Genomic DNA, 56,755 nt, shown 5'->3' with positions numbered 1-56,755 from the left:
CGGCGAAAAAATCATCGCACGAGCACTGGGCGTTGGCCGCGTGCGGGCGGGAGATGCGGTGTTCGTCCCCGCAAGCTGGCGCTTCTCCCACGAGTACGTGACACCGATGGCCGTCAGCTTCCTGCGTCACGCTTTTGGAGACGAATCACCGGCGTTGCACGATCCGTCGACCGTTCTTTGCTTCGAAGATCATTTGACGCATCTCGATGCGGTGTCCGCCGATGGCAGCCGCTCAACGCAAATCGTAGACGCCGCTCGGCGGTTGGGTACCGTTCAGCGCGAGTTCTGCACGCAGCACGACGTGCGTTTGCACGGACGTGCAGCGGGCGGCGGCTCTGAGGGGATCTGCCACGCGTTGATGCTGGAACGCTATGCGTTACCGGGGCAGATCATCGTCGGTACTGACTCTCACACGCCCCATTGCGGCGCGGTCGGCGCCTTCGCCTTTGGCGTGGGCGCCACGGAGATGGCGAATGCGTGGTTGACGGGAGACGCACGACTCGCGGTGCCTGGTACGTGCCTCGTCCACCTCCGTTCTCGCTTGCCGACGGGCGTCGGCGCAAAGGACCTCGCCCTGCATCTGCTGCACTTACCGTACATCCGCGATGGCCGCGCCATCGGGCAGATCATCGAGTTTTCCGGCGAAGCGGTGGCGCACTTGTCGACCGACGAACGGGCCACGCTGACCAATATGGTGGCCGAGATCGGTGGGCTGACGGGTCTGGTCGTACCGGATCACGAGACCGTACGCTACTTGCGAGAACGACGCGGTATCGACGTCACGTTAGATACGTGGATGACGAGTGATACGCAGGCGTCGTATGCGCATGTGATCGAGATCGACTGCGGGCAGGTCGGCGCGATGGTGGCGAGTCCGGGGGACCCGGGCAACGGTGTGGCGCTCACCGAGCTGTCGACTGCCGTGCCCATCGACATCGCGTACGGCGGATCGTGTACGGGGAGCAAGCGCGACGATCTGCGCGCGTGTCACGACGTGCTGTCATGGGGCCTGTCGCAGGGGCATCGTGTCGCCGATGGCGTGCGCTTCTATCTGCAATATGGAAGCGAAGACGTGCGTCGCTGGTGCGAAGCACAGGGTTACGCGGAAGTGTTCAGGGCCGCAGGCGTGACGATGCTCTCGCCCGGCTGCGGTGCTTGTGTCAACGCAGGTCCCGGCGTGTCGACGGCAGCGGACGACGTGGTCATCAGCGCCCAGAACCGAAATTTCCCTGGCCGATCCGGGCCGGGACAAATGTGGCTGGGCAGTCCGGCCACGGTGGCGGCGAGTGCCTTGGCGGGGTACATCGTCGGCTTCGATCAATTACGACGCGACGGATTCGCGACCCACCTGGCGCGCGTGCCGCCGCGGTGTGGGGGCGAGGCCTCGCGAGTCAGTTCCGGAGGTTAGCCGATGCAGGACGCATCCCCCACGGCGCCGATGCCGCTGAAAGGCATCCGTGTCGTGGAGTTTTCGCACATGGTGATGGGCCCGGCATGCGGCATGGTGCTCGGCGATCTCGGTGCCGACGTCATCAAGGTGGAGCCGGTCGGGGGAGACGCTACGCGGCGCTTGCTCGGCACCGGAGCCGGCTTTTTCCGAACGTTCAACCGTAACAAGCGTAGCCTCGCCGTCGACGTGACGCGCTCCGAAGGCCGTGAACTTATCTTGCGGCTGGTCAGTACCGCAGACGTGCTCACGGAGAACTTCAAGCCCGGGCGCATGCGCCAGATCGGGTTGGATTACGCCACGTTGTCTCGCTTGAATCCGGCCCTTGTCTACGTCTCTCTCAAAGGTTTCCTGCCGGGGCCATACGCAGTTCGCACGGCACTCGATGAGGTTGTGCAGATGATGGCGGGACTTGCGTACATGACGGGGCCGCCGGGCCAACCGTTGCGTGCGGGGACATCGGTCAACGACATCATGGGGGGCGTGTTCGGTGCGCTCGCTGCGTTGGCGGCGCTTTACGAACGCAAGACGACGGGACGCGGGCAGGAAGTGCAGGGCGCGCTCTTCGAGAATTGCGTGCTGCTCGCGGCGCAACACATGCAACAGTACGCTGTCACCGGCGTCGCGCCCGATCCGATGCCGGCGCGTGTGTCTGCGTGGGGCGTGTACGACGTCTTCACGGCGCGCGACGGTGTGCAGATTTTCCTGGCTGTCGTGAGTGACAGCCAGTGGCGCATTTTCTGCGACGTGTTCGGGCGGCACGACCTGGCGGACGATCCCCGTCTGGCAACCAACAACGATCGCGTGATGGCGCGCGACTGGTTGCTGCCGATGTTGCGGGACATGATGCAGGGTTTCGACGCCAGCTATCTCGCGGCGGCATTCGAGCGCCACGGCTTGCCATTCGCGCCGATCGTCAAACCGGAAGCGTTGTTCGACGATCCGCATCTGCTCGCAAGTGGCGGACTGGGCGATCTGACGACCGATGACGGCGAGCAGACGCAGGTGCCATTGTTGCCGATCACGATGGCCGGGCAGCGTCTGCCCGCGAGGCGCCCGTTGCCGACATCGGGCGAGCATACGAACGAGATTTTGCGCGATCTGGGATATCCCGATAGCCAGATTGCGCGTCTGTTGAGCGAGGGGGTGGTGGCGGGACCGGTGGACGGATCGACGCCGGACGATGCATCCGGCGCGGGCGACCCCGCCGGTCCCGTTTTTTGGAAAGACGGCGCGAATCAGGGGTGAGCGCCGATTTCTCGGAGTTTTCCGAGGCGCGTCGGCGTGTTGTCTGCTTGCGGCTCGATGGACGAGCGCGGTACGGTATGGACATCCACCGTCACCTTGCTTCCACCATCACGCTATGACCGATACGCTCGATGCCCTGAACGCCCGCCAAACGTCCGCATTGCCCGACGCCTCAGACAAACCGTTGTCCGGCGTAACCGTGCTCGATCTGACGCGGCTGCTGCCGGGACCTCTCGCCGGTGAGCGCCTCGCGGAATTGGGGGCGCACGTCATCAAGATCGAAGACACGGGCGCGGGCGATTATGCGCGCGAGATGATGCTCAGAGAGGGGGAGTCGGCACCCGGAGCATTCTGGCGACTCCTGAATCGTGGAAAAACCGTCGAGCGGCTGGATCTCAAGCAAGCGGAAGATCGCGCGCGTTTTCTTGAGCATGTTGCCCGTGCGGACGTCCTGCTCGAAGGGTTCCGGCCCGGTGTGATGGCGCGTCTGGGGTTCGATTTCGAAACGCTCGTGAGGGTGCGGCCATCGTTGGTGATGGCATCGATCTCCGGTTACGGACAGCAGGGACCGATGTCGCAAGCGGCCGGACACGATATCAACTACATCGGTTATGCGGGCGTGCTCGATCAACTCGCCGACGCGGGCGACGCGCCCATCGTTCCGAACTTCCAGATTGGCGACCTGTATGGCGGCGGGCAGGCTGCCGTACAAGCGGTGCTGGCGGCGCTTGTCGCCGCGCAACGCACCGGACGCGGGCGTTGGCTGGACATCTCGATGACACACGAAGTGTTTCGCTCGAACATCGTTCCAGCGGTCGCGCTGCATCGTCAGGGCAGTGCTTCACGCGCGGGCAAGGATCTGCTCAATGGCGGTGTGCCTTGCTATCAGGTCTACCGCACACTCGATGGCCGTTACATGGCCGTTGGCGCACTCGAACTGAAGTTTTGGGAGACGTTGTGCGATGTGCTCGATCGGATCGATTGGAAGACGCGTCACTGGTCGTTAGGGCAAACGATCGGCGGTTCGGACGCTATGGCGCTTCAGGCCGAATTGGCTGCCGTGTTTGGCAGTGCGTCGCAAGCCGACTGGACCGCACGTTTTGCTGACGCCGATTGTTGTGTGACGCCTGTACTTCGGCTTGAGGAAGCGATCGACCATCCGCTGTTTGCGCAAACGAGAGAGGCACTGCTGCCGTGATGCGGATAGGCGAGGAGTGTGGTGCGAGGGAGAGATGGGGACCGCAATCGTGTCGACGACGGGCACAAGCCAGCGAGTGCACGCTGGCGATAACAGGTGTTAGCGCCGCGAGGCGTTACCGAATGTCACAATTTTTCATGGCCGTTAGACGCGAATGGGGGCTTCGATCGCGTAGAGTCTTTGCTGACCAAAGATCACTCCGCTATGACTCGACGGCTTGCTTCGCTCCGACCTCGGCAATGGCCGATCCCTGCTGCGCGACAGGGGTGGGTGAGCACCGTCGCCGCGAGTGCCGCGGTCGCCATCGTGACGTGTGCGGGATGCGCGTCTTATCAGGACGCGCCGACGGATCGAGGCAAGGTCCGTTCGACATCGATGACGACGGCGGATCTGGCGCAGACGGACATCAACCGGATGGCGACGCTGGGCATGCGGGCGAATCTCGAGAGCCTGTATCTGCTGGCGGACAAGCTCTACAAGCGCAATCCCCGTGAATGGCACAAGGGCGGGGCGGCGACGCAGGCCGAAGCCATGACGCAGTTGCGTGCTGCCGTCGAGGGACGTCGTACGCTGGCGGCACTAAAGGATTTGCGAGATGTGAAGGCCTTGTCGCTGTCACTGGATCCGACCTTCAGCGGCGATCGGGTCGCCGCTTTCGTCTTCAGTCTGTCCGACACGATCATCGCCGCGCATGGCGGCACGACGGTGTTCTATCTCAGTGATGGATTGGACGCGCAACGCATTTTCAACGCGGCCCGCAATGTGGAGATCGCTGCGTGGTTACTGGCGAGCCGTCACGATACGACGGGCAAGCCGCTGCTGCTGGCGAACGAAGTCGGCGATGTGCGCAATGTGAGTTTCGAGCGCGAGTTCGGCAAGATCATCGGTCGGCTCGATCTTCTCGCCGAGATGCTCGACGAGAAGTACCGTCGGGCCGGTATCGGCTACGTTCAGAACTTGTTGGGGGCGCAGTTCCTTCAGTTCTTGCCGGTACGGTGACCCGGCGACGCACGTGGCGCGGATGAGGTAGGTCGGACAAACGTCACCGATGGGACGCGGAATGTGTGCGAATGCTGTATATTTGCACAGTGTTTCCGCCAGCCACCATGACAGACCCTTCAGCCCCTCTGCGCAAGATTATTCATTGCGACGCCGATTGTTTTTACGCTTCCGTAGAGATGCGTGACGACCCGTCGCTGCGTGGGATTCCGCTGGCGGTGGGCGGTCAGCCGGATCAGCGCGGCGTGGTGGCGACATGCAACTACGAGGCGCGCGCGTTTGGTGTGCGTTCCGCCATGCCGTCCGCGCAGGCCATGAAACTCTGTCCGTCGCTTCGCATCATTGCGCCGACGATGCAGCGCTATCAGGAAGCGTCGAAACGGATCATGGCGATCTATCGCGACTACACGGAGCTGGTCGAACCGCTGTCGCTGGATGAGGCCTATCTCGATGTCACAGACAGCGAGCACTGCGGCGGTTCTGCCACGCTTATCGCCCGCGAGATCCGGGCGCGCGTCGCCGCTGAGGTTGGGTTGACGGTATCGGCAGGGGTGGCGCCCAACAAATTCATCGCCAAGATTGCCAGCGACTGGCGCAAGCCCGACGGTATGTTCGTCGTGAAGCCTGCCGAAGTCGATGCCTTCGTGGCTGTCCTGCCTGTCGAGCGACTATTCGGCGTTGGCAAGGTCACGGCCGAGAAACTCCGCGCGCTGGGGGTGGACTCGTGCGCCGACCTGCGCAGCCATTCGATGGCCGATCTCACCGAGCGTTTTGGTGTGTTCGGACAGCGCCTGTTCGAGCGCTGTCGTGGGATCGATACCCGGGAGGTGAGCCCGGACCGCGAACGTAAGTCCATTAGCGTCGAGACGACGTACACGCGTGACCTGCGGACATTGGCTGAGTGCGAGACGGCGCTCGAACCCTTGCTTCGTCAGTTGACCGAGCGAATTGCTCGAGCCCGACGAAATGAGCCGTTGGCGATTGCCAAGGTGTTCGTCAAGATTCGTTTTGCCGACTTTTCACGTACGACAGCGGAAGCAGGAGCGCTTGGCGTCGATCCGGCCCAGTGCCGCGAATTGCTGGCTGAAGCCGTGGGGCGAAAGCGCCGTCCGGTTCGGTTGATGGGCGTTGGGGTCCGGCTGCTTGAAGCGCAGGCAACGCGCCAGTTGCGCTTGTTCGACGACTGGGAGGACGGCCACGAGGGATCGGATGGATCGACGCACTCGTCGTCCCTATCGGGCGATAATGCATCCACACAGGTTTGAACTGCGCAGACGAGTGAGGTGAGGGATGGCAGAGATCATCGAAGTCACACTGCGGCTGACTGCCGCGTTGATCCTCGGAGGGCTGGTCGGGCTCAACCGGAACCTGCATCACAAGTCGGTCGGCCTGCGGACACTGGCCATCGTTTCCTTCGGATCGGCGTTGTTTGTGCTCGCGGTGGTGCCGTTTCCGGGGACGGCGCTGCCGTACGACGGATCGTCAGTGAGTCGCGTCGTGCAGGGTATCGTCGCGGGGATCGGGTTCCTCGGTGCGGGGTGCATCATCCGGCCGAGTCATGGGGCTTCGGTCCATGGTTTTACGACAGCCGCAGCGCTGTGGAGCACGACCGGAATCGGCATCATTTGTGGCCTCGGTCGCTGGCATATCGCGTTGGTGGCCATGGTGCTGCTGCTTATCGTGCTGGCGCTCGGCGGGCGTATCGAGTCGCTCGCGCACCGTTGGCTAGGACACGACGAGCCGGAAAAGCACTCACCGGACGCGGACGCGACGGTGCCGCGTGCGCACGACGACAAGTAACATCGACGCGTTTGCAGAAGACGCACATCGCAGTCTCCCCGCCCTGAACGTCCTGGGCATATTCTTGTGGATGCCGAAGAAAAATGCCCGCCGAAGCGGGCAAATGACGTTGTCGCAGTACCCCCAAAAGGACGTAAGAGGGCGATTTCATTTTGGTCACCTGCCTGTGTTTCGCCAATCGGGGCTTGCCCGATTAGGGAAAGCACGTTCGGGTGACTACGTAACCGAAGCGCGTGATTGAAATGTGCGCTTCATGTCATTGAAGCGCGCGCAACTCGGTGGCACGTGCGCGAGCGACACGAAGACCGTCGGTTTGAAGGGTGACGGTGGCGGCGTCGGCTTGTTGCGCTGCGTCCGATGCTGAGGTGTACGTCACGATGGCGGCCTGACGTTCGCGGCGAAAACGCTCGGTAATCGGTGCGCATTCGGTGGCGGCTTCGTCGGCCAGACGGATAGGGTCCGGCACGAGATTGACGTAGCGGGCGACGTGACCGTAAAGGCAGGTGCGGTACTGATCGGCCGCGGCATCGGCGGCGGCCAGATGCCGCTCACGCAACGTCGCGGCGTCCGGGCTCGTCTGGCGTGCGGTCGTCGAATCGCCGTGCGGCTTCGGGGGCGCGGCACACCCTGCAAGGATCAGCACGGCAACGGCGCTGCACAGGGTCGGCACAACGTGGCGGAAACAGGCCAAAATCGGAAACTTCCGAGTCATGAGGTAATCGAGGCCGATGGCGTAAAGTTCATGATCTCGCTATGGTACGGGATTTGGCGGATTCGTCCCGGATTCCGCAAGGCACCTGCGATTTAACCCGATGACGGCGCACACCTGTCGCGCCAATCAGACATGAGCGAATTCCAAAAAGGGCTGGTATGGCTGCGACGCGATCTGCGTTGCGCTGACAATGCGACGCTGGCGCAAGCGCTAGCGACCTGTAGCGAGGTCTACGTCGCATTCGTTTTCGATACGACGATCCTCGACGAACTGCCGCGAGACGACCGTCGCGTTGCGTTCATTCACGACAGCGTCGGCGAGTTGGCGAAGACCTTCGCCGACGCGGGCGGCGGGCTTATCGTCCGGCATGGTGATCCGTCGAAGGAACTCCCGGCGTTGGCCAAATCGTTGGGGGTGCAGGCGGTATTTGCCGGCCGCGATTATGAGCCGGCGGCCGTCGCTCGCGACCGATCCGTCGCCCACACCCTGGCGGATTCGGACGTGGCGTTCGAACTGGTCAAGGATCAGGTGATCTTCGAGATGAACGAGATCCTGACGGCGCAGGGCGAACCGTACAGCGTCTTCACGCCGTATTCGCGAGCCTGGCTCAAGCAGGTGCGTCCGGTCGACCTCGCGCCGCATGGACGCGCGACAGACCTGAAACGTCTGGCGAAGCCGCCGCACGGTCACGGCCAACTGCCTTCGCTGGCGTCTCTCGGATTCGATGTGCCGACGTCACGCCGTATGGCGGTGCCCGCGGGCGAGGCGGGGGCGCGCCAGTTGCTCGACGACTTCCTGCCGCGCATGTCGCATTACCACGAGCGGCGCGATTACCCGGCCGTGAAGGGACCGAGCTATCTGTCGGTGCATCTTCGTTTCGGCACGGTATCGATCCGGACGCTGGCGCGTGAGGCGCATGCGGCCATGCTGCGCGGCGGCGACGCCGGGAATGGCGCGAAGACGTGGCTCAGCGAACTGATCTGGCGTGAGTTCTATTTCATGATCCTGCACCATCATCCGGATGTCGTTGGTAACGCCTTCAAGCCGGCCTATGATGCGATCGAGTGGGCGTCCGGCAAGGCAGCCGACGCACTTTTTCAGGCGTGGTGCGACGGGCGCACGGGCTACCCGCTGGTGGACGCGGCCATGCGTCAGATCAATCAGACCGGTTACATGCACAATCGGCTGCGCATGGTGACGGCCAGCTTTCTGGTCAAGGATCTCGGGATCGACTGGCGGCGCGGAGAGGCGTACTTCGCGCGCCACTTGAACGACTTCGATCTGGCGGCAAACAACGGGGGCTGGCAATGGGCCGCCTCTACCGGTTGCGACGCGCAACCGTACTTTCGCATTTTCAATCCGGTCACGCAGTCGGAGAAGTTCGACCCCGAGGGCCGCTTTATCCGGAAGTACGTCCCGGAACTGGCCGACCTGTCGGACAAGGCGATTCATGCACCGTGGCGTGTCGACGCTGAAGTACTGCGAGACGCCAAGGTGACGCTCGGACGCGACTATCCGCAACCGTTGGTTGCGCACGACGTAGCGCGCAAGGAAACGTTGGCGAGGTACGCTGTGGTAAAGACGCCCGCGGTGTCCAGCGAGGCTGGGGCCGAAGACGAATGATCGCGGGGTAAATCCTGCTCAGTGCGAATCCACGCAGATACGTGCGCAGATACGTGTATACCCCGGTCAACTTTTTCCGTGGTCGGCCGTTGATACGGGTATGGCACGCAAGAGGCCTGGGCTTCGATATCGGTTCGCAACGTCGGGGGGCGTTAGTGAGCGTCAGGGAGGAAGCAGTACTACAACAGCAGATGTGCTCAAAATGCTCTGAAACGAGCAAGGGCAGGCCAAAACCACACGGGGAAGCTGGAGTTAATCCTTGGCCGCATAGACGGCAGCTTCGAACCACGGGGTTCGCGTTGAGCGAGTGCCCGGAACGTAAGCGTTCCGGGCATTTTTTTATGCCGTCGCTTTTTGTTTGATCTTTTGTTTCGCCTGATGTCCACGCCATGCGCCGATCCCAAGGACAAGCCAGACGGCCAGATTGAACGGCAAGGTGAAGTATGGCCATCGCAATGGCGCGAGCCATGTGCCCAATACCACGCAGATAGTCGCCGCCAGCATCGCACCAAGCAGGCGAAGCTTTGGAGGGCGCCCGAAAACCCCTAATCCAAGCGCGGCAAGGAAGGCATTGACGCCGGCACCTCCCATCTGAACAGTCATGGAGGGCCAAGGCGTTGCCATCAAGGTAAAGATCATCCAGACGGTCGTGGCCGCGATTAAAGCCCAGAGCGTCGCACGCACATTCCCGAGCGCCAGCACGTACCAGGTGAGCAGACCCAACACCAGCGGCGCGATGAAGACGACCTGCCCGACAGCGCAGAAGACGAAGCCGGGCGTGCCCGCATCGCACGCCAGCGCGCCGCTCCGGGGTAGCAGATCCAGCCACGGTCTGAGGGCCCATGTCACGGTCATGGCGACCACGAAGGGGCCAGTCAGCGCGGGAATCCGGCATCGAGCGAGGATGGCCGTTGCGACGACGCTCATGCCCACGCATAGCGTGAGCCAGGCGGCAAAGCTGGCATCCGGTTGCCACAAGGCGCCGAAGGCAATCCCGGTCAGCGCGCCGTTATAGCCGATCAGGCCCGCCCGACGCCGGTCTCGCGGTATCCGCAATGCGATGGCAAAACCCGAGGCGCTCACGCTCGCTGCCAACCCCGTCATGGCGGCAGACAGGTCGGCCAGCGCGAGCACGGCCAGAAGCAAGGCACCGATGCCGGGCGACGGCATGAAGTAGATTTGCGCGAAGTTGGCCATGACCCCACGCATCTCGGCAATCAGCCATCGACGCTCGCCGGCCAGCGACGATGAGGCTTTCGACGTGGGTGGAGGCGTTACGATGGGCGAGCGGGGCACGGACATGACGGAAACGACAGCGACTTAGGCGGACGTGAGAAGAGGCTCGCGCGCGGTCTTCGGATCGGCCAGTGACAGCAACGCAGCGATGGCGGCGAGCTTACGCCGAACCGTCATCGTCGGGTATGTGGCCTCGTTATAGTCGGTATTTGAGCGGCCGAAAGCCCCGCTCCACTGTCCCGGAAATGCAAAACCCGCGCACGAGGGCGCGGGTTTTGTTCAACCTGTGTCAGGCGCAGCGCTTACTTGCCGCCGCCCTTGGCCGGTTTCACTGCCCAGCTGTCCTTGAGCGAGACGATCCGGTTGAAGACCGGCTTGCCCGGCACCGAATCGTGACGGTCCGCCACGAAGTAACCGTGACGCTCGAACTGCACGCGATCTTCCGGCGCGAAGTTCAGCATGCCCGGCTCGACATAAGCCTGCGTGACCCGCTTGGCGTTCGGATTGATGGCGTCGAGGAAGTTCTTGTCGCCGGCATCCGGGTTTGGGTCGAGGAACAGACGGTCGTAGATGCGCACTTCCGCCGCGAGCGCGTGCGGTGCGCTCACCCAGTGAATGTTGCCCTTGACCTTGTAGTTGTCCGCGCCCGGCGTGCCCGAACGGCTGTCTTCGAAGTAGTTGCAATGCACGGCGCTCACGTTGCCGTCGGCATCGGTATCGAAGCCCGTGCATTCCACCACGTACCCGTAGCGCAGGCGAACCTTGTTGCCCGGGAACAGACGGAAGAAGCCCTTGACCGGCTCGGCCTGGAAGTCTTCGCGCTCGATCCACAGCTCGCGCGAGATCGGGAACGTCCGCACACCGCGCTCAGGAAAGTGCGGATGCACCGGCGCCTGACAGTCTTCCTGCTTGCCTTCCGGGTAGTTGTCGATGATGAGCTTGAGCGGGTCGAGCACTGCCGTGGCACGCGGCGCCTTCGGATCGAGGTCGTCGCGCAGGGCTTGTTCGAGAATGCTCATGTCGATCCACGACGCCGACTTGGCCACGCCGATACGATCGCAGAACAGTTGCAGGCTCTCGGGCGAGAAGCCGCGACGGCGCAGGCCTACGAGCGTCGGCATGCGCGGGTCGTCCCAGCCGTCGACGTGTTTTTCGTCCACCAACTGACGCAGCTTGCGCTTGCTCGTGATCGCGTAGGTCAGTTGCAGACGGGCGAATTCGATCTGTTGCGGCGTGGGGCGGCTGAACATGCCCGCGTCTGCCAGCTCACCGAGCACCCAATCGTAGAACGGACGCTGGTCTTCGAACTCCAGCGTACACAAGCTGTGGGTGATGTTCTCGATGGCGTCTTCGAGCGGGTGCGCGTACGTGTACATCGGGTAGATGCACCAGGCGTCGCCCGTACGATGATGGTGCGCGTGACGGATACGATAGATGGCCGGGTCGCGCAAGTTGATGTTGGGCGACGCCATGTCGATCTTCGCGCGCAGCACGTGCGTACCGTCGGCGAACTCGCCCGCACGCATACGGCGGAACAGGTCGAGGTTTTCTTCGACGGTGCGATTGCGGAACGGCGAGTTCTTGCCGGGCTCGACGAGCGTGCCGCGATTGGCGCGCATGTCGTCGGCGCTCTGGCTGTCGACATACGCCTTGCCACGCTGAATCAGCATCTCGGCGGCTTGATAGAGCTGCTCGAAGTAGTCGCTCGCGAAGTACAGATGTTCTTTCTGCGGCGTTTGATAGCTGAAACCGAGCCACTTGACCATGTCGATGATCGAGTCGACGTATTCGGTTTCTTCTTTCTCGGGGTTGGTGTCGTCGAAGCGCAGATGGCACACGCCATCGTAGTCGCGGGCGATACCGAAGTTCACGCAAATGGCTTTTGCGTGACCGATATGCAGATAGCCGTTCGGCTCCGGCGGGAAGCGCGTTTCGACGCGCTGGCCCCATTTGCCCGAGCGATTGTCTTCGTCAATGATGTTGCGGATGAAATTGGATGCCGCGCTCAGCTCTGTGCTCATGCCTGTCCAGTGTTCGGAGTTTGGCGAATATTCTACCGTACCGCACTGCACCACGGGAGAGCGTCATCTCCACGCCACGCGACGTCGCAATTCAGGACGCGGCATCGAGCCGCGATGCCGCGTCCTATTGCCTCTTGCGGCCCGGCCGGTGGGGCTCAGGGCGTTTGCGTCGACGAGCGCTGGCCAGGCCAGTTGGCGTACGAGAGCAGCCAGAGTGAAATGATGTTGACGATCGGAATGAAGGCCAGCACCGTGAGCCAGGGGGAAAAGCCGAGCCGTCGAAGAATGCGCCACACCGGGACACCGATCAGCACGATGCTGACGAGTAGAGCGAGAAAGCTTGACGTATTAGCCATGAGACATCTCCCTATGCGCCCCACCCAATGCGAGGCCCAGGGGCAAGTATAAGGAAGGGATCGGTGTACCCGGATACGTTTCCCGGATTGTGTCCTATGCTGGAAACACTGTCGGCGTGGCCGGCGGCTCTGTGCGTGACCCTCAATGGAGGAGATCATGGAACTGCATCTCAGCTCGCATCGCTATACGCACCGCTCGCCGGACTGGGCCGCTGCGGCCGTCGCCGGTTTTGTGGCCTGCGCCTTCTTCTCCGCTGTCGAAATGCTCATGGTGCTGCTCGTCTCGGGCCAGAGCCCATGGGTGCCGCCCCGTATGGTGGCGGCCATCGTGCTCGGGCCGGGCATTCTGTCGCAGCCGGCCACGTTCGACGTGTCGATCGTCGCCATGGCATTGATGGTGCACGCGGCCATCGGTGTCGTGCTGGGCGTGGTGCTCGGGGCGATCATCGCGCCATTCCGGCTCGATTCCGACGTCGTCACCGTGTCGATTGCCGGCGGCGTCTTCGGCCTGATCGTCTATGTCGTCAATTTCTATGTGATGACTCAGATGTTCCCGTGGTTCATGGAGTCGCGCGGGTGGACGATGGTGGCGGGTCACGTGATTTTCGGTGCGTTCGCAGGGTATATGTACTGGGTATTGCGGCAAATGGACGACGACAAGTCGGCGCCGTAGTCCAGCCCATCCGGCGCGCGTTGACGCACTTTGGTGCAAGCCGGATCGTTTTCTGCTATCATTCGCCAACTGCATTCATCCGCCCGTCAACTTCGGGTTTGCTTGAGGCAGTTTCTCGTGGCATGAAATGCCCGGCAGATAAGACATCTGCCCGGCGTCGGCCAAACGCGCGGCACGAAAAATCACTACAGATGTGTCGCACGTACGGTGCCGACGCATGTCACTCTGAACGCTTAGTCGTTCAAGTCGCCGTTCCGAAAGGACGGACGACCCCGTTCCCCGAAACAGGAAGTCGTACAGAACGCCCGGATTGCGCCTTGTTTTTTCGCGCCGTCGGTGCGCATGCGGACTTGCGCCGTATGCAACGTTCAGTCGCGTCGGTTGTCGTATGTCAGTCACTTTTTTGTCGTGTGACTGTCATATTCGACAGCTACGCTGCGTGCACTTCACGGAAACATTTGTGCAAATTTGCACTCTCATCACCGTAAGCCGATTCGAGAGGGATAGTTATTAGTCAATTTTCTTGCAGTAAAGAAGGATACAAAATGAAAACAACGCAATATCAAGAATTCCAGTACAGCGTCCACGCCATCGAGCGAGACAATGCCCGTTGGGACGCGTTCTACGAGATTCATCGTCCGACCCAGAAGGGTCTGGAAAAAGTGGGTGCCTATCAGGTGCAGACGGCCTACGGCTTCGCCACGCAGGGTAACGCCCTCGACGACGCCGAGCGCAACGCCCGCGCCGACATCGAGCAAGGTATCGTCTTTTACCAGTAAGTCCGGGACATTCCCCGTTCGACTGCCTCGTTCGCTTTTCTCGTTGGTCTTTTTCGTCTTCCCCCCATTCATCCCATGTGCGCGATCCCGGCATCGTCGCTTTGCGACGGTGCTATAGTCCCGCCTTTCTCACGATTTCCCTCGGCAAAGGGTGGAGCGTCGGCAATGGAATGGATGTGCAAGTCGTTCGATGAGTTGGGCAGCGCGCTGCTTTATCGCATTCTGGCCGCACGAAACGCGGTGTTCGTGGTCGAGCAAAACTGCCCGTATCAGGACATCGACGGACGTGATCCGCACAGCCTCCACCTGGTGGCGCAAGCCACGACGAGCCCGTCGGATGGGGCGCAGATCGCTGCCTATCTGCGATTGCTGCCCCCCGGGTTGGCCTATGACGAGGCCTCGATCGGGCGTGTAATCACGGCGTCGTCCCATCGGGGGACCGGGCTTGGCCGAGAACTGCTCGCGCGGGCCGTCGCGATTGCCGACGCGCAGTGGCCGACGGCGGCGTTGCGTATCGGTGCCCAGGCGCATTTAGAGGCGTTTTACGGCGGGTTCGGCTTCGTCAAAGCCAGTGAGCCCTACGACGAAGACGGCATCATGCATATCGAAATGGTGCGTGCAGCACCGCGCAACGCGTGATTCGATGCCGGCGAGCGCGGTAACATCGCCGCCTTCGCCGAGCACATATTCGCGCAGCATCACGCTTTATCGGCCGGGCCATCGCGCCCGGCACTACAATATCTCCCACCGCAGTTCACGCGTTCCAGAGACTTTCCCCGACACATGGCCTTGTACTCCATCACCGGCGCCCAACTGGCGTTCGGTCACCACGCATTGCTCGACAATGCCGATTTTTCACTCGAAGCCGGTGAGCGCGTCGGGCTTATCGGCCGTAACGGCGCCGGCAAGTCGTCGCTGCTCAAGATTGTGGCCGGACTCACGTCCCCGGACGACGGTCTGGTGGCGCGTCAGGCCGGGCTGCATACGGTCTACGTCCAGCAGGAGCCGGAGTTCGATCCGGAGCAGTCGGTGTTCGACGCCGTCGCACTGGGGCTTGGTGACTCGCACGTCCTGCTTTCCGAATACGACCGCACGGCAGAAGCGCTGTCGGTGGCCCCGGAGGGCGCCGAGCACGATGCCCTGCTTGCCCGTCTGAACTCGCTGCAATCGTCGCTCGATGCGGCCGATGCGTGGCAACTCAAGACACGTGTGGAGACGACCATCGCGCAGCTCGGACTCGACGGGCATGCCCGCGTCGGCGCGCTCTCCGGCGGGATGCAGAAGCGAGTCTCGCTCGCGCAGGCGTGGGTCGCGAAGCCCGATGTGCTGCTGCTCGACGAACCGACCAACCACCTCGATTTCGACGCGATCCGCTGGCTTGAAGAACTGCTCGTCAACTACCGTGGCGCGTTGCTGTTCATCACCCACGACCGGAGCTTCCTGGATCGGGTCGCCACGCGCATCGTCGAGCTCGACCGAGGGCGTCTGCTCTCGTACCCGGGCAACTTTACGCAGTATCAGGAGCGTAAGGCCGAGCAGTTGGAAATCGAACGCGTGGAGAACGCGAAGTTCGACAAGCTGCTCGCGCAGGAGGAAGTGTGGATTCGCAAGGGCGTCGAGGCGCGTCGCACGCGAAGCGTGTCGCGTATCGAGCGTCTGAAGACGATGCGCAGCGAACGTGCCGAACGTCGCGAGCAGCAGGGCAACGTGCGCATGGATGTGGCGCAGGCGGAAAAGTCGGGCAAGATCGTGGCCGAACTTACCAACGTGACGAAGGCCTACGGCGGGCGCGTCATCGTGCGCGACTTTTCCGCGACGCTCATGCGTGGCGACAAGGTCGGTCTCGTCGGCCCCAACGGGGTCGGCAAGACGACGATGCTCAAGCTGATCCTCGGCGAAATCACGCCGGACAGCGGCCAGATTCGCGTGGGCACGAACCTTCAGGTGGCGTACTTCGATCAGATGCGCGCGCAACTCGATCCGGAGCGCAGCCTGCTCGACACCATCAGCCCGGGCAGCGACTGGATCGAGATCAACGGTGCGCGCAAGCACGTCATGAGCTATCTCGGCGACTTCCTGTTTTCGCCGGAACGCGCGCGCTCCCCGGTGAAGTCGCTCTCCGGTGGTGAGCGCAATCGTTTGCTGCTGGCCCGGTTGTTCGCGCGTCCGGCCAATGTGCTGGTGCTCGACGAACCGACCAACGACCTCGACATTCCGACGCTGGAGCTGCTCGAAGAATTGCTTGAGGAATATAGCGGGACGGTGTTCCTCGTGAGCCACGACCGTACGTTCCTCGACAACGTGGTGACGTCGGTCATCGCAGCGGAAGGCGACGGCAACTGGCGGGAGTACGTCGGTGGCTTTACCGACTGGCAGGTGCAGAGCGAGCGTTCGGCGGCCCTTGCCGCGCAACGTGCGCCGGCGGACGACACGCCGAAGGAAACGGCGAGCGCGACCAAGCGGGGCACGAATCGTACCGTCAAGCTCAGTTACAAGGAGCAACGCGAACTCGACGGACTGCCGGAGCGCATTGCGTCGCTCGAAAATGAGCAGAAAGCGGCCGCGGCCACGATCGAAGACGGTTCGATCTTTGTGATAGATCCGGCAGCGGGTGCGGCGTTGTCCGAACGTTTCGAAGCGATTGAACTGGAGTTGCTCGAAGCGCTCGAACGCTGGGAAGTGCTCGAAGCCAAGCAACGCGGCGAGGGCGCGTAAGCCCGTTGGCTCACGCGAACCGCCGTGTCGCGGATAACTGAAATGGCGGCCGGTTTTCCGGCCGCGTTTCGTTGGATGTCACGATGGATGACATGAGGCGGCTGGCGATGTCACTTGAGCGCGCCGCGAGTGACAGTACAATAGGCCGCGATTCATCGGGAGTCGGGCGTCTGTCGGAGCATCGGCCGTCGCCGCACTAACCCCGAGTGCCCATTATGTGGGCGCCGCAACACAAGTCGTTGATCCGGCGTCACTTTTGTCATGTGTTAATGGGTTTTCCCCGTGGTTGTCCACAGGAAATGTGGATAATCGCCGGGCGTCGAACCCCAATTCAGTCACGCTATGTCGAAAAAAAATACGCCTGCCCAGTACAGCGAAGCGTCCATCAAGGTCCTGAAGGGCCTTGAGCCGGTCAAGCAGCGCCCGGGCATGTACACCCGCACCGAAAATCCGCTGCACATCATTCAGGAAGTCATCGACAACGCTTCTGACGAAGCGCTTGGCGGCTATGGCAAGCAGATTCTCGTCACGCTGAACAAAGACGGTTCGGTGAGTGTCGAGGACGACGGCCGTGGCATTCCCGTCGGCATTCACCCGGAAGAGGGTGTGCCGGTCGTGGAAATTGTGTTCACGCGTCTGCACGCGGGCGGCAAGTTCGATAAGGCCGCTGGCGGCGCTTACACGTTCTCGGGTGGCTTGCACGGCGTTGGTGTGTCGGTAACGAACGCACTGGCGACGCGACTGGCCGTGACGGTCTGGCGCGATGGTCAGGTCTCGGAACTCGAGTTCGCCGATGGCGGCAACGTCGACGTCGCGCTCCACTCGCGTGCGGCGCAACGCGGTGAGAAGAAGAGCGGTACGCGCGTGACCGTGTGGCCGGACGCCAAGTACTTCGATAGCCCGGCGCTGCCGCTGGGTGAACTGCAACGTCTGCTGCGCTCGAAGGCCGTGCTGCTGCCCGGCGTGCGTGTGACGTTGCGTCAGGAAAAGAACGGTGAAGAGCAGACGTGGTTTTACGAGCATGGCCTGCGCGGCTATCTCGTCGAATCGCTGGGTGGCGCAGAGCCGCTCATTCCGCTCTTCGAGGGCGAGCGTTTTGCCGACGGCAGCGAAGACAGTTTTGCCGAAGGCGAAGGCGCTGCGTGGGTCGTGGCCTGGACGGAGGACGGTGCACAGGTGCGTGAGTCCTACGTCAACCTGATTCCGACGCCCGCAGGCGGCACGCACGAATCAGGGCTGCGCGAAGGGTTGTTCCAGGCCGTGCGCGGCTTCATCGAATTGCACAATCTTCAGCCCAAGGGCGTGAAGCTGCTGCCCGAAGACGTGTTCTCGCGCGTGTCGTTCGTGCTCTCGGCAAAGGTGCTCGATCCGCAGTTTCAGGGGCAAATCAAGGAGCGCCTGAACAGCCGTGACGCGGTGCGTCTCGTGTCGTCCTTTACACGCCCGGCGCTTGAGTTGTGGCTCAATCATCACGTCGAGCATGGCAAGAAGCTTGCCGAACTCGTGATTCGTCAGGCGCAGGCGCGCACGCGTGCCGGCCAGAAGATCGAAAAGAAAAAGAGTTCGGGCGTGGCCGTTCTACCGGGCAAGCTCACGGATTGCGAGACGGAAGACATCACGCGCAACGAACTGTTCCTCGTCGAGGGCGACTCGGCAGGTGGTTCGGCGAAGATGGGGCGTGACAAAGAGTTTCAGGCGATTCTGCCGTTGCGCGGCAAGGTCCTCAATACGTGGGAGACCGAGCGCGACCGGCTGTTCGCGAACAACGAAGTGCACGATATCGCGGTGGCGATCGGCGTCGATCCGCACGGCGCGAACGACACGCCCGATTTGTCGAATTTGCGCTACGGCAAGATCTGCATCCTCTCCGATGCTGACGTGGATGGCTCGCACATTCAGGTGCTGCTGCTGACGCTCTTCTTCCGCCATTTCCCGCAACTGATCGCGACGGGGCACGTGTTCGTGGCGCGCCCGCCGTTGTATCGTGTCGACGCTCCGGCACGTGGCAAGAAGCCCGCGCAAAAGCTCTACGCGCTCGACGAGGGCGAACTCGAAGCGATTCTCGACAAGCTGCGCAAGGACGGTGTTCGCGAATCGGCATGGTCCATCAGCCGCTTCAAGGGGCTGGGCGAGATGAGTGCCGAGCAACTCTGGGAGACGACGATGAATCCCGACACGCGGCGTCTGAGCCCCGTGGCGTTGGGGCACCTCGATTTCGACGCAACCGTGTCCCGCATGAACATGCTCATGGGCAAGGGCGAGGCGGCGCAGCGCCGTAGCTGGCTCGAAGCCAAGGGCAACGAAGTGGAAGCCGATATCTGAACGGAATGCCGTAAGCCCGTGTCTGGCGGGCGATCGGTGGGGTGTCGGCGTGCCGGAAAGTGTCCATTCATCGCATTTTCGCCGCGCTCACGCAGGGCAAACCAGCGTGAGCGCTCACATAGTGGGATAATCCACCCTTCACCCTACCGGGAGTCGCGTTATGTTGCGTTCTATGCGTTGCATTTTCGTGCCGATGTTGCTTGCTGGTGCAAGCGCTACCGCCTTGGCACAGTCGGCCCAGCCGCGCGTCTTCTTCGTTGCCCCTGCTGATGGGGCGACGGTTTCGAACCCGGTCGTGGTCAAGTTCGGCGTCGCGGGCATGGCGATCAAACCGGCGGGCGACATGACGCCCGACACCGGCCATCACCATCTCATCATCGACGGTGATCCGGTTCCGGCAGGTCAGGTCGTTCCAACCGACGACACGCACCTGCATTTCGGCAAAGGACAGACCGAGACGAGCGTCAATCTGACGCCTGGCGATCACACCCTGACGATGCAATTCGCCAACGGTGCGCACCAGTCGTACGGTCCGGCCATGAGCCAGACGATCAAGGTGCATGTCAAAGGTCAGCAATAATCAAGTTTCGACGGCGGAGCGCCGCAGCGCGATCCGCCGAAAGTTCTCGCTGCGGCAATTCGCAGGTCCCGCGTTGGCAGCCTTGCTGCTTGCCGCGACGCCACTCGCGCACGCCGAGCTTTATGGCTACGTCGACGAAAACGGTGTCGCTCACCTGGCGGCTCGCAAGCTCGATGCGCGCTATCGGCTGGTGGTCGGTAATGGTGGCGGCGTCGATTTGCGCACCCAGCAGCAGGGCGGTGCGGTCAGCACCACCGATCGTTCGCGTCTGTACGATGCGCTTGCCCGTCACCCCAATCTGAAAAAACTGGCGCCCGTGATCTCACAGGCAGCGCAGAAATTTCATGTCGATGCGGCGTTGCTGAAAGCCGTGATTGCGGCTGAGTCAGGATTCGATAGCGATGCCGTGTCACCCAAAGGCGCGGTGGGATTGATGCAAGTGCTGCCGACCACCGGGGAGCGTTACGGGGTGCGGTCGGACGCTCGCCGCACGGTGGCCCAGAAACTCACCGATCCGCGTACCAATGTGCTGACAGGTGCACGCTACTTGCGCGACCTGCAAGCGCGATATCCCGACCGTCTCGAATTGGTGCTCGCGTCGTACAACGCAGGTGAGGGCGCTGTCGCCCGGCACGCAGATCAGATTCCGCCTTATGCGGAAACGCGCGATTACGTTGCAGCCGTGCTCGAACTGTATCGACGTTTCAATCCCGATGCGGCCGGCATGCCGGGCGGGGAGGTCGTCAGGACCGGCGCCGGGAAATTCGGCAATGCCCGCGTGAACGGCTCGCGCGACGGCCGCATACACGTCGTTCTGGGCGCACCGACAGGCCTGCCCGTGGTGCCTGCTACTATGCCGAACGCTTCTGGGCGTGAATCGGCACCCTCCGGGTTGTCGGCGCCGCCCGCCACCGACTGAGGCCGTTTCCCGCATGCGGTATGCCGCATGGCGACTCGGAATCTTCCGAATTGCGGTCGGAATTCCGGTAGTTTCACTCGCCGTCGATCCCAAAATCACATCTCGCTTTGCCATTCGGACGCGTTTTTGCCGAAATGTACCGGCGAGCTTGGTATGATCTCGCGGTCAACGTCCTCCCGAACTCTCGTCAAACGTTCGCAGCAAACCCACAGGTTTTATGGAACAAGTAGAAGATCTCTTTACGCAACCGTCGGATGACGACACGCTAACGCTCGGCGCGTATGCCGAGCGCGCTTATTTGGACTACGCGATCAGCGTGGTCAAGGGCCGCGCCCTGCCGGACGTCTGCGATGGTCAGAAGCCGGTGCAGCGCCGCATCCTGTTCGCGATGAACGAAATGGGCCTTGCGTCCGACGCGAAGCCGGTGAAGTCGGCGCGCGTCGTCGGCGATGTGCTCGGTAAATTCCACCCGCACGGCGACCAGTCCGCGTATGACGCCCTGGTGCGTCTCGCGCAGGACTTCTCGATGCGCTATCCGCTCATCGACGGTCAGGGCAACTTCGGTTCGCGCGATGGCGATGGCGCGGCGGCAATGCGATACACCGAAGCGCGTCTGACGCCGATCGCGAAGCTGCTGCTCGACGAGATCGACGCGGGCACCGTCGATTTCGTGCCGAACTACGACGGTTCCACCGAGGAGCCGCGCTTGTTGCCGGCACGCCTGCCGTTCGTGCTGCTCAACGGCGCCTCGGGGATCGCGGTCGGTCTGGCCACGGAAATCCCGTCGCATAACCTGCGGGAAGTCGCGTCGGCTGCCGTCGCCCTGATCCGCAATCCGAAGCTCGACGATGCCGAGCTGATGACCCACGTGCAGGGGCCGGACTTTCCGGGCGGCGGGCAACTGATCTCAAGCGCGGCAGAGATTCGCGCCGCTTACGAGAGCGGCCGTGGCAGTCTCAAGATGCGGGCGCGCTGGAAGATCGAAGAAATGGCGCGCGGTCAGTGGCAGGCGGTGGTGTATGAATTGCCGCCGAATACCTCCGGTCAGAAGGTGCTCGAGGAAATCGAGGAACTGACGAATCCGAAGGTCAAGCTCGGCAAGAAGTCGCTCACGCCCGAGCAGCAGAATCTGAAGCAATCGATGCTGGCAATGCTCGATGCCGTGCGCGACGAATCGGGTAAGGACGCACCGGTGCGTCTCGTGTTCGAGCCGAAATCGAGCCGCATCGATCAGCAGGAATTCATCACCATGCTGCTCGCGCACACGAGCCTGGAGTCGAGTGCGTCGGTGAACCTCGTGATGGTGGGCGCCGATGGCCGTCCAGGCCAGAAGTCGTTGCGCGACATCATTACCGAATGGATCGGCTTCCGCTTCGAGACGGTCACGCGACGCACGCGTCACCGTCTGGGCAAGGTCGATGACCGCATCCATATTCTCGAAGGCCGCATGATCGTCTTCCTGAATATCGACGAAGTCATTCACATCATTCGCGAGTCGGACGAGCCGAAGGCCGCGCTGATGGCATCGTTCAAGCTGAGCGAGCGTCAGGCCGAAGACATCCTGGAAATTCGCCTGCGTCAGTTGGCGCGTTTGGAAGCGATCAAGATCGAACAGGAACTCGCGTCGTTGCGCGACGAGAAGGCGAAGCTCGAAGACCTGCTCGCCAACGAGAGCACGATGAAGCGCCTGATCATCAAGGAAATCGAAACCGACGCCAAGCAATTCGGCGACGAGCGCCGCACCTTGATTCAGGAAGAGAAGCGTGCGGTGGCCGAAGCACGCGTCGTCGATGAACCGGTGACCGTTGTCGTTTCTGCCAAGGGTTGGGTCCGGGCGCTCAAGGGGCACGGTCTGGACGCGCAGGGTTTCTCGTTCAAGCAGGGCGACTCGCTGTATGGCGCCTTCGAATGCCGGACGGTCGATCCGTTGATTGCATGGGGCAGCAACGGCCGTGTCTATTCCGTCGCGGTGGCGCTCCTGCCGGGCGGGCGTGGCGACGGCGTGCCGTTGACCTCGCTGATCGAACTCGAATCGGGTTCACGCCTGTTGCACTACTACGCGGCTTCGGGCGAGCAACCGCTGTTGCTGGCCACGACGGCTGGCTTTGGTTTCACGACCAAACTGGGCGATATGGTCAGCCGCGTGAAGGCAGGCAAGTCGTTCATGACGATCGATGACGGTGCCGAGCCGTTGGCGCCCACGCCGATCTGGCAGGGGGCGAGTGCCGTGGCCTGCCTGTCGAGCGATGGACGTCTGCTCGTATTCGGCATGGACGAAATGAAGGCGCTCACCGGGGGCGGACGTGGTGTCACGCTGATCGGTCTCGAAAGCAAGCAGACGCTGGTGTCGGTCGTCCCGATCAGCGAAGCAGGGGTCACGGTGTACGGTGAGGTGCGGGGCGGCAAGTTGCAGTCCGAGACGCTCTCGGGGGCATCGCTGGCGCCGAACATCGGCAAGCGCGCTCGCAAGGGCCGTGCACCGGCAGTGAAGTTCTCGACGTTCAAACCGCGTTCGCTCGAGCCGGTGTTGCCGGCCGCGCCTACGGCATCCTGAGAGGATCACGCATGAGTGTCTACGCCTTCAGCCTGTTCCTGCATCTGGTGAGTGTCGCCGTCTGGATCGGCGGAATGTTCTTCGCGCTGGTGTGTCTGCGTCCGGCGTCGTCCGAGCTTTCTCCCCAGCAACGTCTGCCGTTGTGGGAAGCGGCGTTCACGCGCTTTTTCACGTGGGTCGGCGTTGCCATCGTGCTGATTCTGCTCTCCGGCGGGCACATGATGATGGGCATGGGTGGTTTGCATGCCCGTTGGCCCGTGCATGCCATGGCGGGGATCGGTGTGCTGATGATGCTGGTCTTTGGGCACATCCGTTTCGCCCTGTTCCCGCGCCTGCAACGCGCGGTGCAGGCGCAGTCCTGGCCCGACGGGGCTGCGGCCGTCAACGGCATTCGCCGGCTCGTGATTCTGAATCTCGTGCTGGGGATCGTGGTGATCGGTCTGGCGGCGTCGCTGCGCGGCTGATACGGCCGATACGGGGCGCGCCGATCACATCCGATCGCAAGATTGGCGGCATCACGTGGCTGGCGGACGCTCCTCGCGGAGATGGCCCGCCACTTCGTGGCACATCGCCACGAAAGCCTGAACAAGCGGGCTATTGTCGTCGCGGCGCTTTCCCAAGAGCAACGGTGCATGGGCATCGGGTTCGCTGACATCCATGAAGTGCGCCCCTTCGATCTGGATGCAACGCACCGCTGCCGGTAGTATCGCCACACCCAATCCACTTGCCGCGAGCGCGACAATCGTCGTCGACTCGCGCGCCTCCTGCACGACACGCGGTGTAAAACCAGCGCGCTCGCACATGCCCCGAATCTGACCGTCGATGGCCGTGCCCACGCCGTGGGGATGCATGATGAAGGCTTCGTCAGCCAGATCGGCAATCGACAGGCTGGCCCGCCGCGCGAGGCGATGCCCTTGATGCAAGACCACGACCAGCGCCTCATCGATCAATGTCTCGAAACTCAGGCCTGCGACCGGCGGAGCATCTTCTGCCTGGCGTAACAGACCGATGTCGAGCGTGCGAGCGACCAGTGCCTCGCGCTGATTCTCCGAGGGCGACTCGCTCAGCGTGAGCGTGACGCGTGGATACCGCTGACGGTAGCTCGTGAGCACGCGTTTCATGAGATTCGTCATCGGCGCCGACGTCGTAAAGGCGATGCGTAACTCTCCGGCATCGAGTCCGGCAATCTGCTGCACTTCGAGGCGCGCAGCATCGGCATCGGCCAGAATCTGGCGCGCCCGCACGAGGAACGCGCGTCCCGCGGCAGTGAGGAAGACGCGTCGCTGCGAGCGCTCGAAGAGCGGCACGCCCAACTCATCTTCCAGTGCGCGGATCTGCATCGACAGCGGCGGTTGTCCGATGTTGAGCTTCTGGGCCGCACGGCTGAAATGCAGTTCTTCGGCGACCGTCACGAAGTAGCGGAGATGGCGCAGTTCCATGCTTCGAGCCTCAATTGATCTGTTTTATATATAGAAAAGTCGCTTAAATATATATTGGACGCGGGGTAAGGGCAAACCTATCATTCGTTGTATACATTTCACCCTTGGTTCGCGCGAGGCGAGCCATCTCCATGGCATCAACGAATTCCCTCCCTCTTGCTACCGGCGGCGCGTCCGTCGCCAGCGCGTCTGCGCCGAAACTTCCTGCGGGCGTAGCCCGTGGCACCCGTGAATACGCCGTCATCAGCCGGGCGCTCTTTTTCGGCGGTTTTTCAACGTTCGCGCAGCTCTACTGCATGCAGTCGCTGCTGCCGCTGCTGACGACGACATTCGGCATCAGTCCCGCGCAGGCGAGTTGGTCGGTGTCTGCGGCAACGATGATGATGGCGCTTGGCCTGCTCGTGACGTGTGTCGCCGCAGACCGCGTGAGTCGCAAGCGCATGATGACCATTGCGTTGCTCAGTTCGTCAGTGCTGACGCTGGCGAGTGCGTTCTCGACCAACTTCGAGACCATCGTCATTCTGGCGGCGTTGAAGGGGCTCGCCCTGTCGGGCTTGCCGGCGATCGCCATGGCTTACCTCAGCGAAGAGATCGATCAACGCTCGCTCGGCATGTCGATGGGCCTCTACATCGGCGGCAACATTCTGGGCGGGATGGCGGGCCGGGTGATGGCCGCCTTCGTCGCCGATATGTTCTCGTGGCGTGTGTCCGTCGCGCTGATCGGACTCGTCTGCCTGGCGATGGGACTCGAATTCGCCCGCAGCTTGCCTCATTCACGCCGCTTCACGCCGCGCCACATGCCCGTGCGCGAGGCGCTCGGTCATGCCCGCCGCCATCTGGGCGATCCGGCGCTGCTTGGTCTGTATCTGTTCGCCGGGCTGATGATGGGCAGCTTCGTGAGCATCTACAACTATCTCGGCTTCCATTTGTCGGCAGCCCCGTTCCATCTGCCGCATGCGGCCATCGGCGCCATTTTCGCGATGTATCTGATTGGGGTGGCCGGCTCGTTCATCGCGGGGCCGCTCTCGGATCGCGTGGGGCGTCCGCGCCTGCTCTGGGCGCTCGTGGCGTTGGCGATGGTCGGGCTTGTGACGATGTTGTCGCCGCAGGTGCTGGGCGTGGTGGCCGGTCTGGCGATCTTTACGTTCGGCTTCTTCGGTGCCCATACCGTTGCCAGCAGTTGGGTCGGACGGCGCGCGACAGAAGGGCGGGCGATCGCATCGGCACTGTATCTGTTCTTTTACTACCTCGGATCCAGCCTGCTCGGCAGCTTCTCTGGTGTGATGCTCAAGTCGAACGGCTGGCACGGTGTGGTCGCCTTGCTGTCCGTCGCTGTGGTGATTTCATTGGTCGTCGCCATCGCGATGCGGCGTGCGTACGGATCGGGCAAGCCGGTCTGATCGACGTCGAAGCGAGTTTGACACCGCTGCAAAACACAACAGCCACCCGAGGGTGGCTGTTGTCATATTCGCGGGACGATGACGCCGACTGTGCTGGCGGTGCGACATCGAACGTTGTCGCGGCAGCATGTCGGCGCGCTCGCGAGTGCTACGTCGAGCCCGTCCCGCGAACGCATGCGCAGGGTGGACGCCGTGCTTATGCGAGTTCGGCGATCAGTTCGATCTCGACACAGGCGCCCAGCGGAATCTGTGCGACGCCAAATGCCGAACGGGCGTGTTTGCCGGCATCGCCAAACACTTCACCGAACAGTTCCGACGCACCGTTCGTCACGAGATGCTGGTCGGTGAATTCCTGCGTCGAGTTCACGAGGCTCATCAGCTTCACGATGCGCTTGACCTTGTTCAGGTCACCCGTGTGCGCATGCAGCGTGGCGATCAGCTCGATCGCGACAGCACGTGCGGCGGCCTTGCCGTCTTCGACGCTCACGTCCTGACCGAGTTTGCCGGTCCAGACCTTACCGTCTTTCTTCGGCAGGTGACCCGAGAGGAAAACGGTGTTGCCGGTCTGAGCGGCCATGACGTAGGCAGCGGCCGGGGCGGCGGAGGTCGGCAGTTCGATACCGAGTTGCTTGAGTTTGTCGTAGACGGACATGTACGGCTTCCTTGCAGATACGGTGAAATCGGGCCGATCGATTCATAGATGCGATCGGTGGGGCTGGTTCGGCGATGGGTTGTGCGATTCCCGTCGGTCCCTTGGCAATTGGCCCGAGGCGGGCTCGGGCCAATCAGCGCAAGACGGGTTACGGGTCGCTGTCGCGCGGGTGGCGAATCAGGCAGCGCGTCGGGTCGCGGCGTCTGCAATCAATGCCCCCAGGCGTGCGATACCGATCTCGATCTTCTCGGGCGGCACCGTCACGAACGACAATCGCAGCGTGTTCGTTTGCGGCGTACCGACATAAAACGGCGCGCCGGGCACGAACGCGACATTCTGCGCAATCGCTTTTTCCAGTAGCTGCATGGTGTCGATGCCGGCGGGCAATGTCAACCAGATGAACATGCCGCCCGCCGGCGTGGTCCATGTCGCGCCGGCCGGCATGTGCTGCTTCAGCGAAGCGAGCATTGCTTGCGCCTGCGCGGCGTAAAGCGTGCGAATCGACGGGATATGCGTGTCGAGAAAACCGTCTTTCACGACTTCGTAGGCGATACGCTGCGTGACGCTGGGCGTATGCAAGTCCGCCGCCTGCTTGGCCTGGACGAGCTTGGCAATCACCGCCGTCGGGCCGATGATGAAGCCGAGTCGCAGCCCCGGGGCGAGAATCTTGGAGAACGAGCCCATATGGAGTACATGCTCGGGCGCAAGCGACAGGAGGCTCGGCAGGCGCTGGCCTTCGTAGTCGAGTTCGCCATAGGGGTCGTCTTCGATGATCGCCAGACCGTCGCGCTTGGCCACGGCCGCCAAAGCTTCACGACGCGCCATGGGCAAGCGACGTCCCGTCGGATTCTGGAAGTTCGGCATGGCGTACAGGAAGCGGGCGCCTTTCACCAGTTCCGGCGTGAGCGCCTCGGGAAGCAGGCCATGATCGTCGGTCGGCACCGGCACGTATTTCGGCGCGAACAGCGAGAACGATTGCAGTGCCCCCAGATAGCTCGGCGCTTCGACGAGCACCCGGCTGCCCTCATCGATGAAGATCTTGCCGATCAGATCGAGACCTTGCTGCGATCCGGTGGTGATCAGTACGTTGTCGGGAGAGAGCGTCAGGCCGTCGCGCGAGTAACGCTTGGCGATCCATTCGCGCAGCGGGGCAAACCCCTCGGTCGCGCTGTATTGCAGCGCAGTCTGCGGCGACTCGGTGAGAACGCGCTCTGCGGCCGCACGCATCTGTGCGACGGGGAACGTCGCCGGGGAGGGCAGGCCGCCAGCGAACGAGATGACTTCGGGGCGCTCGGTGACCTTGAGAATTTCGCGAATGGCCGAGCTGGTCAGATTGCGGGCGCGTTCGGAATATTGCCAATCGTGCATGATGGTCTCGCTTGGAATGTGCGGCTTTTCTGCGTGAGCCGCGAGTATCGGGCGTTGCGGGTGCCGAGCGCTTGGGGGGCAGGCGCAACGCCAGGGGGCTGACACGTCACGGCGCAGGGATCGCATGCGCCGTGGTGTGTCGTCAGACCGGTTTGCCCGTGAGTCGCGAAGCGCCGATCTTCATGTTCTTGCCGAGTGCGATCGTCAGGACGACGCCCGCGGCAAACAGCCACGTGACGGCATCGACCTGTTCGCCGAAAAAGAGGGCGGACAGCGCAATCGTAAAGAAAATCTGTAGCAATTGTACTTGGCCGACACGCGCGATACCGCCCATGGCGAGGCCGGCGTACCAGGCGAAGAAACCGATGAACTGGGAGAAGAGCGTCACGTAGGCGAATGCGCCCCAGGCGCGGCTGCTCACCGGCCACGGCTGCTGCCATGCGAGCCACCCGACAGGCAACAGCAATACCGGGGCCGACACCACCAGTGCCCAGCAGATGACCTGCCACCCGCCCATCTCGCGGGCGAGTTTGCCGCCTTCTGCGTAACCCAGTGCGCCGATGACGACGGCGAGCAGCATCAGGCCGTCCGCAGCGTGCAGACTACCGCCGCCGGCGCGCAACGCGAAAGCGATCACCAGTGCGCTGCCGAGCAGCGCGAAGACCCAGAAGCCGCGCGACGGACGCTCGCCGCCGAGCCAGTAAGCGTAGATTGCGACGAAGAACGGCTGCAAGCCGTTGACGACGGCACCGTGTGAGGCCGGGATCGTCTTCATCGCCCAGGCCGAGAACACCGGGAAGGCGACGATGACGCCGAGCGAAGTGACGGCAAGACTCTTGAGCTGCGATCGGGTGGGCCAGGGCTCCTTGCGCCACCAAAGCAGCGCCCCGGCGAATACCGCCGCTACCAGCGCGCGTCCCAGTCCATTGAGCAGCGGGTTGACTTCCGCTACGACGATGCGCGTCATGGGCAACGTCAGACTGAAGATGAGCACGCCGATCAATCCGATCAGCATGCCCCGGGATTCACGCGAATTCATGGTGTCGCCTCGTGGTTCTGGTAATGATCCGCCCGCCATGCGCTGTGGCCGGGCGTTGGGATCGATAAGGTCTAACGCAAGGTGCGTGGACCGTTCGGGGTTTCGATTTCTGCGGCGAGCGAGGGCTCGACCAATGTCGCTTCCACGTTGACGAGCGCATCGGCGCCCAGCCATTGCAGTTGTTCTGCGATCACCGTTGCCTGCGGGTGAAATCCACGCAACGATGTGACCGCGCAGTCCGCGGACGGCAATGCATCGGCGGGATGCTGCTGCGTATCCCACTGGATCAGCGTAGGCAGCAGCCCCTGTCCTGCGCCTTGCCACGACGGAAGACTGCCGTCGTCGGGTACGCCGATCTGCCAGGTCAGCGCCCCGCGCTGCATTGCCATTACCGGCGCCAGACGCTGCGGATATTGCGCTTGCCAGCGAGGCAGCGAACGCGGTCGATCGACGCGCGCGACCCAGTGCGCGAGGTATGGCCCTCGGGCAAGGCGTGCCTGTACCGCCTCGTCGTCAAGTCCGAACCAGCGCGGACGACTCGGGGCCGGTGCGTCCGGGTCGATCGCGATGATCTCCAGATACGTGCCACCCCACAGTCCCAGCAAGCTGTTATGCGTTCCCATCCGGGCATGCTTGCCGCCGCGTTGCGGCACGACATCGGTGAGGCCAAGTTGCTCGATGACGTGCGCTTCCCCCGCTTCCAGCGTTTGTGCGGCGACGACGAGGTGATCGAGTTTCAAGGCCCCGGAGGCGTTCAGTGCGGTCATATTCGGTTCTGGCGAAGTCGCGCGGCAAAAACTGCGCCGCAAAGGCGATAGCTTACCTGTGTCATGTCCGCTACGTGAGGTTTGCGCATCCCGGGATTTGTCGGGCGTGCGTTGGGCGATCCGTGCCGATGTCGTGCGCCGAACCGCTTGTCTACGCGTCGTGGCGCCCGGCCGTCTTACCCGCGAGAAAGCGGCGTCGCCTGCCGATTCGTCAGACGCGGTACGCGGGCGGCGATTTCACGCCATGCCAGACGCCATCCGCTGCGGAGGAGGCCGCCGCCACCTGACGCCGAAAGCGTCTTGGCGGGCTGGCTCACGCGCATGCGGGCGCCGTCTTGCCAGGTACCGAGCCACACGCGCTGGCCGCCCCGAATCTCGAAGCTCTCGCCCGCACGCAGCCAGTGGTCGACCGGTTCGCCTTCCACGGTCAGCCACAGTACGCCCTGCAACACTTGCAGCGACTGAGGTGGTTCGATAGCCGGGCTTTGCCAGAAGACGGTCTGTCCCGGGTCTAGCTCGAAGAGTCGGATTTCACGCATGGCGGTCTCCAGTTGAGAAGACACTTTATCGGTTAACTCCGGTACAGTACCGATACAGATGTCGAGGGAGTTTTCGGTACAGTTCGGCATTGACAGGGAATTTGACTAGCGTAGAGTGGCGACCCATAGCGACATCGGGCTGACACTTTTGGCATAGGAGCGTGTCAACCTGGCGAGGGATGCCAACCGGTGACCTTCGCAAATGTCCGCATCGGCACGACCGGTGCGTTCTGTTAGGGATGGCGGCGCACGTGTGACGCGCCTCAAAGGTGGACGACGATGACGACAACGAACCGTATTTCTCCGTTGATTCTGGCGGACAACGCTGCGCTCGATACCGCGCGCATGACGCTCGTCGACCAACTGGTGCATTGGGCGCGCTTGCGTATCGAGGAGCGTGTTTTCCTGCCGGGCATGCGGATGCCGTCGATCCGTTCGCTGGCCGAAGACAAGGGCGTATCGCGGTTCTCGGTCGTGGAAGCGTATGAGCGGCTGGTCGCGCAGGGATATCTCGAAGCACGGCGGGGGTCGGGCTTTTACGTGCGTGAGCGTCCGGCGGTGCCGCCGCAGAACGTCGCGGCGCCGATGGTGACGCAAGGGCCGCTCGATGTGGCCTGGCTGGTCCGCAGCATGCTGCATCAGGTCGCGCCTGAGCGCGGTCCGGGAATGGGGTACCTGCCGCCGGGCTGGCTCGATGCGGACATGATGACGTCTGCCATGCGTTCCATGAGCCGGCAGTCGAGCGCGCATCTGCTTCAGAGCGGCAATCCGCACGGTTTTCTACCGCTGCGCATGCAGTTACAGACGCAGCTTGCGGAACTTGAGATCGGTGCGCGTCCGGAGCAGATCGTGCTGACGTCGGGCATTACGCAAGCTGTGGACTTCCTGCTGCGGCTGTACGTTGGTGCAGGGGATACGGTGCTTGTGGGGGATCCCGCGTGGTTCGTCATGTTCGGACGAATCGCGTCGCAAGGCGCGCATACGATCGGCGTACCGTACACACCCGACGGCCTCGACATGCAGGCGCTGGAGCGACTGGTCCAGCAGCATCGCCCCAAGTTGCTCATCCTCAATTCGATTCTTCACAACCCGACCGGCACATCGCTGACCCCGGCGCGCGCGTTCCAGATTCTGCGGCTGGCGGAGCAGTACGACTTCATGGTGCTGGAGGATGACATCTACTGCGATCTGTGTCCGCCGCATCAGCAGGTGGCGCGTCTGGCGAGTCTGGATCAGCTCAAGCGTGTGATCTACATGGGCAGCTTCTCGAAGACGCTCGCTGCCAATCTTCGCGTGGCGTTCGTGGCCTGTTCGCCGGAGTTGGCGAAGACGTTTGTCGATCACAAGATGCTATCGAGTTCGACCACGCCGGAGATCAACGAGCGCATCGTCTACAAGGCGTTGACCGAGGGGCACTATCGACGTCATGTCGAGCGTTTGCGTACGCGACTCGACGAGGTGCGCGATGTTACGCGACGGCATCTGGAGCGAATCGGATTGCGGATGTTCGGGGAGCCGACGTCCGGCATGTTTCTCTGGGTCGACACGGGAATCGATACGAACGCCATTGCGGCTGCCGGCCACGAAGCAGGATTTCTGTTTGCGCCCGGTGCGTTGTTCTCGCCGCGACAGACGCCGAGTACGTGGATGCGCATGAACATCACCTGCTCCAGCGACCCGTCGATGCTGTCGTTCCTGTCGCGGCAGCTCGAACTGGCGGCGTGATATCTGCTACGGTGCGATCGGAGGACCGACCGATCGGTTGGTAGGGCGTGTCTGCGTACCGATCATCCGCAGGGTGCGGGCCGATTCCACGGATTCCACCGATTCCACCGATTCCACCGCTTGCGTCATTTCCGTCGTTTGTAGCAGCGTTTTCACGTCATCTCCGGCGCCGACGCCAAAGCTGGCGCTTTGGGTTTTTGCCGGGTCTTGCCGCATTTCACGACCCTGTTGGGCCAGCATCGGCAAAATAACCCTCCTGCCGGCCTTGAAATGCAGCCGGCCAGTCCCATGTTCCGACCTGTACCGCCGTTGCGGCAGCGCGCGCGCAAGTGCGCCCGGCGGCGGTCCGAGTCGACATTTCATCCATCTCACCGATTCATGAGGGTTCCCGACCATGGCGCAAGAAACCATGAGCTTTCAGGCAGAAGTCAAACAACTTCTGCAACTGATGATTCATTCGCTGTACAGCAACAAGGAAATCTTCCTGCGCGAACTGATCTCCAACGCCTCGGATGCCGCTGACAAGCTGCGTTTCGAAGCGATCAACGACGGCGCGCTGTACGAGCAGGATCCGGAACTCAAGATTCGCGTGTCGTTCGACAAGGACGCCCGCACGGTCACCATCGAAGACAACGGCATCGGCATGAGCCGTGAGGAAGCCATCGCGCACCTCGGCACGATTGCCAAGTCCGGCACCAAGGAGTTTTTCTCGCGTCTGTCGGGCGATCAGCAAAAGGACGCCGCCCTGATCGGGCAGTTCGGCGTAGGCTTCTACTCGGGGTTCATCGTCGCCGATCGCATGACGGTCGAATCGCGCCGCGCCGGTCTGCCCGCCGCAGAGGGCGTGCGCTGGTCGTCGACGGGCGAAGGTGATTTCTCGGTCGAAACCATCGAGCGCGCACCGCGTGGCACGGCGATCACGCTGCATCTGCGCGAAGGCGAAGACGAGCTGCTTTCGTCATGGCAATTGCAGTCGATCATCCGCAAGTATTCGGACCATATTTCGCTGCCCATCGTGATGCGCGGTGAAGCGTGGAACGAAGAAAAACAGGCAATGGAGCCTGCCGAGGGCGACGAAACCGTCAATCAGGCCAGCGCATTGTGGACCCGCAGCAAGAGCGAGATTACGGACGAGCAGTACACGCAGTTCTACCAGCACATTGCCCACGACATGCAACCGCCGCTTGCGTGGACTCATAACCGCGTAGAGGGCCGCAGCGAATACACGCAACTGCTGTATGTGCCGGGCCATGCGCCGTACGATCTCTGGGACCGTAATTCGCAGGGCGGTTTGAAGCTGTACGTCAAGCGCGTGTTCATCATGGACGACGCCGAGCAGTTGCTTCCGAACTACCTGCGCTTCGTGCGTGGGGTCGTCGATTCCGCCGATCTGCCGCTGAACGTCTCGCGCGAAATCCTTCAGGAGAGCCGCGATGTGAAGGCAATTCGCGAGGGCTGTGCCAAGCGCGTGCTCGGCCTGCTCGAGGATCTGGCGGAGAACCAGCAGGACAAGTACACCCAGTTCTGGGGCGCCTTCGGTCAGGTACTCAAGGAAGGCACTGGTGAAGATCAGGCCAACCGCGAGCGTATCGCCAAGCTGCTGCGCTTTGCCAGCACGCACAATGACTCGGCCGAACAAACCGTGTCGCTGGCGGATTACGTCGGCCGCATGAAGGACGGTCAGGACAAGATCTACTACGTGACGGCAGAGAGCTGGGTGGCCGCAAGCCACAGCCCGCATCTTGAGGTGTTCCGCAAGAAGGGGGTGGAAGTGCTGCTGCTGACCGATCGCGTAGACGAGTGGATGTTGTCCTACGTGCACGACTTCGACGGCAAGGCGCTCGTGAGCGTAGCGCGTGGCGATCTGGACCTCGGCGCGCTGGAAGATGCCGGTGAGAAGGAGGCGCAGGAGAAGACCAGCGATGACCTCAAGCCGCTCGTCGAAAAGATGAAGGAAGTGCTCGCGGACAAGGCGAAGGACGTGCGTGTCACGTTCCGTCTGACCGATTCGCCGTCTTGCCTGGTGTCGGACGAGAACGATATGAGCGGCACGCTCCAGCGTCTGATGAAGGCGGCCGGGCAGAAGATGCCCGAGTTCCGCCCGATTCTCGAGATCAATCCGGAGCACGCGCTGATCCAGCGTCTGAACGCCGAGAGCGCCGATCTGGCGGACTGGACGCAACTGCTGTTCGATCAGGCTTTGCTCGCCGAAGGCGGCAGTCTGGAAGACCCGGCGGCGTTCGTGAAGCGGACCAACGCATTGTTGCTCTCCGCGCGCTGATTTCACCGGTTCCCCTGAGCGGCACCCAAGTCGCTCCAAGGTGCCATGAAAAGCCCCCGTGACGAAATGTCGCGGGGGTTTTTTCATGGGGCGCGTCGGTCCGCGGCCATTGACTGTGCGGTGTCGGGCGGACATCCGGGGCTGCCATGGTGCACGGCGCGTTGTCGCGTGGCGCCTTTATAATGCCGAGCCATGACTTTCCGATTCGAAGTAAGCGGGCGGCGCTGGCAGGCTGTCCCGGCACCGGCGCTTTCGCGTCGTCACAAGGACTGGTTGACCCGGGGCGGCGCACTCACGCGGCATCTGTCCGCGCTGGGGCGTGTGAGCGTGCGTGTCGTGGCTGAGCGGGTCATGCCCGCCGATGCGGATCAGTGCCGTGCCATCGGCGTGCCGCTGCGTACCCCCATGTGGGCGCGCGACGTCATTCTGCTGGTCGACGACGAACCCGTTGTCGTTGCGCACAGCGTTACGCCGCTCACGTACAGCCGTTCGATCTGGCAGGCGATGCGTCGCTTGCGTACAAGACCGCTTGCCGATCTGCTTTATCACGACCCCACAGTCACGCGTTCCGTGTTGGTGTCCAGCCCGTTGGGGCCGCGACATCTGCTGCACACTCGCGCGCGTCGCGATGCATGTGACCCGCTGGTGGGTACGCATCCGAACGCGCGCCTGTGGGCACGTCGCTCGGTGTTTCTGCGGCATGGCGCGCCATTGCTCGTGACGGAAGCGTTTTTGCCGCGCTTCTGGCGCCGCCTTCAAGCCACGCATCGTGAGACGGTGAAGGACTGAGCGGCATGTCCACATCTCCTATCCCGGCACTGAAGCGCAACTTTCCACCCGTCGTGGATGCGAATACGCGCGTGCTGATTCTCGGCAGTCTGCCGGGAGACGTGTCGCTGGCGCAGCAGCAGTACTACGCGCATCCGCAAAATCGCTTCTGGCATCTGGTGGGCGACGTGATCGGCGTGCCCCTGCCGACACTGGCGTACGAGGCCCGGCTCGATGTGCTGCGCGCGCATGGCGTTGGACTTTGGGATGTGGTGGCTCAGGCGCGTCGCGAGGGCAGTCTCGACAGCAATATCCGCTTGCATGCGGGGAGTGACCTCGTCGGATTGATCGAGACGTTGCCGTCTTTGCGCGCAGTGGCGTTCAATGGCGGGACTGCCGCCCGCATTGGCCAGCGCGCGCTGGCGCAAGGCGGGAGCACGGCGACATTGCCAGTGGCGTTGCTACCCTCCAGCAGCCCGGCCTATACGATTCCGTTCGCCACGAAGCGCGACGCCTGGCTTGCGTTGCGCGAGTGGCTCGGTGAGCCCGGATCGATGACATCCGCATGATTTGCGGCCGTCACCACAGAGCGTATGCGCAGCAAACGTACTGTCACCGCAGGGACAGGATCCCGAACCCGGTACAATGCGAACCCATCGGAATTTCCCGAGCTTTACTGAAGGACACATGACCCTCATCAAACGCAAATCCATCGAAGCCGAAGCGTTCGTCGCCGACGATCGTGCCGCCCGTTCCCCGCGTCCCGCATACAAGCCGCGTTTCGCGCCGGTGACGTTCTCCGAAATTGGTGGTGTGCGTTACCTGCACTTCGGCACGGAGTGGGTGCAAGGCGCGATGCGTTTGTCCAAGCCCGATCGTATCGAGCTGGAATACGCGCAGCAGATGATGGCGTGGTTGCTGTTCATGCACGTACCGAAGCACGTGGTGCAGCTCGGCCTGGGCACGGGCTCGATCACGAAGTTTTCCGCCAAACAGTTCCCGCGCACGCAAGTCACGGCTGTTGAACTGAACCCGGCCGTGGTCGTGGCCGCGCGGACGATGTTCGATCTGCCGAGCGATTCGCGCCGCCTGAAAGTGCTCGAAGCCGACGCCTGGGATTTCGTCACGAACACCGCGAATCACGGGACCATCGACGTGCTGCAAGTCGACCTGTATGACGCCACCGCCCGCGGCCCGGTGCATGACACCCCTGCGTTCTACAAGGCCTGCCGCGCAGCGCTGCGCGAACCGGGCATGCTGACGATGAATCTTTTCGGCGATCACGACAGCTATCCGAAGAACATCCGTCGTCTGCGTCAGGCGTTCGATAACCGGGTGATCGAGTTTCCGGAAGTCCACGACGGCAATGTGATCGTGCTGGCCTTCAACGGCCCGCTGCTGTCGGTGGAATGGAAAGATGTGGAAGCGCGCGCCAAGGTCGTGGAAGCGGCCACCGGCTTGCCCGCCAAGCGTTGGGTCAAGCAACTGCGTGAGACCAACGGCGACGGTGGTCCGGTACTGACGGTCTGACGCTTATCGCGTACCGAGCATGACTGCGCCGATAGCGTTGGCTTGTGGCGTACGTAAAAAAGCCAGCCGATCGGCTGGCTTTTTTATTGCCCGTTAGACGCCACGTGCCAGGTATCAGGCCGTGACTTCCTCGATCGTCAGCGCTTCGCCGCCAGCGACGATAGCCAGCAAACGGTCGACGTTCGGGTGTGCGCCCGGACGGTTGCGGGCATCGGCGGTGTGCTCGCCGAAGACGGCCAGCGCGTGCTCGGCAGCCTTGGCATCGAGCGTGCCGAAGGCTTGCTTCAGATAGTGGTAGACGGCGAGCGAGCCTTGCTTGCCCGGCGCGTTCTCGATGGTGCCCACCACGGCGCCGCTGCCGTTGCGCAAATCGATACGGGCGATGCCCTCGACGCTGCCGATGGCGGCCATCAATGCCAGATTGTCCTTGAAGACCGGGGTCGGTTCGATCACTGCCATGGTTCTGCTGCTCCTGCGGTTACGTCAAAAGTGATTGGAAAACGTTGCGGGCCGAATGGTATCACCTCGGCCCGCGTGAGCTCACGTGCGACGCCATTCCAGAATCGCCAGCGTCACCACGCCCGCAATCAACCCCCAGAACGCGGAGCCGATGGACAGCAGCGTCAGGCCCGACGCCGTCACCATGAACGTGATGAGCGCCGCTTCGCGCTGGCGAGTGTCGTGCATGGCGTTGGCCAGGCCGTTCATGATCGACCCGAACAGCGCGAGCGCCGCAATGGAGACCACAAGCGCTTTGGGAAATGCGGCGAACAGGGCCGCGATGGTCGCGCCGAACGTGCCCGCGATCAGATAAAAGACGCCGGACCAAACGGCAGCCGTATAGCGCTTGGCCGGATCTTCGTGCGCTTCCCTTCCAGTGCAGATGGCCGCCGTGATGGCCGCCAGATGGATGCCGTGCGAGCCGAACGGCGCCAGCAGCACCGATGCAATTCCCGTGGTCGAAATCAAGGGTGATGCCGGCACCTTGTAGCCGTCGGCCCGAAGCACGGCCAGGCCCGGCACATTCTGCGAGGCCATCGCCACGACGAACAACGGAATCGCGATGCTGATCGTTGCCGACAGCGAGAACGCAGGCGTGGTCCAGACCGGCTTCGCGAGCGAAATGTCGAAGTGGCTGAAGTCGAGCAGACCAAGCCCACCGGCAACGGCCGTTCCCACGATCAGGGCCAGCAGAATGGCGTAACGCGATGCGAAGCGCTTGACGACGAGATATGTGAAGAACATCGACAACACCAACGCCGTCTGATGTTGCGCCGCGACGAAGATCTCGAGTCCGATGCGGAACAGAATGCCGGCGAGCAAGGCCGACGCCAGCGCTGGCGGCACGCGCCGCATGATCGTCTCGAAACCGCCCGTCAGCCCGCAAATGGCAATGAGCGCATTGCAGACGATGAAGGCCCCGATGGCCTCGCCGTACGGCACGCCGGGCAGTGAGGTGATCAGGAGTGCTGCGCCCGGGGTCGACCACGCCACGACGACCGGCGTGCGATACCGCAGCGAGAGCCCGACAGTCGTCACACCCATGCCGATGGACAGCGCCCAGATCCACGATGAAATCTGCGCAGACGTAAGATGTGCGGCTTGCCCCGCCTGAAACATGAGGACGAGCGAGCTGGTGTAGCCCGTCATCATCGCGACGAAGCCGGCCACGATGGCCGACGGCGAAGTGTCCGCGAGGGGGCGCAAAGGTGGTGGCGTCACGGGAGTCGTGCTGGACGTCATGATGGCGTATGTCTCTGTCGTTACGTTGTTGTTGTGATGGCCGCTTGCCAAACGATACCGATTTGCGGCGGGCTGCAAAAGCCTCGTTTCCGGACAGGCGTCCGGCATCGGTTCGGCGGGAGTGGAAGAGGGGCAGTTACTTGCTGAGTACCCGCATCGCCGACTCCAGTCCCGCCAGCGTAATGGGATACATGCGATTCGCAAACAACTGGCGGATCACCGAAATCGACTGGCGATACTGCCAGATGCCTTCCGGTTCCGGGTTGAGCCACGCGTGATGCGGGAAGCGATCGATGAAGCGCCGCAGCCAGACAGCGCCGGCTTCCTTGTTGTTGTACTCGACCGAGCCGCCCGGTTGCAGCACTTCGTAGGGGCTCATCGTCGCATCGCCCACGAAGATCAGCTTGTAATCCGACGGGTATTTGCGCAGCACGTCCCACGTCTCGAAGCGCTCATTGTGACGGCGTCGGTTCTGCCGCCACAGATAGTCGTAGACACAGTTGTGGAAGTAGTAGAACTCGAGATGCTTGAATTCCGATTTCGCAGCCGAAAACAGTTCTTCCGTGCGGGCGATGTGATCGTCCATCGAGCCGCCGACGTCGAGCAGCATCAACACTTTCACGTTGTTGTGGCGCTCCGGCACGAGCTTCAGATCGAGCCAGCCCGCGTTGGCTGCCGTCGAGCGAATGGTGTCGTCGAGATCCAGTTCCTCGGCGGCGCCTTCACGCGCAAACTTGCGTAGACGCCGCAGTGCGACCTTGATGTTGCGGGTGCCGAGTTCGACGGTGTCGTCGTAGTCGCGGTACGTCCGTTGGTCCCATACCTTGACTGCGGTGCGATTGCCGTTACTTTCGCCGCCGATGCGAATGCCTTCCGGGTTGAATCCGCCGTTGCCGAACGGTGACGTTCCCCCCGTGCCGATCCACTTGTTGCCGCCCTCGTGCCGGCCTTTCTGCTCGTCGAACAGTTGCTGCAGACGTTCCATGAGCTTGTCGAGCCCACCCAGCGCCTGAATGCGCGCCTTGTCCTCCGGGGACAACTCGCGTTGCATACGTTTCTTGAGCCAGTCGAGCGGCACTTCCCCCGAGGCGTCCACCATTTGCTGTACGCCTTTGAAGTAGGCGCCGAAGGCCTGATCGAACTTGTCGTAGTGCTTCTCGTCCTTGATGAGCGAGAGACGCGCGAGATAGTAGAAGTCATCGAGCGAAGGCGCGATGACCTGACGCTGCAACGCTTCGAGCAACGTCAGATATTCCTTCACCGAGACCGGCAGTTTCGCCGCGCGCAATGTGTAGAAAAAGTCGATCAGCATGACGTGGGTACGCTTACCGGTTGGCGCGATTCATGAACACGAGTCGCTCGAACAGATGCATGTCCTGTTCGTTCTTGAGCAGCGCGCCGGCCAGCGGCGGGATCGCCAGCTTGTTATCGGCGCTACGCAACGCTTCGGGGCCGATCTCTTCCGCCATCAACAGCTTGAGCCAGTCGATGAGTTCCGACGTCGACGGCTTCTTCTTCAGTCCGGGGATTTCGCGCACTTCGAAGAACGTGGCCATGGCCGCATTCACCAGTTCGCGGCGGATATTGGGGAAATGCACGTCGATGATCGACTGCATGGTCGCCGGATCCGGGAACTTGATGTAGTGGAAGAAGCAGCGGCGCAGGAAGGCGTCCGGCAGCTCCTTTTCGTTGTTCGACGTGATGATGACGAGCGGACGGTGACGCGCCTTGATCAGCTCGCGCGTCTCGTAAACGTAGAACTCCATGCGATCGAGTTCGCGCAGCAGGTCGTTCGGAAACTCGATGTCGGCCTTGTCGATTTCGTCGATGAGCAACACGACCGGATGATCGGCCTCGAAGGCTTGCCAGAGTACGCCCTTGACGATGTAGTTGGCGATGTCGCGCACACGTTCGTCGCCCAATTGCGAATCGCGCAGGCGCGAGACGGCGTCGTACTCGTACAGGCCTTGCTGCGCCTTGGTCGTGGATTTGACGTGCCATTGCAGCAACGGCATATCGAGCGCGGCAGCGACTTCCTCCGCCAGCATGGTCTTGCCGGTGCCCGGTTCGCCCTTGATGAGCAGCGGTCGTTGCAGCGTGGACGCCGCGTTCACGGCGAGCTTGAGGTCGTCGGTGGCGACGTATTGGGAAGAGCCTTCAAAGCGCATTGTCGGTGCCGTCCGCAAACAGCCGGCCAACCGGCCGGGCAGGGAAAAAGTTCAGTATAAGACATTGCGCATATGGCTCGCTCGGGCGTTGAAAATGTGTTTTGACATCAAAGGCTTGCAGAAAAACTTCGGAGAACTGTGCGGGTCAGCACCGAGTTTGCGCCCGGGAGGGTGTGGGTTACAATCGATTGCTTTTTTCACAGGTCGACTGCCTTGGAGCCAGGACGTCGACCTGCGTGTTGCGGGCCGGTATTCCAACCAAAAACGTTCCCAAGAAGACCATGAAAAAGTTCCTCACGATGATGGCGCTGGCGCTTGGCAGCACGTCGCTGATGTCTGCGGCGCATGCGGCAGAGCTCAAGCCCGATCTCGATGCCGCGAAGAGCAAGGTTGCCATGTGCATTGGCTGCCACGGCATTCCCGACTATCGCACCGCGTTTCCCGAGGTGTACCGGGTGCCGCGTATCGGCGGGCAGAATGCCAAATACATCGAGAACGCACTGAACGAATACAAGAAGGGCGACCGCAAGTTCTCGACCATGCATGCCATTGCGCAGACGCTGAGCGATCAGGACATCGTCAACATCGCTGCGTACTACGCTGCGCAGACGGCGTCGTCGCCGGTCAATCCCCAAAAGTAAATCGTGCGTGGCTGAGGAGAACAAGATGAAGCATTCGATGGCAAAGGCCGCTGCTGCGGTGTCGCTCACGCTCGGTGCGGTGCTCGCTTCGCTTAGCGGTTCGGCCATGGCCGCAGGTAACGTTGCTAATGGCAAGGCGCTCGTCGACAAGGGAATGTGTGCGAGCTGCCACGGCGCCAATTTGAACGCGCCCATTACCCCCGAATACCCCAAGCTGGCTGGTCAGTACGCTGACTACGTCTATAACGCGTTGCGTGCGTATCAGAACGAAACCAGCACCGTGTATGGGCGTAGCAACGCAATCATGAAGACGCAGGTCATGTCCAATCCTGCGACGATCGGTAAGGACGGCAAGCCGCGTCCGTTCACGTCGCAAGAACTCAAGGACATTTCAGCCTATATCGAATCGCTGCCGGGCGATCTCGTCACCAAGAAGTGAGCGTCCGGGCGCCCGTCATGGCGCCGGACGTAAAAAAAACGACGGTTACCGGAGTGGTAGCCGTCGTTTGCTTTCGTTCTGAGCTTCACGCTTATCGCGTATTCATTGGCGTCGACTGCGGTAGGCGCAGTTCCCGTCGTTCCGAGTGACGCCGGGGGGCTCGCTCAGCGCGACGCCTGTTGTTCGATGCGTTGCAGATACGCGTCTGAATCGGGCGGCTGGCCGCTGCGTTGTGCTTCCCAGAGCGTTTGTCCCAGGCATTCCATGATGCGGTGCTGTGCTTCGTGCGGCGAGTCGAGCCGATTGGTCAGCTTTTCATAAGCCGCGCGGATGCCCGGCGGCTGGTCGATCGAGACCTGCTCGCTGATCGCCAGGTGCATCGACAGATGCAGGAACGGGTTGGTCTGCCCGGCTTCCGGCGAGTAATCGCGCGCGCTGGCGTCTTCCGTATCGGCGAGCGCATCGTGATACTCGGGATGTTCCTGGATCCAGTCGGCGGCAATCGTTTCAAGCGGCGTGAGAATGCCGCCGCTGCGTTGCTTTTGCCAGGTGGTGCAGAAGAATTGCCGGACTTCGTCTCGGCTCGGATTGAACATGGGGACTCCGTGGGGTTCTTTTTTCGGGCATCTTGCGGCGTGCCTTACCGTGACTACAATGGCGCATCCGTCTGCGGGGAGCCGCAGTGCGCGTATTGCCGCAATCTGCCCGGCGGTCCGGGAATGACCGGATCACGCCGATAACGCAAGAAAAACACGCCGTATTGTCGCTCAATTTGCTCAATCATGCCGCAAAGCCCCCGCAGCCCAGTCACGCCCCCGACGCTCGGTGATGCGCCGCCCTTGCCTACGTCACCATCGCCATCCACACGCGGCGGCGTTGCGCTGATTGCGGTGTCGGCGGCGGCGTTCGGCGCCATGGCCATCTTTGCGCGCGGCGCGGCCGCTTCCGGCGCAGATATGTTCGCGATGCTGCTGTTCCGTTTTTTCGTGGCGACGGTGTTGCTACTCGTCTGGTGCCGGATGCAGCAGGTGCGGTTCCCGTCGCGGCGTCAGTCGCTGCATATCGCACTGATGGGGGGCATTGGCTACGTGGGGCAATCGCTTTGTTTCTTCGGGGCGCTCCAGTATGCGCAGGCGTCGCTCGTCGCATTGCTGTTGTATCTGTACCCCGTTTTCGTAACGATTCTGGCCGCGATTTTTCTGCATGAACGCCTCACCCCGGTAAAGATCGGCGCGTTGGTGCTGTGCTCGTTTGGCACGGCCTTGACGGTCGGGGGCGGGCACGGCCAACCGCTCGGTATGGCGCTGGCTGTGGCGTCGGCCTTGATTTATTCGGGGTATATCGTCGTCGGCGCGCGCGTGACGCGCGGCGTGGATGCCCGGGCGACTGCCACGCTCGTCTGTCTGGCGGCGACGGTGTCGTTTGGTGCGATCGCGACGGTTCGGGCATGGCACGGGTTGCCGCTGCACTGGCCGGACGGCGCCATGGGGTGGGCCGCGCTCACCGCGATTGCCGTGTGCTCGACGGTCATCGCGATCCTGACGTTCTTCGCCGGTTTGCAGCGCCTCGGTGCAGGACGCGCCTCGATGCTCTCGACGCTGGAGCCCGTGGTGACCGTGCTACTCGCGGCCATGCTGCTGGGTGAAACGCTCACCGTCGCGCAGTTGGGCGGCGGGGCGCTGATTCTGGCCGGCGTGGTCTGGCTTTCGGCCCGAGGTGCTTCGGCAGACACAACGAACACCGCAAGTGCCTGATCCTTCTGCGATTTTTGGTTCGCCAGCGCCTGCCATGCGACGACGGTACAATCGCCCATCGTTTGCCATTCGTTCGACGTTCAACACCAGAGGTCAACCGTCATGAGCACCATTGCCAAAGAAGCTGTCGCCCAACTGTTCACTGATGCCCGCACGCACAACGTGTGGCTCGACAAGCCGGTCAGCGACGAAACGCTGCGCGAACTCTATGACCTCGTGAAATGGGGGCCGACCTCGGCCAATACCACGCCCGCCCGTATCGTGTTCGTGAAGAGTCCGGAAGCCAAGGCGAAGCTGCTCGAGTGCATGGCACCCGGCAACGTCGACAAGACGCGTACCGCGCCGGTGACGGCGATCATCGCTTATGACCTGAAGTTCTACGAACACCTGCCCAAGCTGTTCCCGAACGGTGCTGAAAAGATGGTGCCGATGTTCTCTGGAGACGCGACGAAGGCTGCCGGCGCGGCACACATGAACAGTTCGCTGCAAGGTGGGTATTTCATCCTCGCAGCACGTGCACTGGGCCTCGATTGTGGCCCGATGGCCGGCTTCGACGCGCAGAAGGTCAACGATACGTTCTTTGCTGGCACCGAATGGCGTGTGAACTTCATCTGTAATCTGGGCTACGGCGATCAGAGCAAGCTGTTCCCCCGTAATCCGCGTTTGTCGTTCGACGAAGCGGCACGCATCATCTAACACGCTGTCTACGCACGCCGCCGCATTTTGTGGGCGAGTGCAAGACAAAACGGGCGGTCCCGCTATCGGGCCGCCCGTTGTCGTTTCAAGGTCTGTGCGTTGGTACGTTTTGGTACGTTGTGCCGTGACGCGTCGCCGGCGCCGTATCAGGCCTTCGGGGCTGGCGTCTTGGGCCGGAAGTCGCACAGCGGTTCGATGGCGCAGTGCCAGCACTCCGGCTTGCGTGCCTTGCATACGTAGCGGCCGTGCAGGATGAGCCAGTGATGCGCATCGTGCTTGAATTCACGCGGCGTCACGCGCTCCAGCGCAAGCTCCACGGCCAGCGGATCCTTGCCAGGCGCCAGACCGGTACGGTTGGCGACACGGAAGATGTGCGTATCGACAGCAATCGTATCTTCGCCAAACGCCGTATTGAGTACGACGTTTGCGGTTTTGCGGCCAACGCCAGGCAATGATTCCAGCGCCTCGCGTGATCGCGGTACCTCACCGCCATGCACGTCGAGCAGCAACTGACAGGTCGCGATGACGTTTTTGGCCTTCGTGCGATACAGGCCGATCGTTTTGATGAAATCAGACACGCCAGCTTCGCCGAGGGCAAGCATTTTGGCCGGGGTGTTCGCCACGGCGTAAAGCTTGCGCGTCGCCTTGTTCACGGAGACGTCGGTGGCCTGCGCCGAGAGCAGCACGGCGATCAGCAGTTCGAATGGCGACGTGTATTCCAGTTCGGTCGTCGGCGTCGGATTGAGCTGTTGCAGCGTCTCGAACAGGGCACGGCGTTTGGCATCGTTCATGGCGGGGGCGCGTGTGGGATGGCGTCTGTCTTGTTATTGATGGGGATGATGTCCAAGCGTGGTGCCGCTCGTTCAGGCCTTGTCGTTGTCCGGGCTGTCGGTCTCAAGCCCCAGTCGCCTGCGACGCGCTTCCGCCTCGTCGATCTGTGCCTGCACCGATGCGGAAACATTTTCGATGTTCTTCGGGCCAAGACCTTCGGCAGCCAGTGCCGCCTTCTTCTGACGGGCACGTTCCAGCGCCGCTTGAATGATCGCCTGCTTGCGTGCGGCGGCTGCCGCAGCGTCATCGGCCGCCGGGGGCGTTTGCGACGTGCCTTGTGGTGTCACCGGTACGGCCGCAGCGGTTTGCGTGGATTGCGTTGCGACCGTGTTTCCTTGCGACGCGGGGAGCGTGGCGGGAGCAGTCGGTGCACCCGCTGCGCCCGGTTCGACACGCGCCGTCCGCGCGGCGAGACGCGCCTCGCGCTCGGCTTTGTCTTTGGCCAGGCGCGCCTGATGCGCTTCGAAATGGGTGCGTGCCTCGTCGGCCAGTGCCGGCGACCAGGCGTCCCAGCCTGTACGCTCCCCGGTGACCGGTACCATCTCGATGCAATCGACCGGGCAGGGCGGTACGCAGAGATCGCAGCCCGTGCAGCGATCCGCGATCACCGTATGCATCAGTTTGGCGGCACCGGCGATGGCGTCGACCGGGCAGGCCTGAATACACAATGTGCAACCGATGCACAATGATTCGTCGATGATGGCACGAGGGCGCGGGCGCTCGACGCCGTTCTCCGGATTAAGCGGAATGACGGGGCGGCCGAGCAGCTTCGCAAGACGTTCCACGCCTTCGGCGCCGCCCGGCGGGCACTGGTTATAGCTGGCTTGCCCGCTGGCGATGGCGTCGGCGTACGGACGGCAACCGGCGTAACCGCATTTGGTGCATTGCGTCTGGGGCAATAGGGCATCGATGCGCTGAGCGAGCGCGCTGACTTCGGACACGTCTTTTGTGGGGGATTCGGCAGAAAGTCGAATTATCCTGCATTTTGCAGAAACACTGAAACCGTTGTGCCATAATTCCGCCCGATGAGAACGACCGGCCGATCATGACAACACTAGAAACCAAGATCAAACGTGACCCGGAACGCACCCGCCAGCGGATTCTTGCCGCTGCGATCGAGGAGTTTGCGGAACGTGGTTCGAGTGGTGCGCGCGTGGACAGCATTGCACGGCGAGCCGAGATCAACGAGCGCATGCTCTATTACTACTTCGGCAACAAGGACCAGCTATATCTGGCGGTGCTCGAAGAGGTCTATGGCGAGTTCAACCGTGCGGAACATGGGCTGAAGCTCGACCTGCTGGCGCCGCTCGATGCCGTGGCGGAACTGGCCCACTTCGTGTGGGACTATTACGCTGACCATCCGGAACTGATCCAGCTCATCAACAACGAGAATCTGCACGAGGCGAAGTCGATGCGTCAGTCGACGGAGATTCGTCAGCAAGTCTCGCCGATCGTAGAGTTGCTCTCCCAGACCCTCAAGCGGGGTCAGATCAGCGGGGAGATTCGAGAAGGCATCGACCCTGTCGACCTCTACGTGACGATTTCCGCAATGGGCTATTACGTGATGTCGAACCGGCATACGCTTTCCATCGTCATGGGACGCGATGTCATGAGCGATGAGGCGCGAAAGACGTACTCGTCGTTCAATACGCAGATGCTGCTCGATTCCTTGCGTACGCGATGACCGTCCAGCCGCATCCGGCGGCTTAGTCGCCTGACCTGCAAACAAAACCGCCGCGTGGGCCGAAGCTCACGCGGCGGTTTTGGTATGGCGGTCAGGATTCGCGAACGGGGATCAGCGCACCACGCTCAGGCGTGCTTCGCAATGAAGTCGCGGATCTGCGGATAGATCACGTTGCGCCAGCGGCTGCCGGAAAAAATCCCGTAATGCCCGCACTTCGGCGCGGTGAAATGTGCGCGTCGCTTGGCCGGAATCCCGGTGCACAGCTCGTGCGCGGCTTGTGTCTGACCGCTACCCGAGATGTCGTCCAGCTCGCCCTCGATGGTGAAGAGGGCCGTGGTCTTGATATCTTGCGGACGCACGCGCTCGCCGGCCACGTCCCATTCCCCGCGCGCCAGACTGAAGTCCTGGAACACCGTCTTGATGGTATCGAGGTAGTACTCAGCCGACATGTCGAGCACAGCGTTGTACTCGTCGTAAAAGCGTCGGTGCGAGTCGGCATCGTCGTTGTCGCCGCGCATCAGGTCCAGATAGAAGTCCCAGTGCGACTTCAGGTGGCGGTCCGGATTCATGGCAACGAAGCCCGCGTGTTGCAGGAAGCCCGGGTAGACCAGACGGCCCGCGCCGGGATAGTTCGCCGGCACCGCGTGAATCACGTGATTCTCGAACCACTCGTACGACTTGTTCATTGCCAGCGAGTTGACTGCCGTCGGGCTCTTGCGAGCATCGATCGGGCCGCCCATCATCGTCATGGTTCTGGGCGTCTTCTCGCCGTTCGACGCCATGAGCGAAATCGCGCCGAGCACCGGCACCGTCGGCTGGCAGACCGAAATGACATGCAGGTTCTCCGCACCGATGTGCCGGATGAATTCCTGGATGTACGCCACGTAGTCGTCCAGATGGAACGCCCCCGCTTCGAGCGGCACCATGCGTGCGTCGATCCAGTCGGTGATGTACACCTTGTGGTCCTTGAGCAGCGTGGAGACCGTGTCGCGCAGCAACGTCGCATGGTGGCCCGACAGCGGCGCCACGACCAGCACGACCGGATCGTCCTTGAGCTGCCCGACAGCACTGGCGTCGTCTGCGTACCGTTTGAAACGCAGCAGGCGGCAGAACGGCTTCTCCATCGCGGTCATTTCCACGACCGGGATGTTGTGACCGTCGACCTCGACTGCCTTGATATTGAATTCGGGCTTTTCGTAGTCCTTGCCGAGCCGGTAGAGGAGTTCGTATCCGGCGGCGATGCGGGGCGCGCCCGGCATCATGGCAAGCAGGCTGCCCGGGTTGACGAAAGTCGTCGCCGCCGCCTTTGCCCACGTGGTGAGGGGATTCAGCCACGCACGGTTGTACTCATGAATCTGATACAGCATGTTGTGTGCCCTGAGGCGGATGATGGGGGAATTATGCAACCGTTTATCGCGGCTGTGCAACGCAGCATAACCCTGATATATGGCATTTCCGCATCATCTCGATAGTCTTAGCTTATTCGGCTCATTGTTATTAACTATCGTTGCTGCGTTGCAACAATATGAGCGTCAAAAAAAGCCCGCCGAATGGCGGGCTTTCTCATCGGGTGCGACTCAAGGGCTTAGCGAAGCACTTGCGCGATGGCCGATGCCACGTGGTCGATGTTCTTGTCGTTAAGCGCAGCCACGCAGATGCGGCCGGTGCTCACGGCGTAAATACCGAATTCTTCACGCAGACGTTCGACCTGGTCGGCGGTCAGGCCCGAGTAAGAGAACATGCCGCGCTGCTTGATCACGAACGAGAAATCGCGGTCCACGCCCTGGGCGCGGAGCTTCTCGACCAGTGCCAGACGCATGGCGCGGATGCGCTCACGCATCTCGGCCAGTTCTTCTTCCCACAGGGCGCGCAGTTCGGCGTTGCCCAGAACGGCGGCGACCACCGAGCCACCGTGCGTCGGCGGGTTCGAGTAGTTGGTGCGGATCACGCGCTTGAGTTGCGAGAGCACGCGGGCCGATTCGTCCTTGTTGCCCGTCACGATCGACAGGGCGCCAACGCGCTCACCGTACAGCGAGAACGACTTGGAGAACGAGCTGGAGACGAAGAAGTTCAGGTCGGTCGCGGCGAACAGGCGCACCACGGCGGCGTCGGCATCGATGCCGTCACCAAAGCCCTGATAGGCGATGTCGAGGAACGGCACCAGCTTGCGGGCCTTCACGACTTCCACGACTTGCGCCCACTGGTCCATCGTCAGGTCGACGCCGGTCGGGTTATGGCAGCAAGCGTGCAGCACGACGATCGTGCCTTCCGGTTCCTTGCCGAGCATGTCGAGCATGCCGGTGATGTTCACGCCATGCGATGCGGCGTCGTAGTACGGGTACGAAACGACGTTGAAGCCGGCCGTCGTGAACAGGGCGCGGTGGTTTTCCCAGCTCGGATCGCTGATCGCGACCGTGGCGTTCGGGTTCAGTTGCTTCAGGAAGTCAGCGCCGATCTTCAGTGCGCCCGTGCCACCCAGTGCCTGGGCGGTCACGACGCGGCCTTCGGCCAGCACCGGCGATTCTTTGCCGAACAGCATTTCCTGCACGGCCTTGTCGTAGGCGGCAATGCCTTCCATCGGCAGATAGCCGCGCGGCAGGCCGGCGGCTACACGTTGTTCTTCCGCTGCCTTCACAGCCTTGAGCAGGGGCAGTTTGCCTTCCGCATTGAAATACACGCCGACGCCCAGGTTCACCTTATCGGTGCGGTGATCGGCGTTGTAGGCTTCGTTCAGACCAAGAATGGGGTCGCGCGGGGCGAGTTCGACAGCGGAAAAGAGGGTCATTTCGACGGCTCGAGGCAGGTAGTAGGAAAATGCAGCGGGACGGCCGCAACTTACGCAGGATCGGCCCAGCGAGCTATTTTAGCGAAGATTACCCGCCCTTGTGGTAAACACCGGCCCGTAATGCACGAAATCGTGCCTTTTCGGCACAAAAAGTGCCACGTATTGCCAGAAATTGACGAAAGCCTCCGGGAACCCCTCGACGTAACCCATTGGCGTCAGGGAATCGTCCGACGCGCTAGAATGCCAGATTACGTCCCTCATGTTCGCGCCCCCGCCATGACCCCTGCGGCTGACACCGATCTCGACGAAAGCAAGTTCCTCACGTTCCCGGATTCGCCTTATCAGCTTTACTGCCCGTTTCCTGCGGCAGGCGATCAGCCTACGGCCATCGCGCAACTGTCGGAGGGCATTGAGGACGGGCTGGCATTTCAGACCCTGCTTGGCGTGACGGGCTCAGGCAAGACGTTCACGATGGCCAATGTCATCGCCCGTATGGGCCGTCCCGCGATTGTGTTCGCACCGAACAAGACGCTTGCGGCGCAGTTGTACTCGGAGTTTCGCGAGTTCTTCCCGAGGAATGCGGTGGAGTATTTCGTCTCTTACTACGACTACTACCAACCGGAAGCGTACGTTCCGCAGCGCGACCTTTTCATCGAAAAGGATTCGTCGGTCAACGAGCACATCGAGCAGATGCGTTTGTCGGCGACGAAGAGTCTGCTTGAGCGGCGAGACGTGGTGATCGTGGCGACGGTGTCCGCCATCTACGGTATCGGTAATCCGAGCGAGTACCACCAGATGATCCTGACCGTGCGTCAGGGCGACAAACTGGGGCAGCGCGAAATCATCGCCCGTCTGATTGCGATGCAGTACACGCGTAACGAAACGGATTTTGGCCGAGGGACGTTCCGCGTTCGCGGCGACACCATCGACGTGTTCCCGGCAGAACATGCCGAGTTGGCCTTGCGTGTGGAGTTGTTCGACGACGAAGTCGACTCGTTGCAGTTGTTCGATCCGCTTACGGGGCGTGTGCGTCAGAAGGTGCCGCGATTCACGGTGTATCCGTCCTCACACTACGTGACGCCGCGAGATACGGTGTTACGGGCGATCGAGACGATCAAGGACGAATTGCGCGAGCGGCTCGACTTCTTCTATAAGGACGGCAAGCTGGTCGAGGCGCAGCGCCTTGAGCAACGTACCCGCTTCGATCTGGAAATGTTGCAGGAGCTGGGTTTCTGCAAGGGCATCGAAAACTACTCGCGACATCTGTCCGGCGCGGCGCCGGGCGAGCCGCCGCCGACACTTGTCGATTACCTCCCGCCGGACGCCCTGATGTTCCTCGACGAGTCACACGTGCTCATCGGCCAGTTCAACGGCATGTACAACGGTGACCGGGCGCGCAAGGAGAACCTCGTCAATTACGGGTTCCGTTTGCCATCGGCGCTCGATAACCGTCCGCTCAAGTTTGCCGAGTATGAACGCAAGATGCGTCAGGCAATCTTCGTCTCGGCGACCCCCGCAGATTACGAAGCGAAGCGTACGGGGCAGGTGGTCGAGCAGGTGGTGCGTCCGACCGGACTGATCGACCCGATCATCGAAGTCCGCCCGGCGCGTACACAGGTGGATGACGTGCTGTCGGAGATCAACAAGCGCGTGGCGGTTGAGGAGCGTGTGCTAGTGACCACGCTCACGAAGCGGATGGCGGAGCAACTGACAGAGTATCTGTCGGACAACGGCGTGAAGGTCCGCTATCTGCACAGCGACATCGACACCGTTGAGCGCGTAGAGATTATTCGCGACTTGCGTCTGGGCGCGTTCGACGTACTTGTTGGGATCAACTTGTTGCGTGAGGGGCTGGATATTCCGGAAGTGTCGCTGGTTGCGATTCTCGATGCGGACAAGGAGGGTTTCCTGCGCGCCGAGCGGTCATTGATTCAGACGATCGGGCGGGCTGCACGTAACGTGAACGGAACGGCCATCCTGTACGCAGACAAGATGACCGATTCGATGAAGCGTGCCATCGGCGAGACGGAGCGTCGCCGCGCGAAGCAGATGGCGCATAACGAAGCGAACGGCATCGTTCCGCAGGGTGTGAAAAAGCGCATCAAGGACATCATCGATGGTGTCTACGATCCGCAGGACGCCAAGGCGGAATTGGCGGAAGCCAAGGAGCAGGCTCACTACCAGGACATGTCGGAAAAGCAACTGGCGCGCGAGATCAAGAAGCTCGAAAAGCAGATGCAGGAGCATGCGCGCAACCTGGAGTTCGAGAAGGCCGCGAAGGTGCGCGATCAGTTGCTGCACGTCAAGGCGCTCGTGTTCGGCACCGACGGTGCCAGCGAGGCAGAGTTAGGTCCGAAGGTCTGAGAGAACGTATCGAGGCAAAGAGAGGCGCGGATCGCGCCTCTTTTCATCGCCTGGTTTCCGACGTCGGTCAAACTGTTGACGCACTATCCTCGGAAGTCGCCGGAAGAATTGACGATTTCGACCGTCAAGGCGGGAAAGGGCGTCGGAGAAACTTGCGGCATCGCTCCCCCGTCGCGTCGATGGCGCAAGTGATTTGCCATCATCTTGAGCAGTGGGAGCGTTCGGATCATGGCTATTAACGCAATTCAGGTATCAAAAACTGTTTGTAATCAAACGTCGAGGGGAGTGCACTGAAGACGGCAGGGGCGCTGCCACAGTTTCCGAGATACGTGCTGTTTCTCTGTGCATCCGCTGACCTTTCCAGGCGGAAATGATGTTGTGGCGAGCACGACATATCGGCATTGTTCAAATTGGATACGGATTGCCATTCAACGGAGACGCTATTTCCGTCGACTCGACACACCTTGCCTTGAAACAGGAACACAGTTTGCGGTTTGCCGCAAAGATCCGGAACGTTTCCAGGGGGAGAGTAGGAGAGGGAAACCGTGTTTCCTACGTTGAGGTAGGAGCGCATGTTGCTGGTCAACGCCAAACTGCTGATCTCATCTACCACAGGAGCACCAAGCATCTCCGATAGTTTGTCATAGGCTCGTCTTTTGTGCATTTTCTTTGCTAACGCTGCCGCTTGCGCGACCTGAAACATGTCGCCACGGATCAGAGACGTCGAAAGGCTGTCGGCATCGTTTGCGAGCACTGCTTCGATGGCGGCCGTATGGTGAGCCGTGTTTTGGAGACTGTAATCTGGCCCATATCGAGTCAGGAGGTCGGCGATTTCGCGATCGCGCGACCGAATCGCCAACATCATTGGGGTATCGCCATTCGCATCTTGCGTATTTTGCTTACCCCCTTTCGTAATCAGCAAACGTACGAGTGGCGGATAGTGAGTCGCGATGGCTTTGGTGAAATCGTCGTTGTAGTCATACTGTGCAAACGAAGTGCAAGGCGTGATCGCGAGCACAAACCAACCTAAAAGCCGCTTCATGCCGCCGCTCCCTTGAATGAATTGATGACTTGAGCGCCGGTTCGTCGGAACGGATTTTCGATGAGCCTGTACGTGATTTCGGCAAGCAGGATCGTTGCGCCAAGAAAAATGACGAATTGCACCCCATACCCTATGCGGGTCAGCTTCAGGAAATACGGCACGCTTTCGTAGAATCTGAAATAGAGATCGTTGTAGACCTCGATCAGGAGAACGTGGCCGAGATAGATCGAATAGGAGCGGGAGCCCAAATACTCAAGAATCGGAGCAACCACCGGTATTTGAAGGATCCATCCTCTCTCGAGTGAGGCGAGCACGACGAGTGCGACCGAGACCAGTGCGTACCCGCAGAAAGCTGCACTCGAAAAGAAAAACTGACCGGATCCACCCCCCAAAATATCGGTATTAATTACGCCGGGTAAGCACGCCAGTAGTGCGCATAGCGCGATGCCGAACCCGGTCTTGAAAATTGCGCGCACCCGAGGATTGTGAAGCGGCGCAATGAGTTTCGATGGACTTGGGCCGGTAGAGAGCGTTTCGAATCGCCAAACGTGGAGCGTCTTATATTTGCTGAGAAGCAGAGCGATGATGACGCCGTAAAGCAGTTCGTCAAACCTGGTATGAGAGAGGTTGGCGATGCTGCCGGACGTCATCGGGCGAGCGACGAAAAGCACGAGCGCTACGCCAATGGCAAGTGCCGTCAGTCGGTAGGAAGTTCGTCCACACAAGACAAGGATGAGTGGTGCGATTAGGTAGAAATGCTCCTCAATCGACAGGCTGTAGTAGTGGGCCATGTTCGCCGGTATAGCGCCTGCCGCCAACGCATAGTTGTAGATGCCGCCCGAAAAAGCTACGCCTTCGCGAATTATGTCGCCCGGCTTGGCTAAAGCGGCGTTGCTACCGGTCTCCCTCATCACGACAGCGACGATCCAATACAGTGCTATGTAGAAGAACGCTGATGGTGCGATTCTGAATACTCGTCTTAGGTAAAACGAGAAGATGGCCTGCTTGCCATTTTCAAGGCGCTGCATTGGAGTGGCGCCTGCGTCTGCCGGCAAGGTGGGCAAAAACGAAAGCGTGACGACGAAACCAGAAATGACAAAGAATAGATCGACGCCTGTGAAGGACGAGTACAGGTAAGGATGGAACAACTGCTTGAACGGAGCGTGCACGAGAATGGTCAGGAGCACTGCGACCGCACGCAAACGTTCTATCTCTAAATTTTTGTGGCTCATGGGACGGGAGGCCATTGGAAGGGACGGTAGCGGTGCATTCTACGCGCGTGGATAAGGTCTACGGGCAAAGACTTGCGCTAGCCGTCAAGAGATGGTGATTTTGGGTGGTTCCTCAATGAATCGCCTGCCGCTGCCGCTAGTCGCGTTGACGAAATCGGAGCGCGTTGCGAGTGAGTGCCATTGCCCTAGCAGCGTGACCTCGTCGCCGGGAGCGCCGATGTCACAAGGATTAAGCCGCCAGGGCCGACCACGGGCCGTGGCGTATCCGACGAATCGCATTTCATGGATTCGTTCGCTCAAACGAACGCAGCCATGCGATCAAAATGTGATCGCATGCAATGTGCTTCGAATGCGGGTGTGCGCCGGCTATCGATTGTTATTCGTTTGTTCCCCGGGGATCGAGTCCGAGATCATGTGCGGCCTGTTACCGAAGAACATGCTCAGATGAGTGGCAGCGGCACGTTCAACGATTTCAAACACGAGAAGTAGTAGCGTGCTGATGACACCGCGTGCGAAGTACCAATAGCTCTCCGGGCGATAGAGCGACATAAATTCACCGTATTGCGGGACTTGGACGATGCCGAATCCGCGGAGAAAATCGAAGCCCGCAGCGATCATCACGAAAAGCGCAAATACTGCAATTCGGTACGCATGCTCGGGTTTGGCGTGTCGTCGGTTTCGTTCGCGTAGTCCGATCAGTGCGAGTTCGAAAATGATCGCTGTCGCTACCGCAGTTCCTGCGTAACCACCAAAAACAAAACCAAATTTCGCTTCAGATAGGCCGTCTAACCACATTTTGTGTAAGTTCTTTTTTGGTAAGCGGGAAAATGTAACACGATTTGAGCATTTTTTAATAGTGTCGACATATTTATGTAATGTGCGAGTTGATTTTTTGAGCAAGAACGCCCCGATGTTTGCGTATAAAAAGCCAGCCTGTGGGAATTGGTGGGGGTGCTGGGAATTGGAATGTTCGGCAATGGGCCATTTGAGCTCACCGCGCTGTGGTGGCGTGTGGCGGGCCGCGGCGGTGCACGGCCCGTGCAGGGCGTGAGGCTGATTGCCAGGCTTTGCCCTGTTTGAGGCTCACGCGCTGAGTCGAAGAAATTTCACGACTGTTGGTGTGAATGCCGTGCAAATCTGATTGCGGTATTCGCTCACGCCGCGTCGAAACTCAACAGATCGCCAAAAATCATTTATGGCGGACTTCATGTGATTCGTCCGAATTGGCATCGCCAGCGCGGCCTCCTTCTGGCGCATTCCTCTGCAAGAGGTTGAGGAATCGACAATGCTCAGCGTGGGCGCTTAAGTGATTGATTTATTTGGATGCGAGTGCTCGATATTGTCGACCTCTCTTGTGTTGAATTCGGATTTGTCCTGTTAATTGTTATGAAAAAGACATCGGTCCTTTTTGTTTGTATGGGCAATATTTGTCGGTCACCAAGTGCCGACGGCATTTTTCGCCAGCGTCTGGTGGCCGCAGGGCTTGTCGATGTCGTCGACGTCGATTCGGCAGGCACGCACAGCTATCACATCGGTCACGCGCCCGATGCGAGGACGCAGGAGGCGGCGCAGCGCCGTGGCTATGACCTGAGCGCGTTGCGGGCGCGTCACGTCGAGGCCGACGATTTCGAGCGTTTCGACTGGATCGTCGCGATGGACGACGCCAACGTTGCCGATCTGATGGCGCGATGCCCGGCTCAGTATCGTCACAAGATTGTGCGATTGATGGACTTTGCGACGCATCACGACGCCACGGAAGTGCCGGATCCGTATTACGGTGGCGCACAAGGTTTCGAGACCGTGCTCGACTATATTGAAGATGGTCTCGACGGCTTGCTCGTGCATTTGGGAAAGGCGCGTTGAGCGCCTGAGACATAGCGCACGATGAGCCGGGTGTGGGCTGATCAATGTCGGCGTAACGGTTTCGGGAAATCCGCTTTCAAGGCTATGATGCTGGCCCCGCATGCGTGAGGTCGCTCGCGCTGCGTGGCATTTCGTCTTTTCGTCATCCCGATCATTTCCTGTTTTTCTTCGCGCGTTCTTTCACCGATGTTCAATTCGCTTAATTCGTACTGGCGTAAATGGCGTGCATCACGTCACGCTGGCCATCAACTCGACGAACTGCTCGCACACGCCGATCCTTCGGCGCCGCTGGCGGTTCGCAACCAATGGCTGATCGAATTGGCGCACTGGGTGCAAAAGCGTGGCGCCCTGGTGAACGATGCGCGGGAGGAAGGGGAGGCGGCGCGATATCGTCCGCATACGCGCCTGCGCTACCTGCTGCAAATGCTGGATCGCAATCCGCAGTGGCGGTTGCCAGTGGCTCGCACGCTGCGTAGCGTCATTAATGAAAGCGACGCGATTTCGCTCCTCTGCGATACCGGCATGCCGGTGCGTCCGGGATTCTGGGGCGCGCTGGTCGAGCGCATAGAAAAGGCGCTGATCCCGCCGCCGCCAACGCGGCGCGACCTCTCGGCGCTGTGCTCGCTGATGTTCCCGGACGGCGACGCGGCCGACTGGATTGGCGCGTTGCCGCCGGAGCTGCTGGGGGATCTCATCGCGCTTCTGCATTACGGCGAGGACGAGGACGCCGAGGCCGACTGGAACCCGTTCGCCGAGGATCTGCTCGCCGCAATGCATCATCTGGTCGATCAGATTGCATCGACCGGACTGTCGCAGGCGGTGC

General features: G+C 61.6%; 53 protein-coding genes (2 of these 53 cut by a window edge). 30 read left to right on the top strand and 23 right to left on the bottom strand.

The genetic code is table 11. The features are described from left to right. From A9762_RS09210 to A9762_RS09185, 6 genes are all read left to right on the top strand, one after another. Positions 1–1,408, top strand: the 3' portion of a protein-coding gene (locus A9762_RS09210; protein WP_069341740.1) for an aconitase family protein. Its footprint begins 620 nt before the window's first position; 1,408 of the gene's 2,028 nt are visible here — the last part of the coding sequence; its start codon lies beyond the left edge, outside the window; the stop codon is at positions 1,406–1,408. 3 nt (positions 1,409–1,411) lie between these two features. Beyond that, positions 1,412–2,695, top strand: a complete 1,284-nt coding sequence (locus A9762_RS09205) for a CaiB/BaiF CoA-transferase family protein (protein WP_069341739.1) — start codon at positions 1,412–1,414, stop codon at positions 2,693–2,695. A gap of 115 nt (positions 2,696–2,810) precedes the next feature. Next, complete coding sequence (locus A9762_RS09200; RefSeq protein ID WP_069341738.1) at positions 2,811–3,893, top strand: CaiB/BaiF CoA-transferase family protein; 1,083 nt, start codon at positions 2,811–2,813, stop codon at positions 3,891–3,893. A 270-nt stretch (positions 3,894–4,163) separates the two neighbouring features. After that, positions 4,164–4,892, top strand: coding sequence for a hypothetical protein (locus A9762_RS09195; RefSeq protein ID WP_083253778.1), 729 nt, complete (start codon positions 4,164–4,166; stop codon positions 4,890–4,892). Between the two features lie 107 nt (positions 4,893–4,999). Continuing rightward, positions 5,000–6,157: a DNA polymerase IV gene (dinB, locus tag A9762_RS09190; protein ID WP_083253809.1), complete on the top strand. Its 1,158-nt coding sequence runs from the start codon at positions 5,000–5,002 to the stop codon at positions 6,155–6,157. A gap of 25 nt (positions 6,158–6,182) precedes the next feature. Continuing rightward, positions 6,183–6,692, top strand: coding sequence for an MgtC/SapB family protein (locus tag A9762_RS09185; RefSeq protein ID WP_069341737.1), 510 nt, complete (start codon positions 6,183–6,185; stop codon positions 6,690–6,692). Between the two features lie 256 nt (positions 6,693–6,948). Here the strand turns inward: A9762_RS09185 and A9762_RS09180 are convergent, their stop codons facing one another. After that, positions 6,949–7,404, bottom strand: a complete 456-nt coding sequence (locus A9762_RS09180) for a hypothetical protein (RefSeq protein ID WP_139133144.1) — start codon at positions 7,402–7,404, stop codon at positions 6,949–6,951. 132 nt (positions 7,405–7,536) lie between these two features. Between A9762_RS09180 and A9762_RS09175 the strand changes: the two genes are divergently transcribed. After that, positions 7,537–9,027 (top strand): deoxyribodipyrimidine photo-lyase, encoded by a 1,491-nt coding sequence (locus A9762_RS09175; protein WP_069341735.1) that lies wholly within the window; start codon positions 7,537–7,539, stop codon positions 9,025–9,027. A 339-nt stretch (positions 9,028–9,366) separates the two neighbouring features. On the opposite strand, the gene A9762_RS09170 is transcribed toward A9762_RS09175, so the two are convergent. The 3 genes from A9762_RS09170 to A9762_RS09160 all read right to left on the bottom strand — a co-directional run bounded on the left by A9762_RS09170 (position 9,367) and on the right by A9762_RS09160 (position 12,640). Continuing rightward, complete coding sequence (locus tag A9762_RS09170) at positions 9,367–10,329, bottom strand: urea transporter (protein WP_083253777.1); 963 nt, start codon at positions 10,327–10,329, stop codon at positions 9,367–9,369. 236 nt (positions 10,330–10,565) lie between these two features. Continuing rightward, positions 10,566–12,284, bottom strand: coding sequence for a glutamine--tRNA ligase/YqeY domain fusion protein (locus A9762_RS09165; protein WP_069341733.1), 1,719 nt, complete (start codon positions 12,282–12,284; stop codon positions 10,566–10,568). A 155-nt stretch (positions 12,285–12,439) separates the two neighbouring features. Beyond that, a complete protein-coding gene (locus tag A9762_RS09160; RefSeq protein ID WP_069341732.1) occupies positions 12,440–12,640 on the bottom strand; it encodes a hypothetical protein in 201 nt (66 codons plus the stop codon). 157 nt (positions 12,641–12,797) lie between these two features. Between A9762_RS09160 and A9762_RS09155 the strand changes: the two genes are divergently transcribed. The 9 genes from A9762_RS09155 to A9762_RS09115 all read left to right on the top strand — a co-directional run bounded on the left by A9762_RS09155 (position 12,798) and on the right by A9762_RS09115 (position 23,646). Further along, positions 12,798–13,313, top strand: coding sequence for a hypothetical protein (locus A9762_RS09155; RefSeq protein ID WP_069341731.1), 516 nt, complete (start codon positions 12,798–12,800; stop codon positions 13,311–13,313). A gap of 545 nt (positions 13,314–13,858) precedes the next feature. Further along, the gene (locus tag A9762_RS09150) at positions 13,859–14,092 is read left to right on the top strand and encodes a hypothetical protein (RefSeq protein WP_069341730.1); all 234 of its coding nucleotides are present in this window, start codon (positions 13,859–13,861) and stop codon (positions 14,090–14,092) included. A gap of 165 nt (positions 14,093–14,257) precedes the next feature. After that, positions 14,258–14,731 carry a GNAT family N-acetyltransferase gene (locus tag A9762_RS09145; RefSeq protein WP_069341729.1) on the top strand — a complete coding sequence of 158 codons (474 nt, stop codon included), beginning with the start codon at positions 14,258–14,260 and terminating at the stop codon, positions 14,729–14,731. A 144-nt stretch (positions 14,732–14,875) separates the two neighbouring features. Continuing rightward, entirely contained in the window at positions 14,876–16,807 is a 1,932-nt protein-coding gene (locus tag A9762_RS09140; RefSeq protein ID WP_069341728.1) for an ATP-binding cassette domain-containing protein, read from the top strand. A 342-nt stretch (positions 16,808–17,149) separates the two neighbouring features. Next, positions 17,150–19,129 (top strand): DNA topoisomerase IV subunit B, encoded by a 1,980-nt coding sequence (locus tag A9762_RS09135; protein WP_069341727.1) that lies wholly within the window; start codon positions 17,150–17,152, stop codon positions 19,127–19,129. A gap of 193 nt (positions 19,130–19,322) precedes the next feature. Then, positions 19,323–19,709, top strand: coding sequence for a DUF4399 domain-containing protein (locus tag A9762_RS09130; protein WP_371442721.1), 387 nt, complete (start codon positions 19,323–19,325; stop codon positions 19,707–19,709). Next, a complete protein-coding gene (locus A9762_RS09125; RefSeq protein WP_069341726.1) occupies positions 19,690–20,628 on the top strand; it encodes a lytic transglycosylase domain-containing protein in 939 nt (312 codons plus the stop codon). The genes A9762_RS09130 and A9762_RS09125 overlap by 20 nt, the downstream gene beginning before the upstream one ends. 217 nt (positions 20,629–20,845) lie before the next feature. Next, a complete protein-coding gene (gene parC / locus A9762_RS09120; RefSeq protein ID WP_069341725.1) occupies positions 20,846–23,182 on the top strand; it encodes a DNA topoisomerase IV subunit A in 2,337 nt (778 codons plus the stop codon). Positions 23,183–23,193: 11 nt separating this feature from the next. Further along, a complete protein-coding gene (locus A9762_RS09115) occupies positions 23,194–23,646 on the top strand; it encodes a CopD family protein (protein WP_069341724.1) in 453 nt (150 codons plus the stop codon). 51 nt (positions 23,647–23,697) lie between these two features. Here the strand turns inward: A9762_RS09115 and A9762_RS09110 are convergent, their stop codons facing one another. Next, on the bottom strand, positions 23,698–24,621 hold the full coding sequence (locus A9762_RS09110; RefSeq protein ID WP_069341723.1) for a LysR substrate-binding domain-containing protein: 924 nt from the start codon (positions 24,619–24,621) through the stop codon (positions 23,698–23,700). A gap of 131 nt (positions 24,622–24,752) precedes the next feature. Here A9762_RS09110 and A9762_RS09105 point away from each other — a divergent pair, with 131 nt between their 5' ends. Next, the gene (locus tag A9762_RS09105) at positions 24,753–26,021 is read left to right on the top strand and encodes an MFS transporter (RefSeq protein WP_069341722.1); all 1,269 of its coding nucleotides are present in this window, start codon (positions 24,753–24,755) and stop codon (positions 26,019–26,021) included. Positions 26,022–26,217: 196 nt separating this feature from the next. Here A9762_RS09105 and A9762_RS09100 read toward each other — a convergent pair whose 3' ends face one another. The 5 genes from A9762_RS09100 to A9762_RS09080 all read right to left on the bottom strand — a co-directional run bounded on the left by A9762_RS09100 (position 26,218) and on the right by A9762_RS09080 (position 30,386). Next, positions 26,218–26,673: a RidA family protein gene (locus tag A9762_RS09100; protein ID WP_069341721.1), complete on the bottom strand. Its 456-nt coding sequence runs from the start codon at positions 26,671–26,673 to the stop codon at positions 26,218–26,220. Between the two features lie 177 nt (positions 26,674–26,850). Next, positions 26,851–28,041, bottom strand: coding sequence for a PLP-dependent aminotransferase family protein (locus tag A9762_RS09095; protein ID WP_069341720.1), 1,191 nt, complete (start codon positions 28,039–28,041; stop codon positions 26,851–26,853). A gap of 142 nt (positions 28,042–28,183) precedes the next feature. After that, the gene (locus A9762_RS09090) at positions 28,184–29,080 is read right to left on the bottom strand and encodes a DMT family transporter (RefSeq protein WP_069341719.1); all 897 of its coding nucleotides are present in this window, start codon (positions 29,078–29,080) and stop codon (positions 28,184–28,186) included. A 71-nt stretch (positions 29,081–29,151) separates the two neighbouring features. Continuing rightward, positions 29,152–29,847, bottom strand: a complete 696-nt coding sequence (locus tag A9762_RS09085) for a VOC family protein (protein ID WP_069341718.1) — start codon at positions 29,845–29,847, stop codon at positions 29,152–29,154. Positions 29,848–30,023: 176 nt separating this feature from the next. Then, positions 30,024–30,386 (bottom strand): DUF2917 domain-containing protein, encoded by a 363-nt coding sequence (locus tag A9762_RS09080; protein ID WP_069341717.1) that lies wholly within the window; start codon positions 30,384–30,386, stop codon positions 30,024–30,026. A 279-nt stretch (positions 30,387–30,665) separates the two neighbouring features. On the opposite strand from A9762_RS09080, the gene A9762_RS09075 reads away from it, so the two are divergent. Further along, positions 30,666–32,111: a PLP-dependent aminotransferase family protein gene (locus A9762_RS09075; protein ID WP_069341716.1), complete on the top strand. Its 1,446-nt coding sequence runs from the start codon at positions 30,666–30,668 to the stop codon at positions 32,109–32,111. Between the two features lie 6 nt (positions 32,112–32,117). Here A9762_RS09075 and A9762_RS09070 read toward each other — a convergent pair whose 3' ends face one another. After that, positions 32,118–32,351, bottom strand: coding sequence for a hypothetical protein (locus tag A9762_RS09070; protein ID WP_069341715.1), 234 nt, complete (start codon positions 32,349–32,351; stop codon positions 32,118–32,120). 154 nt (positions 32,352–32,505) lie between these two features. On the opposite strand from A9762_RS09070, the gene htpG reads away from it, so the two are divergent. The 4 genes from htpG to A9762_RS09050 all read left to right on the top strand — a co-directional run bounded on the left by htpG (position 32,506) and on the right by A9762_RS09050 (position 36,690). Further along, positions 32,506–34,392 carry a molecular chaperone HtpG gene (gene htpG, locus A9762_RS09065; RefSeq protein ID WP_069341714.1) on the top strand — a complete coding sequence of 629 codons (1,887 nt, stop codon included), beginning with the start codon at positions 32,506–32,508 and terminating at the stop codon, positions 34,390–34,392. A gap of 192 nt (positions 34,393–34,584) precedes the next feature. Beyond that, positions 34,585–35,181 (top strand): chorismate lyase, encoded by a 597-nt coding sequence (locus A9762_RS09060; protein WP_069341713.1) that lies wholly within the window; start codon positions 34,585–34,587, stop codon positions 35,179–35,181. A 5-nt stretch (positions 35,182–35,186) separates the two neighbouring features. Next, positions 35,187–35,729, top strand: coding sequence for a DNA-deoxyinosine glycosylase (locus A9762_RS09055; RefSeq protein ID WP_069341712.1), 543 nt, complete (start codon positions 35,187–35,189; stop codon positions 35,727–35,729). A 118-nt stretch (positions 35,730–35,847) separates the two neighbouring features. Beyond that, positions 35,848–36,690, top strand: a complete 843-nt coding sequence (locus tag A9762_RS09050; protein WP_069341711.1) for a spermidine synthase — start codon at positions 35,848–35,850, stop codon at positions 36,688–36,690. A 114-nt stretch (positions 36,691–36,804) separates the two neighbouring features. Here the strand turns inward: A9762_RS09050 and A9762_RS09045 are convergent, their stop codons facing one another. From A9762_RS09045 to A9762_RS09030, 4 genes are all read right to left on the bottom strand, one after another. After that, positions 36,805–37,143 (bottom strand): DUF2322 family protein, encoded by a 339-nt coding sequence (locus A9762_RS09045; RefSeq protein WP_069341887.1) that lies wholly within the window; start codon positions 37,141–37,143, stop codon positions 36,805–36,807. An 87-nt stretch (positions 37,144–37,230) separates the two neighbouring features. Next, positions 37,231–38,433 (bottom strand): benzoate/H(+) symporter BenE family transporter, encoded by a 1,203-nt coding sequence (locus tag A9762_RS09040; protein ID WP_069341886.1) that lies wholly within the window; start codon positions 38,431–38,433, stop codon positions 37,231–37,233. A gap of 136 nt (positions 38,434–38,569) precedes the next feature. Next, positions 38,570–39,745, bottom strand: coding sequence for a VWA domain-containing protein (locus A9762_RS09035; RefSeq protein WP_069341710.1), 1,176 nt, complete (start codon positions 39,743–39,745; stop codon positions 38,570–38,572). A 13-nt stretch (positions 39,746–39,758) separates the two neighbouring features. Further along, complete coding sequence (locus A9762_RS09030) at positions 39,759–40,601, bottom strand: MoxR family ATPase (RefSeq protein ID WP_069341709.1); 843 nt, start codon at positions 40,599–40,601, stop codon at positions 39,759–39,761. A 332-nt stretch (positions 40,602–40,933) separates the two neighbouring features. Between A9762_RS09030 and A9762_RS09025 the strand changes: the two genes are divergently transcribed. Together A9762_RS09025 and A9762_RS09020 are read left to right on the top strand one after the other, a co-directional pair. After that, a complete protein-coding gene (locus A9762_RS09025; RefSeq protein ID WP_371442719.1) occupies positions 40,934–41,242 on the top strand; it encodes a cytochrome c in 309 nt (102 codons plus the stop codon). 25 nt (positions 41,243–41,267) lie between these two features. Continuing rightward, positions 41,268–41,681 carry a c-type cytochrome gene (locus tag A9762_RS09020; protein ID WP_240493490.1) on the top strand — a complete coding sequence of 138 codons (414 nt, stop codon included), beginning with the start codon at positions 41,268–41,270 and terminating at the stop codon, positions 41,679–41,681. Positions 41,682–41,845: 164 nt separating this feature from the next. Here A9762_RS09020 and A9762_RS09015 read toward each other — a convergent pair whose 3' ends face one another. Beyond that, a complete protein-coding gene (locus A9762_RS09015; protein WP_069341707.1) occupies positions 41,846–42,277 on the bottom strand; it encodes a DUF1841 family protein in 432 nt (143 codons plus the stop codon). A 243-nt stretch (positions 42,278–42,520) separates the two neighbouring features. Here A9762_RS09015 and A9762_RS09010 point away from each other — a divergent pair, with 243 nt between their 5' ends. Together A9762_RS09010 and A9762_RS09005 are read left to right on the top strand one after the other, a co-directional pair. Next, complete coding sequence (locus tag A9762_RS09010) at positions 42,521–43,435, top strand: DMT family transporter (RefSeq protein ID WP_069341706.1); 915 nt, start codon at positions 42,521–42,523, stop codon at positions 43,433–43,435. Positions 43,436–43,537: 102 nt separating this feature from the next. Continuing rightward, the gene (locus A9762_RS09005; protein WP_069341705.1) at positions 43,538–44,131 is read left to right on the top strand and encodes a malonic semialdehyde reductase; all 594 of its coding nucleotides are present in this window, start codon (positions 43,538–43,540) and stop codon (positions 44,129–44,131) included. 146 nt (positions 44,132–44,277) lie between these two features. Here A9762_RS09005 and nth read toward each other — a convergent pair whose 3' ends face one another. Together nth and rsxB are read right to left on the bottom strand one after the other, a co-directional pair. Next, complete coding sequence (gene nth, locus A9762_RS09000) at positions 44,278–44,922, bottom strand: endonuclease III (protein WP_069341704.1); 645 nt, start codon at positions 44,920–44,922, stop codon at positions 44,278–44,280. A gap of 72 nt (positions 44,923–44,994) precedes the next feature. Then, on the bottom strand, positions 44,995–45,903 hold the full coding sequence (gene rsxB, locus A9762_RS08995; RefSeq protein WP_069341703.1) for an electron transport complex subunit RsxB: 909 nt from the start codon (positions 45,901–45,903) through the stop codon (positions 44,995–44,997). A gap of 104 nt (positions 45,904–46,007) precedes the next feature. Between rsxB and A9762_RS08990 the strand changes: the two genes are divergently transcribed. Then, a complete protein-coding gene (locus tag A9762_RS08990) occupies positions 46,008–46,646 on the top strand; it encodes a TetR/AcrR family transcriptional regulator (protein ID WP_069341702.1) in 639 nt (212 codons plus the stop codon). Between the two features lie 125 nt (positions 46,647–46,771). Here the strand turns inward: A9762_RS08990 and A9762_RS08985 are convergent, their stop codons facing one another. Then, a complete protein-coding gene (locus tag A9762_RS08985) occupies positions 46,772–48,013 on the bottom strand; it encodes a polyhydroxyalkanoate depolymerase (protein WP_069341701.1) in 1,242 nt (413 codons plus the stop codon). A gap of 218 nt (positions 48,014–48,231) precedes the next feature. Further along, positions 48,232–49,431 carry an amino acid aminotransferase gene (locus tag A9762_RS08980; protein WP_069341700.1) on the bottom strand — a complete coding sequence of 400 codons (1,200 nt, stop codon included), beginning with the start codon at positions 49,429–49,431 and terminating at the stop codon, positions 48,232–48,234. 276 nt (positions 49,432–49,707) lie between these two features. On the opposite strand from A9762_RS08980, the gene uvrB reads away from it, so the two are divergent. Continuing rightward, complete coding sequence (gene uvrB / locus A9762_RS08970) at positions 49,708–51,795, top strand: excinuclease ABC subunit UvrB (RefSeq protein ID WP_069341698.1); 2,088 nt, start codon at positions 49,708–49,710, stop codon at positions 51,793–51,795. A gap of 235 nt (positions 51,796–52,030) precedes the next feature. Here the strand turns inward: uvrB and A9762_RS08965 are convergent, their stop codons facing one another. The 3 genes from A9762_RS08965 to A9762_RS28495 all read right to left on the bottom strand — a co-directional run bounded on the left by A9762_RS08965 (position 52,031) and on the right by A9762_RS28495 (position 54,864). Further along, the gene (locus A9762_RS08965; RefSeq protein ID WP_069341697.1) at positions 52,031–52,837 is read right to left on the bottom strand and encodes an ankyrin repeat domain-containing protein; all 807 of its coding nucleotides are present in this window, start codon (positions 52,835–52,837) and stop codon (positions 52,031–52,033) included. After that, positions 52,834–54,069, bottom strand: coding sequence for an acyltransferase (locus tag A9762_RS08960; protein ID WP_069341696.1), 1,236 nt, complete (start codon positions 54,067–54,069; stop codon positions 52,834–52,836). Before A9762_RS08960 ends, A9762_RS08965 begins: the two co-directional genes overlap by 4 nt. A 366-nt stretch (positions 54,070–54,435) precedes the next feature. After that, a complete protein-coding gene (locus tag A9762_RS28495) occupies positions 54,436–54,864 on the bottom strand; it encodes a hypothetical protein (protein ID WP_139133143.1) in 429 nt (142 codons plus the stop codon). A 591-nt stretch (positions 54,865–55,455) separates the two neighbouring features. Between A9762_RS28495 and A9762_RS08950 the strand changes: the two genes are divergently transcribed. Then, on the top strand, positions 55,456–55,932 hold the full coding sequence (locus tag A9762_RS08950) for a low molecular weight protein-tyrosine-phosphatase (RefSeq protein ID WP_069341694.1): 477 nt from the start codon (positions 55,456–55,458) through the stop codon (positions 55,930–55,932). Between the two features lie 186 nt (positions 55,933–56,118). Then, positions 56,119–56,755: the 5' portion of a site-specific recombinase gene (locus A9762_RS08945; protein ID WP_069341693.1), read on the top strand. 1,472 nt of this gene lie beyond the right edge of the window; the window shows 637 of its 2,109 coding nt (coding positions 1–637); its start codon is at positions 56,119–56,121; its stop codon lies off the right edge, out of view.

It is taken from the genome of Pandoraea sp. ISTKB (assembly GCF_001721285.1).
Taxonomy (GTDB): Bacteria; Pseudomonadota; Gammaproteobacteria; order Burkholderiales; family Burkholderiaceae; genus Pandoraea; species Pandoraea capi.
The sequence above is the reverse complement of the archived record's forward strand: the minus strand, read 5'-3'. Positions and strand labels throughout refer to the sequence as shown.

What these genes read in the sequence shown, in the direction of transcription:
- A9762_RS09205 (WP_069341739.1), top strand. Translation starts at nt 1,412, where the DNA reads ATGCAGGACGCATCCCCCACGGCGCCGATGCCGCTGAAAGGCATCCGT.
- A9762_RS09200 (WP_069341738.1), top strand. Translation starts at nt 2,811, where the DNA reads ATGACCGATACGCTCGATGCCCTGAACGCCCGCCAAACGTCCGCATTG.
- dinB (WP_083253809.1), top strand. Translation starts at nt 5,000, where the DNA reads ATGACAGACCCTTCAGCCCCTCTGCGCAAGATTATTCATTGCGACGCC.
- A9762_RS09185 (WP_069341737.1), top strand. Translation starts at nt 6,183, where the DNA reads ATGGCAGAGATCATCGAAGTCACACTGCGGCTGACTGCCGCGTTGATC.
- A9762_RS09180 (WP_139133144.1), bottom strand. Translation starts at nt 7,404, where the DNA reads ATGACTCGGAAGTTTCCGATTTTGGCCTGTTTCCGCCACGTTGTGCCG.
- A9762_RS09175 (WP_069341735.1), top strand. Translation starts at nt 7,537, where the DNA reads ATGAGCGAATTCCAAAAAGGGCTGGTATGGCTGCGACGCGATCTGCGT.
- A9762_RS09170 (WP_083253777.1), bottom strand. Translation starts at nt 10,329, where the DNA reads ATGTCCGTGCCCCGCTCGCCCATCGTAACGCCTCCACCCACGTCGAAA.
- A9762_RS09165 (WP_069341733.1), bottom strand. Translation starts at nt 12,284, where the DNA reads ATGAGCACAGAGCTGAGCGCGGCATCCAATTTCATCCGCAACATCATT.
- A9762_RS09160 (WP_069341732.1), bottom strand. Translation starts at nt 12,640, where the DNA reads ATGGCTAATACGTCAAGCTTTCTCGCTCTACTCGTCAGCATCGTGCTG.
- A9762_RS09155 (WP_069341731.1), top strand. Translation starts at nt 12,798, where the DNA reads ATGGAACTGCATCTCAGCTCGCATCGCTATACGCACCGCTCGCCGGAC.
- A9762_RS09150 (WP_069341730.1), top strand. Translation starts at nt 13,859, where the DNA reads ATGAAAACAACGCAATATCAAGAATTCCAGTACAGCGTCCACGCCATC.
- A9762_RS09145 (WP_069341729.1), top strand. Translation starts at nt 14,258, where the DNA reads ATGGAATGGATGTGCAAGTCGTTCGATGAGTTGGGCAGCGCGCTGCTT.
- A9762_RS09140 (WP_069341728.1), top strand. Translation starts at nt 14,876, where the DNA reads ATGGCCTTGTACTCCATCACCGGCGCCCAACTGGCGTTCGGTCACCAC.
- A9762_RS09135 (WP_069341727.1), top strand. Translation starts at nt 17,150, where the DNA reads ATGTCGAAAAAAAATACGCCTGCCCAGTACAGCGAAGCGTCCATCAAG.
- A9762_RS09130 (WP_371442721.1), top strand. Translation starts at nt 19,323, where the DNA reads ATGTTGCTTGCTGGTGCAAGCGCTACCGCCTTGGCACAGTCGGCCCAG.
- A9762_RS09125 (WP_069341726.1), top strand. Translation starts at nt 19,690, where the DNA reads ATGTCAAAGGTCAGCAATAATCAAGTTTCGACGGCGGAGCGCCGCAGC.
- parC (WP_069341725.1), top strand. Translation starts at nt 20,846, where the DNA reads ATGGAACAAGTAGAAGATCTCTTTACGCAACCGTCGGATGACGACACG.
- A9762_RS09115 (WP_069341724.1), top strand. Translation starts at nt 23,194, where the DNA reads ATGAGTGTCTACGCCTTCAGCCTGTTCCTGCATCTGGTGAGTGTCGCC.
- A9762_RS09110 (WP_069341723.1), bottom strand. Translation starts at nt 24,621, where the DNA reads ATGGAACTGCGCCATCTCCGCTACTTCGTGACGGTCGCCGAAGAACTG.
- A9762_RS09105 (WP_069341722.1), top strand. Translation starts at nt 24,753, where the DNA reads ATGGCATCAACGAATTCCCTCCCTCTTGCTACCGGCGGCGCGTCCGTC.
- A9762_RS09100 (WP_069341721.1), bottom strand. Translation starts at nt 26,673, where the DNA reads ATGTCCGTCTACGACAAACTCAAGCAACTCGGTATCGAACTGCCGACC.
- A9762_RS09095 (WP_069341720.1), bottom strand. Translation starts at nt 28,041, where the DNA reads ATGCACGATTGGCAATATTCCGAACGCGCCCGCAATCTGACCAGCTCG.
- A9762_RS09090 (WP_069341719.1), bottom strand. Translation starts at nt 29,080, where the DNA reads ATGAATTCGCGTGAATCCCGGGGCATGCTGATCGGATTGATCGGCGTG.
- A9762_RS09085 (WP_069341718.1), bottom strand. Translation starts at nt 29,847, where the DNA reads ATGACCGCACTGAACGCCTCCGGGGCCTTGAAACTCGATCACCTCGTC.
- A9762_RS09080 (WP_069341717.1), bottom strand. Translation starts at nt 30,386, where the DNA reads ATGCGTGAAATCCGACTCTTCGAGCTAGACCCGGGACAGACCGTCTTC.
- A9762_RS09075 (WP_069341716.1), top strand. Translation starts at nt 30,666, where the DNA reads ATGACGACAACGAACCGTATTTCTCCGTTGATTCTGGCGGACAACGCT.
- A9762_RS09070 (WP_069341715.1), bottom strand. Translation starts at nt 32,351, where the DNA reads ATGCTGGCCCAACAGGGTCGTGAAATGCGGCAAGACCCGGCAAAAACC.
- htpG (WP_069341714.1), top strand. Translation starts at nt 32,506, where the DNA reads ATGGCGCAAGAAACCATGAGCTTTCAGGCAGAAGTCAAACAACTTCTG.
- A9762_RS09060 (WP_069341713.1), top strand. Translation starts at nt 34,585, where the DNA reads ATGACTTTCCGATTCGAAGTAAGCGGGCGGCGCTGGCAGGCTGTCCCG.
- A9762_RS09055 (WP_069341712.1), top strand. Translation starts at nt 35,187, where the DNA reads ATGTCCACATCTCCTATCCCGGCACTGAAGCGCAACTTTCCACCCGTC.
- A9762_RS09050 (WP_069341711.1), top strand. Translation starts at nt 35,848, where the DNA reads ATGACCCTCATCAAACGCAAATCCATCGAAGCCGAAGCGTTCGTCGCC.
- A9762_RS09040 (WP_069341886.1), bottom strand. Translation starts at nt 38,433, where the DNA reads ATGACGTCCAGCACGACTCCCGTGACGCCACCACCTTTGCGCCCCCTC.
- A9762_RS09035 (WP_069341710.1), bottom strand. Translation starts at nt 39,745, where the DNA reads ATGCTGATCGACTTTTTCTACACATTGCGCGCGGCGAAACTGCCGGTC.
- A9762_RS09030 (WP_069341709.1), bottom strand. Translation starts at nt 40,601, where the DNA reads ATGCGCTTTGAAGGCTCTTCCCAATACGTCGCCACCGACGACCTCAAG.
- A9762_RS09025 (WP_371442719.1), top strand. Translation starts at nt 40,934, where the DNA reads ATGTCTGCGGCGCATGCGGCAGAGCTCAAGCCCGATCTCGATGCCGCG.
- A9762_RS09020 (WP_240493490.1), top strand. Translation starts at nt 41,268, where the DNA reads ATGAAGCATTCGATGGCAAAGGCCGCTGCTGCGGTGTCGCTCACGCTC.
- A9762_RS09015 (WP_069341707.1), bottom strand. Translation starts at nt 42,277, where the DNA reads ATGTTCAATCCGAGCCGAGACGAAGTCCGGCAATTCTTCTGCACCACC.
- A9762_RS09005 (WP_069341705.1), top strand. Translation starts at nt 43,538, where the DNA reads ATGAGCACCATTGCCAAAGAAGCTGTCGCCCAACTGTTCACTGATGCC.
- nth (WP_069341704.1), bottom strand. Translation starts at nt 44,922, where the DNA reads ATGAACGATGCCAAACGCCGTGCCCTGTTCGAGACGCTGCAACAGCTC.
- A9762_RS08990 (WP_069341702.1), top strand. Translation starts at nt 46,008, where the DNA reads ATGACAACACTAGAAACCAAGATCAAACGTGACCCGGAACGCACCCGC.
- A9762_RS08985 (WP_069341701.1), bottom strand. Translation starts at nt 48,013, where the DNA reads ATGCTGTATCAGATTCATGAGTACAACCGTGCGTGGCTGAATCCCCTC.
- A9762_RS08980 (WP_069341700.1), bottom strand. Translation starts at nt 49,431, where the DNA reads ATGACCCTCTTTTCCGCTGTCGAACTCGCCCCGCGCGACCCCATTCTT.
- uvrB (WP_069341698.1), top strand. Translation starts at nt 49,708, where the DNA reads ATGACCCCTGCGGCTGACACCGATCTCGACGAAAGCAAGTTCCTCACG.
- A9762_RS08965 (WP_069341697.1), bottom strand. Translation starts at nt 52,837, where the DNA reads ATGAAGCGGCTTTTAGGTTGGTTTGTGCTCGCGATCACGCCTTGCACT.
- A9762_RS08960 (WP_069341696.1), bottom strand. Translation starts at nt 54,069, where the DNA reads ATGAGCCACAAAAATTTAGAGATAGAACGTTTGCGTGCGGTCGCAGTG.
- A9762_RS28495 (WP_139133143.1), bottom strand. Translation starts at nt 54,864, where the DNA reads ATGTGGTTAGACGGCCTATCTGAAGCGAAATTTGGTTTTGTTTTTGGT.
- A9762_RS08950 (WP_069341694.1), top strand. Translation starts at nt 55,456, where the DNA reads ATGAAAAAGACATCGGTCCTTTTTGTTTGTATGGGCAATATTTGTCGG.